This window comes from Liquorilactobacillus mali, assembly GCF_001437155.1.
GTDB classification, from domain to species: Bacteria; Bacillota; Bacilli; order Lactobacillales; family Lactobacillaceae; genus Liquorilactobacillus; species Liquorilactobacillus mali_A.
In genome coordinates, this window is the sequence record NZ_JQAR01000009.1 from 1 (window position 1) to 57,671 (window position 57,671).

At 36.3% G+C, this 57,671-nt stretch carries 55 protein-coding genes and 1 riboswitch (1 of these 56 running past the window's edge); of the genes, 52 read left to right on the forward strand and 3 right to left on the reverse strand.

What is annotated here, in order from left to right; genetic code table 11:
• Positions 1-65: 65 nt before the first annotated feature.
• Entirely contained in the window at positions 66-245 is a 180-nt protein-coding gene (locus tag IV36_RS05460; protein WP_003690238.1) for a YjzD family protein, read from the reverse strand.
• 130 nt (positions 246-375) lie between these two features.
• Between IV36_RS05460 and dnaE the strand changes: the two genes are divergently transcribed.
• The 32 genes from dnaE to IV36_RS05620 all read left to right on the forward strand — a co-directional run bounded on the left by dnaE (position 376) and on the right by IV36_RS05620 (position 32,843).
• The gene (gene dnaE / locus IV36_RS05465) at positions 376-3,723 is read left to right on the forward strand and encodes a DNA polymerase III subunit alpha (protein ID WP_056991176.1); all 3,348 of its coding nucleotides are present in this window, start codon (positions 376-378) and stop codon (positions 3,721-3,723) included.
• A 118-nt stretch (positions 3,724-3,841) separates the two neighbouring features.
• On the forward strand, positions 3,842-4,804 hold the full coding sequence (gene pfkA / locus IV36_RS05470; protein WP_010077819.1) for a 6-phosphofructokinase: 963 nt from the start codon (positions 3,842-3,844) through the stop codon (positions 4,802-4,804).
• Between the two features lie 72 nt (positions 4,805-4,876).
• The gene (gene pyk, locus IV36_RS05475; protein ID WP_056991177.1) at positions 4,877-6,637 is read left to right on the forward strand and encodes a pyruvate kinase; all 1,761 of its coding nucleotides are present in this window, start codon (positions 4,877-4,879) and stop codon (positions 6,635-6,637) included.
• Positions 6,638-6,931: 294 nt separating this feature from the next.
• Positions 6,932-7,390 (forward strand): DUF441 domain-containing protein, encoded by a 459-nt coding sequence (locus IV36_RS05480; protein WP_056991178.1) that lies wholly within the window; start codon positions 6,932-6,934, stop codon positions 7,388-7,390.
• A 12-nt stretch (positions 7,391-7,402) separates the two neighbouring features.
• Positions 7,403-8,269, forward strand: coding sequence for a CvfB family protein (locus IV36_RS05485; RefSeq protein ID WP_056991179.1), 867 nt, complete (start codon positions 7,403-7,405; stop codon positions 8,267-8,269).
• A gap of 32 nt (positions 8,270-8,301) precedes the next feature.
• Entirely contained in the window at positions 8,302-8,757 is a 456-nt protein-coding gene (gene fur / locus IV36_RS05490) for a ferric iron uptake transcriptional regulator (protein WP_056991180.1), read from the forward strand.
• 33 nt (positions 8,758-8,790) lie between these two features.
• A complete protein-coding gene (xerD, locus tag IV36_RS05495) occupies positions 8,791-9,678 on the forward strand; it encodes a site-specific tyrosine recombinase XerD (protein WP_056991181.1) in 888 nt (295 codons plus the stop codon).
• 84 nt (positions 9,679-9,762) lie between these two features.
• Positions 9,763-10,125, forward strand: coding sequence for an N-acetyltransferase (locus IV36_RS05500; protein WP_056991182.1), 363 nt, complete (start codon positions 9,763-9,765; stop codon positions 10,123-10,125).
• Positions 10,115-10,885 (forward strand): segregation and condensation protein A, encoded by a 771-nt coding sequence (locus IV36_RS05505; RefSeq protein ID WP_056991183.1) that lies wholly within the window; start codon positions 10,115-10,117, stop codon positions 10,883-10,885. The genes IV36_RS05500 and IV36_RS05505 overlap by 11 nt, the downstream gene beginning before the upstream one ends.
• On the forward strand, positions 10,857-11,450 hold the full coding sequence (scpB, locus tag IV36_RS05510; RefSeq protein WP_056991184.1) for an SMC-Scp complex subunit ScpB: 594 nt from the start codon (positions 10,857-10,859) through the stop codon (positions 11,448-11,450). The genes IV36_RS05505 and scpB overlap by 29 nt, the downstream gene beginning before the upstream one ends.
• 18 nt (positions 11,451-11,468) lie before the next feature.
• Positions 11,469-12,188: a pseudouridine synthase gene (locus IV36_RS05515; RefSeq protein WP_056991185.1), complete on the forward strand. Its 720-nt coding sequence runs from the start codon at positions 11,469-11,471 to the stop codon at positions 12,186-12,188.
• Positions 12,189-12,247: 59 nt separating this feature from the next.
• Positions 12,248-12,368, forward strand: a riboswitch (FMN riboswitch).
• Positions 12,369-12,475: 107 nt separating this feature from the next.
• Complete coding sequence (locus IV36_RS05520) at positions 12,476-13,054, forward strand: ECF transporter S component (RefSeq protein ID WP_056991186.1); 579 nt, start codon at positions 12,476-12,478, stop codon at positions 13,052-13,054.
• Positions 13,055-13,281: 227 nt separating this feature from the next.
• Complete coding sequence (locus tag IV36_RS05525) at positions 13,282-14,307, forward strand: helix-turn-helix domain-containing protein (protein WP_056991187.1); 1,026 nt, start codon at positions 13,282-13,284, stop codon at positions 14,305-14,307.
• Complete coding sequence (locus IV36_RS05530) at positions 14,300-15,733, forward strand: RecQ family ATP-dependent DNA helicase (protein WP_056991237.1); 1,434 nt, start codon at positions 14,300-14,302, stop codon at positions 15,731-15,733. Before IV36_RS05525 ends, IV36_RS05530 begins: the two co-directional genes overlap by 8 nt.
• Positions 15,734-15,823: 90 nt before the next feature.
• Positions 15,824-16,447, forward strand: coding sequence for a LysM peptidoglycan-binding domain-containing protein (locus IV36_RS05535; protein ID WP_056991188.1), 624 nt, complete (start codon positions 15,824-15,826; stop codon positions 16,445-16,447).
• A gap of 70 nt (positions 16,448-16,517) precedes the next feature.
• Positions 16,518-17,189, forward strand: coding sequence for a (d)CMP kinase (gene cmk, locus IV36_RS05540; RefSeq protein WP_056991189.1), 672 nt, complete (start codon positions 16,518-16,520; stop codon positions 17,187-17,189).
• Between the two features lie 91 nt (positions 17,190-17,280).
• The gene (gene rpsA, locus IV36_RS05545; RefSeq protein WP_056991190.1) at positions 17,281-18,489 is read left to right on the forward strand and encodes a 30S ribosomal protein S1; all 1,209 of its coding nucleotides are present in this window, start codon (positions 17,281-17,283) and stop codon (positions 18,487-18,489) included.
• Positions 18,490-18,630: 141 nt separating this feature from the next.
• The gene (gene der / locus IV36_RS05550; protein WP_056991191.1) at positions 18,631-19,941 is read left to right on the forward strand and encodes a ribosome biogenesis GTPase Der; all 1,311 of its coding nucleotides are present in this window, start codon (positions 18,631-18,633) and stop codon (positions 19,939-19,941) included.
• A gap of 238 nt (positions 19,942-20,179) precedes the next feature.
• Entirely contained in the window at positions 20,180-20,455 is a 276-nt protein-coding gene (locus tag IV36_RS05555; protein WP_004563421.1) for an HU family DNA-binding protein, read from the forward strand.
• 197 nt (positions 20,456-20,652) lie between these two features.
• Positions 20,653-21,918: a tetratricopeptide repeat protein gene (locus IV36_RS05560; protein ID WP_056991192.1), complete on the forward strand. Its 1,266-nt coding sequence runs from the start codon at positions 20,653-20,655 to the stop codon at positions 21,916-21,918.
• 323 nt (positions 21,919-22,241) lie between these two features.
• Positions 22,242-23,735, forward strand: coding sequence for a BglG family transcription antiterminator (locus IV36_RS05565; protein ID WP_056991193.1), 1,494 nt, complete (start codon positions 22,242-22,244; stop codon positions 23,733-23,735).
• The gene (locus IV36_RS05570) at positions 23,735-24,178 is read left to right on the forward strand and encodes a PTS sugar transporter subunit IIA (protein ID WP_056991194.1); all 444 of its coding nucleotides are present in this window, start codon (positions 23,735-23,737) and stop codon (positions 24,176-24,178) included. Before IV36_RS05565 ends, IV36_RS05570 begins: the two co-directional genes overlap by 1 nt.
• 2 nt (positions 24,179-24,180) lie before the next feature.
• Positions 24,181-24,642, forward strand: a complete 462-nt coding sequence (locus IV36_RS05575; RefSeq protein WP_056991195.1) for a PTS sugar transporter subunit IIA — start codon at positions 24,181-24,183, stop codon at positions 24,640-24,642.
• Between the two features lie 16 nt (positions 24,643-24,658).
• Positions 24,659-24,976, forward strand: a complete 318-nt coding sequence (locus tag IV36_RS05580) for a PTS fructose transporter subunit IIB (RefSeq protein WP_056991238.1) — start codon at positions 24,659-24,661, stop codon at positions 24,974-24,976.
• Between the two features lie 32 nt (positions 24,977-25,008).
• Positions 25,009-26,121 (forward strand): PTS fructose transporter subunit IIC, encoded by a 1,113-nt coding sequence (locus IV36_RS05585; RefSeq protein WP_056991196.1) that lies wholly within the window; start codon positions 25,009-25,011, stop codon positions 26,119-26,121.
• A 39-nt stretch (positions 26,122-26,160) separates the two neighbouring features.
• Complete coding sequence (gene alsE, locus IV36_RS05590) at positions 26,161-26,877, forward strand: D-allulose 6-phosphate 3-epimerase (protein WP_056991197.1); 717 nt, start codon at positions 26,161-26,163, stop codon at positions 26,875-26,877.
• A 130-nt stretch (positions 26,878-27,007) separates the two neighbouring features.
• Positions 27,008-29,011 (forward strand): transketolase, encoded by a 2,004-nt coding sequence (tkt, locus tag IV36_RS05595; protein WP_056991198.1) that lies wholly within the window; start codon positions 27,008-27,010, stop codon positions 29,009-29,011.
• Positions 29,012-29,026: 15 nt separating this feature from the next.
• Complete coding sequence (locus IV36_RS05600; protein ID WP_056991199.1) at positions 29,027-29,749, forward strand: transaldolase; 723 nt, start codon at positions 29,027-29,029, stop codon at positions 29,747-29,749.
• A 68-nt stretch (positions 29,750-29,817) separates the two neighbouring features.
• Positions 29,818-30,468: a ribulose-phosphate 3-epimerase gene (gene rpe, locus IV36_RS05605; RefSeq protein ID WP_056991200.1), complete on the forward strand. Its 651-nt coding sequence runs from the start codon at positions 29,818-29,820 to the stop codon at positions 30,466-30,468.
• A gap of 17 nt (positions 30,469-30,485) precedes the next feature.
• Positions 30,486-30,965, forward strand: coding sequence for a ribose 5-phosphate isomerase B (rpiB, locus tag IV36_RS05610; RefSeq protein WP_056991201.1), 480 nt, complete (start codon positions 30,486-30,488; stop codon positions 30,963-30,965).
• 612 nt (positions 30,966-31,577) lie between these two features.
• On the forward strand, positions 31,578-32,105 hold the full coding sequence (locus tag IV36_RS05615) for an MFS transporter (protein ID WP_056991202.1): 528 nt from the start codon (positions 31,578-31,580) through the stop codon (positions 32,103-32,105).
• A gap of 12 nt (positions 32,106-32,117) precedes the next feature.
• The gene (locus IV36_RS05620; RefSeq protein ID WP_235810248.1) at positions 32,118-32,843 is read left to right on the forward strand and encodes an MFS transporter; all 726 of its coding nucleotides are present in this window, start codon (positions 32,118-32,120) and stop codon (positions 32,841-32,843) included.
• A gap of 725 nt (positions 32,844-33,568) precedes the next feature.
• Here IV36_RS05620 and IV36_RS05625 read toward each other — a convergent pair.
• Positions 33,569-34,456, reverse strand: a complete 888-nt coding sequence (locus IV36_RS05625) for a YitT family protein (protein ID WP_056991203.1) — start codon at positions 34,454-34,456, stop codon at positions 33,569-33,571.
• Positions 34,457-34,626: 170 nt separating this feature from the next.
• Between IV36_RS05625 and dapB the strand changes: the two genes are divergently transcribed.
• The 18 genes from dapB to IV36_RS05715 all read left to right on the forward strand — a co-directional run bounded on the left by dapB (position 34,627) and on the right by IV36_RS05715 (position 53,177).
• The gene (gene dapB / locus IV36_RS05630) at positions 34,627-35,415 is read left to right on the forward strand and encodes a 4-hydroxy-tetrahydrodipicolinate reductase (RefSeq protein ID WP_056991204.1); all 789 of its coding nucleotides are present in this window, start codon (positions 34,627-34,629) and stop codon (positions 35,413-35,415) included.
• A complete protein-coding gene (locus IV36_RS05635; RefSeq protein WP_056991205.1) occupies positions 35,412-36,620 on the forward strand; it encodes a CCA tRNA nucleotidyltransferase in 1,209 nt (402 codons plus the stop codon). The genes dapB and IV36_RS05635 overlap by 4 nt, the downstream gene beginning before the upstream one ends.
• A gap of 18 nt (positions 36,621-36,638) precedes the next feature.
• Positions 36,639-38,537: an ABC-F family ATP-binding cassette domain-containing protein gene (locus IV36_RS05640; RefSeq protein WP_056991206.1), complete on the forward strand. Its 1,899-nt coding sequence runs from the start codon at positions 36,639-36,641 to the stop codon at positions 38,535-38,537.
• A 22-nt stretch (positions 38,538-38,559) separates the two neighbouring features.
• The gene (locus tag IV36_RS05645) at positions 38,560-39,516 is read left to right on the forward strand and encodes a thymidylate synthase (protein ID WP_056991207.1); all 957 of its coding nucleotides are present in this window, start codon (positions 38,560-38,562) and stop codon (positions 39,514-39,516) included.
• A 22-nt stretch (positions 39,517-39,538) separates the two neighbouring features.
• Entirely contained in the window at positions 39,539-40,042 is a 504-nt protein-coding gene (locus tag IV36_RS05650) for a dihydrofolate reductase (RefSeq protein ID WP_056991208.1), read from the forward strand.
• A gap of 328 nt (positions 40,043-40,370) precedes the next feature.
• Complete coding sequence (locus IV36_RS05655; protein ID WP_056991209.1) at positions 40,371-41,318, forward strand: SGNH/GDSL hydrolase family protein; 948 nt, start codon at positions 40,371-40,373, stop codon at positions 41,316-41,318.
• Positions 41,318-41,944, forward strand: coding sequence for a YpmS family protein (locus IV36_RS05660; protein WP_056991210.1), 627 nt, complete (start codon positions 41,318-41,320; stop codon positions 41,942-41,944). Before IV36_RS05655 ends, IV36_RS05660 begins: the two co-directional genes overlap by 1 nt.
• Positions 41,945-41,955: 11 nt before the next feature.
• Positions 41,956-42,180: a YozE family protein gene (locus IV36_RS05665; RefSeq protein WP_056991211.1), complete on the forward strand. Its 225-nt coding sequence runs from the start codon at positions 41,956-41,958 to the stop codon at positions 42,178-42,180.
• Positions 42,181-42,206: 26 nt separating this feature from the next.
• Entirely contained in the window at positions 42,207-43,661 is a 1,455-nt protein-coding gene (locus IV36_RS05670) for a S41 family peptidase (protein ID WP_056991212.1), read from the forward strand.
• Positions 43,662-43,996: 335 nt separating this feature from the next.
• Complete coding sequence (lepB, locus tag IV36_RS05675; RefSeq protein ID WP_056991213.1) at positions 43,997-44,542, forward strand: signal peptidase I; 546 nt, start codon at positions 43,997-43,999, stop codon at positions 44,540-44,542.
• 27 nt (positions 44,543-44,569) lie between these two features.
• The gene (gene ylqF, locus IV36_RS05680; RefSeq protein ID WP_056991240.1) at positions 44,570-45,430 is read left to right on the forward strand and encodes a ribosome biogenesis GTPase YlqF; all 861 of its coding nucleotides are present in this window, start codon (positions 44,570-44,572) and stop codon (positions 45,428-45,430) included.
• Positions 45,420-46,187, forward strand: a complete 768-nt coding sequence (locus IV36_RS05685; protein WP_082623721.1) for a ribonuclease HII — start codon at positions 45,420-45,422, stop codon at positions 46,185-46,187. Before ylqF ends, IV36_RS05685 begins: the two co-directional genes overlap by 11 nt.
• A gap of 43 nt (positions 46,188-46,230) precedes the next feature.
• The gene (dprA, locus tag IV36_RS05690; protein ID WP_056991214.1) at positions 46,231-47,100 is read left to right on the forward strand and encodes a DNA-processing protein DprA; all 870 of its coding nucleotides are present in this window, start codon (positions 46,231-46,233) and stop codon (positions 47,098-47,100) included.
• Between the two features lie 78 nt (positions 47,101-47,178).
• The gene (gene topA, locus IV36_RS05695; protein ID WP_056991215.1) at positions 47,179-49,281 is read left to right on the forward strand and encodes a type I DNA topoisomerase; all 2,103 of its coding nucleotides are present in this window, start codon (positions 47,179-47,181) and stop codon (positions 49,279-49,281) included.
• Between the two features lie 90 nt (positions 49,282-49,371).
• Positions 49,372-50,271 (forward strand): tyrosine recombinase XerC, encoded by a 900-nt coding sequence (gene xerC / locus IV36_RS05700; protein WP_056991216.1) that lies wholly within the window; start codon positions 49,372-49,374, stop codon positions 50,269-50,271.
• Between the two features lie 22 nt (positions 50,272-50,293).
• Positions 50,294-50,839, forward strand: a complete 546-nt coding sequence (hslV, locus tag IV36_RS05705) for an ATP-dependent protease subunit HslV (protein WP_056991217.1) — start codon at positions 50,294-50,296, stop codon at positions 50,837-50,839.
• A gap of 20 nt (positions 50,840-50,859) precedes the next feature.
• Positions 50,860-52,275, forward strand: coding sequence for an ATP-dependent protease ATPase subunit HslU (gene hslU, locus IV36_RS05710; RefSeq protein WP_056991218.1), 1,416 nt, complete (start codon positions 50,860-50,862; stop codon positions 52,273-52,275).
• 26 nt (positions 52,276-52,301) lie between these two features.
• Positions 52,302-53,177 carry an aldose 1-epimerase family protein gene (locus IV36_RS05715; RefSeq protein ID WP_056991219.1) on the forward strand — a complete coding sequence of 292 codons (876 nt, stop codon included), beginning with the start codon at positions 52,302-52,304 and terminating at the stop codon, positions 53,175-53,177.
• A gap of 131 nt (positions 53,178-53,308) precedes the next feature.
• Here the strand turns inward: IV36_RS05715 and plsY are convergent, their stop codons facing one another.
• Positions 53,309-53,923 carry a glycerol-3-phosphate 1-O-acyltransferase PlsY gene (gene plsY / locus IV36_RS05720; protein ID WP_056991220.1) on the reverse strand — a complete coding sequence of 205 codons (615 nt, stop codon included), beginning with the start codon at positions 53,921-53,923 and terminating at the stop codon, positions 53,309-53,311.
• A gap of 207 nt (positions 53,924-54,130) precedes the next feature.
• Between plsY and parE the strand changes: the two genes are divergently transcribed.
• Positions 54,131-56,116 carry a DNA topoisomerase IV subunit B gene (gene parE / locus IV36_RS05725; RefSeq protein ID WP_056991221.1) on the forward strand — a complete coding sequence of 662 codons (1,986 nt, stop codon included), beginning with the start codon at positions 54,131-54,133 and terminating at the stop codon, positions 56,114-56,116.
• Positions 56,116-57,671: the 5' portion of a DNA topoisomerase IV subunit A gene (parC, locus tag IV36_RS05730; protein ID WP_056991222.1), read on the forward strand. The gene runs 901 nt beyond the window's last position; only the first 1,556 of its 2,457 coding nucleotides appear in the window; it begins with the start codon at positions 56,116-56,118; its stop codon lies off the right edge, out of view. Before parE ends, parC begins: the two co-directional genes overlap by 1 nt.

Sequence of the window (57,671 nt, forward strand, 5' to 3'; positions counted from 1 at the left end):
AACCAAAGATTTTTCCAAACCGGCCTTTATTATGGAGACTTATGTCACAGCCTCTTTTATTTTTGCTACTTAGTTGGAGACTTTACAAAGTAGTTCAATCCATTTACGAGCAATAATCCGACTACCATTGCAAAGAGCCCGCTAAATAGTGGTGAAAATGTACCACCTGAAAGAGCGGCACTGATATAGCCAATGACTTCACCATAGATGAAGCCCCAAAATAAAATCGTTAACTGTTTAGCCATCTATGCAACACCTCACAATATAACTGTAGTTTAGCACATTTTTTGTAATTTGGCACTCCTTAAAAAGGTCCAAGATGTTTTTTTTAGAGAGTATTGCTATAATGTTAGATAAGAGTAAGGGGTGAATAATATGGGTGGTGCAGCACTTCAAGTGATTAGCAGTTATAGTTTGCTGCAAAGTTCAATTCGATTAAAAGATGTCATTAAAAGTGCTAAAGAAAAGGGATACACAGCACTAGCTTTAACAGACATAAACGTTATGTACGGAGCCCTTTCATTTTATGATGCATGTCGTGTTGAAGGAATTAAACCACTTATAGGGATGACATTAGAGACATCCACCGACAAAAAAGAAACACTGATTTTAATTGCTAAAAATGAGAATGGGTATCACAACTTGATTCAGATTTCGACTCAAAAACAATTGTTGCTTGCAAAGAATAATCCAGAGTTCATAATCAAGAAAAATGCTGCCCTTTTTGAAGATATAATTACGATAATTCCCCCTGAGGATAGTTTTTTTGTCAACAAGCTATTGGATGGAGAGAGCGAACTTGCAGGGAAATACCTGAAACAAGGTAGAAATTTGTTGAAAGAAAATTTGTATATTGGAATAAGTGCAGCGACATCAGATGCACTGTATGATAAAGTATTGCAATATGCAAATGAAATGGATATTAAAACTGTTGCTGTTGAATCTGTTAAGTATTTAGAAAAGAATGATTTATTTGTTTGTAAAGTCATGGATGCAATTAAGCAGAACAAACAGCTAGACAGCAAAGAATTGCAGTATGCAAATAATTTGAATGGTACTTCATGGCTAAAACCGTTAAATGACATAAAACAAGACTATTTAGAAAAAAATCGTTTTGAAGCATTTGAAAATATGATTTCTCTGACTAAACGAGTTGATTTCGCTTTTTCGCCAAAAAGAGTAATACTTCCAAAATTCCAAACACCACAAGGCATTAATGCCAATATTTACTTGAAACAGCTTTGCAGTAAAGGAATGCAGGGAAGAATGCGAGATCAATCGCGGAACATAATTGAAAAATATCTGGGAAGAATGAACAAGGAACTAAATATCATTAAGAAAATGGGATTTGCAGATTATTTCTTGATTGTTTGGGATGTCACAAATTATGCCCATGAACATGGGATTTTGGTTGGCCCCGGTCGTGGTTCTGCTGCTGGTTCGCTGGTTTCGTACCTCCTAGGAATTACAGATGTTGACCCAATTAAATACAATTTGCTTTTTGAACGTTTTTTAAACGAAGAACGTGCACAAATGCCCGATATTGACTTGGATATTCCAGATAATCGACGACAGGAAATAATTGAATATGTTAATAGAAAATATGGCGAAAACCATGTGGCACAGATAATCACTTTTGGGACATTTGGTGCAAAACAGGCTTTGCGCGATGTTGCAAGAGTAATGGATTTTTCGCAAGTAGAAAGTAATAGTTGGAGTCGTGTAATTCCCAGTCAATTGGGAATTACATTGGCAGATGCTGAGAAGAAATCTATTCAGTTGCGGAATTTAATCAACGAAAATGAGCGCAATCAGCTTTTATTTAAAACTGCACTGCTACTGGAAGGTCTACCTAGACATTATTCAGTTCATGCTGCCGGAGTGATTCTAAGTGATGCAGATCTGAGAAAAGTTGTGCCATTGCAAATGGGTAACGATGATGTTTTGCTGACACAATATACTAAAGATGATGTTGAACGTGTAGGATTGCTGAAAATTGATTTTTTAGGTTTGAGAAACCTAACGATTCTAAATAGCACATTGTCTGGAATAAAGAGAAATTTTGGTCAAACCGTTGATATAAATAAAATTTCATTGAATGATGAAGAGACACTTCGGCTTTTTCAAAGGGCCGATACTAGCGGTGTGTTTCAGTTTGAATCATCCGGTATTCGCAATGTTTTGCGTAATCTTTACCCAACTTCTTTTGAGGATATTGCTGCTGTCAATGCATTGTTTAGACCTGGTCCTATGGAGAATATTACGCACTTTATAGCTCGCAAACATGGTAAGGAGAAGATTGTTTATCCAGATAATTCGCTAATTCCAATCCTGAAGAATACGTATGGAATTTTAGTTTATCAGGAGCAAGTTATGCAAGTTGCTTCTATAATGGGTGGATTTACTTTAGGGCAAGCCGATATATTGCGAAGAGCAATGAGTAAAAAGAAGGCTAGTGTAATTGAGGAATTGAAGTCCAAGTTTGTCGATGGTGCCGTAAAGTTGGGATATTCTCAAAAAAACGCAGAACGAGTCTATGATTATATCGAACGTTTTGCTAATTATGGATTTAACCGTTCGCATGCCATTGCATATTCTAAAATAGCATTTCAGCTTGCTTATTTAAAAGTTCACTATGCTGCGCCATTTTTTGCAGCAATTTTGAATTCTGTTATCGGTGACAGGATAAAGACAAGGGATTTTATAGTTGAAGCAAAGCAGCATCAATTAAAGATTGAGACTCCCAATATAAACAGAAGCAATTATTATACTTTTTCTGGGAAAAAGAACTTGATTATTGGTTTGGGTAACATCAAGACCTTGCGCAGAGATTTTATCAAAGAAATCATCGAAGAACGTAAGAGCACCGGTCAGTATAGTTCATTTGATGACTTCATAAGAAGAATTAATCACAAATTTTTAAAAGAGGAACCACTTAAGGCTTTGATATATTCTGGCGCTTTTGACTCATTTTCTGAAAATCGTGCAACTTTACTGGGCAATCTTAGCAAAAAGATGAGCAATGTTGAGTTGAGTGGAGAGAGCAGTGAGTTGTTATCACTGCTAGCACCCAAGCAGGAAAAATATACAGAACTTCCCTTGGAAGAGATTTTAGCTGGAGAGCAGAAGTATCTTGGTATTTTCCTTTCGGCTCATCCAGTAGAGCAGTTTGCAGAGGTTGCACAGCTGCATAACGCAAAGATGATAGCAAATGTTCACGAAAATGAGAAGCAGCAAATTTTGTGTTTGGTTAAGAAGATAAAAGTAATTAGAACAAAAACTGGTCAACAGATGGCTTTTTTAACGGTAGAAGACCAGACAGGCGAAATCGAATTGACGCTTTTTCCAAGTATTTTTGAAAAGATTGATGATGACTTGCAAACAAATCAGGTTTATCTTGTTTCTGGAAAGAGTGAAAAACGCAATCAAAAGATACAAATTATCGTTTCAACGATGGTTTCAGCTGAAAGTTTGAAAACAGAAATGAAAGGGAGGCTATTTTTAAGACTAACCGAAAATGATTCAAGCAGTATAAACAAACAACTTTTGAAAATATTACAGTTACATGCTGGAAAAATTCCAGTTGTCCTATATGAGGAGAAAAAAGCTGTGAAATGGGTTTTAGACGAAAAGTACTGGGTAAACAGGTCGTCAGAATTAGAAGAACAGTTAATAAAGTTGATTGGAAAAAACAACGTTGTCTTTCAAAATGAAAACAAATGAAAATATCATGTGATAAATTGAATTTAATTTGTAATTTTACAAGACATTTACTCCTAAAAGTGATACTATAACCCTTGGAGAATGTGTTGTTCCATTATATTTACTTGAGGTGAAAAAAATGAAACGCATAGGTATTTTAACAAGTGGTGGAGATGCTTCTGGGATGAATGCTGCAGTCCGTTCGATTGCTCGTTCAGCTATTTCAGCGGGCCTAGAAGCTTATGGTATTAATTATGGTTTTGCGGGTTTGGTTGCTGGAAATATTCGTCGATTAGAGTCAAAGGATATGGATGGCATCATTGATCGTGGTGGTACAATTTTATATTCAGCTCGTTTCCCTGAATTTGCGGAAGAAAAAACGCAGCTTAAGGGAATTGAACAGCTTAAGAAGTTTGGAATTGATGCTTTAGTTGTGATTGGTGGAGATGGATCTTATCATGGCGCCGAGCGTCTTACACAGCATGGCTTTAATTCAATTGGTGTACCAGGGACTATTGATAATGATATTCCAGGTACTGATTTTACAGTTGGTTTCGATACAGCTGTTAATGTTGCGCTTGATGCGCTTGACAGAATTAATGATACGGCTACTTCTCATCAGAGAACTTTCGTTGTCGAAGTCATGGGCCGTGGTGCCGGTGATATTGCACTATGGGCAGGGATTGGTGCTGATGCTGATGCAATTGTCATTCCTGAGCGTGAGTACGATGTTAAGGAAATTGCGGAACATCTTAAACGCAACTATGAGAATGGCAAAGAGCATGGCCTGATTGTTTTGGCTGAGGGTGTCATGTCTGCAGCTGATTTTAAAGAGCAACTTGATCAATATGGTGATTTTGACAGCCGTGCGATCACATTGGGTCACGTACAGCGCGGTGGACGTCCAACTGCAAAAGATCGTGTTCTTGCAAGCATGTTTGGCGATTATGCTGTCCGTCTCCTGCTTGAAGGAAAGGGCGGTTTAGCGATTGGTATCAGAGATAACAAGCTAGTTGCAACTGATATCATCGATACCTTAGAGAACCATAAGCATATTACAGACGTATCATTGCTTGATTTAAATGATCGTCTTCGTTTCTAATGCACTAATAACTTTGTAAAGAATTGACATTAAAGTCGTCTTTAAAAATTATTCAAAGGGGAGATTTTACTCATGAAGAAAACCAAGATCGTAAGTACACTTGGTCCAGCTAGTAATAGTTTGGAAACAATCGTTAAGTTAATCGAAGCAGGTGCCAACGTATTCCGCTTTAACTTTTCTCACGGTGATCATGAAGAACATTTAGGACGTATTAAGCTCGTTCATGAAGCAGAGAAGATTACAGGAAAAATGGTTGGTATCATGCTTGATACCAAGGGTGCCGAGATTCGGACAACTGTTCAAAAAGAAGGCAAAATTCATTATGAAATCGGCGATGTAGTTCGTATTTCAATGGATAGCTCTATCGAAGGAACTCGTGAGAAGATCGCAGTTACTTATCCTGGATTGATTGATGATGTCCACGTAGGTGGTCACGTATTATTTGATGATGGTTTGATTGACATGCAGATCGAAGAAATCGATCAAGATAAAAAAGAATTAGTATGTAAAGTTTTGAATGCTGGTGTGTTAGGCTCACGTAAGGGTGTTAATGCTCCTGGTGTTTCTATCAACTTACCAGGTATTACTGAAAAAGATTCAGATGATATCCGTTTTGGTTTAGATAACGAAATTAACTTTATTGCAGCAAGTTTTGTTCGTAAACCAGCAGATGTTTTAGATATTCGTGAATTACTTGAAGAAAAACATATGGAACACGTACAAATCTTCCCTAAGATTGAATCACAAGAAGGTATCGATAATTTTGACGAAATCATTAAGGTTTCAGATGGTTTGATGGTTGCTCGTGGTGATATGGGTGTTGAGATTCCTGTAGAAAATGTTCCATTGGTTCAAAAGACATTGATTAAGAAATGTAATGCTCTTGGCAAACCAGTTATTACTGCAACTCAAATGCTTGATTCAATGCAAGAAAACCCACGTCCTACACGTGCTGAAGCTTCAGATGTTGCCAATGCTGTTTTTGATGGAACAGATGCAACAATGCTTTCTGGTGAAAGTGCTAATGGTGATTACCCAGTTGAAGCAGTTGCAACAATGGCACGTATTGATATTAAGGCTGAAAACACATTGCGCGAACATCATACATTTTCAATCAATGACTTTGATAAGACAGATGTAACGGAAGCTGTTGGCCGTGCCGTTGCTGAAGCAGCTAACAACCTCGGAATTAAAACAATTGTTGCTGCTACTAAGTCTGGTCATACAGCACGTATGATTTCAAAATACCGTCCAGATGCTGATATTTTAGCCGTAACATTCGACGATCGTACTCGTCGTGGTTTATCAATCAACTGGGGTGTTCATCCTGTTCTTGCAGAAACACCTGCTTCAACTGATGACATGTTTGCCTTGGCAACAGAAAAGGCTAAAGAAGCTGGATTTGCTAAGGAAGGCGACTTGATCTTGATTACTGCTGGTGTTCCAGTTGGTGAAAAAGGAACAACAAATGTTATGAAGATCCAATTGATCGGTTCAAAGCTTGTTTCAGGTCAAGGTGTTGGTGATGAAACAGTTATTGGAAAAGCTGTTGTAGCTAGTTCAGCTGCAGAAGCAAATAAAAATGCTGTTGAAGGCGGAATCTTAGTTACAAAAACAACTGACAAGGAATACTTGCCTGCTATTGAAAAATCAAGTGCTTTAATCGTTGAAAACGGTGGATTGACATCACATGCTGCTGTTGTAGGTATTTCTATGGGAATTCCTGTAATCGTCGGCGCAGAAGGTGCAACATCATTGATTTCAAATGATGAAGTTGTAACGGTTGATTCACGTCGTGGAATCGTTTATCGTGGTGCTTCAAGCGCACTTTAGGATTCTGAGATTAATTTTAAATAAAGAGAATAAGTGCTATAAAAGTTAGTTTTTCTAAATTTGTTGCACTTCTCAATAGGAAAGTTGTACCAGGAAAATTAATGGTACAACTTTTTTGTTTTGTCAGAATATTAAGAATGTATAGACATCAGATAGAATATTTTATAAATGATATTTTTTGTGAGAATAACTTGTCGCTTTCCCTGTTTTTACTGAGTAGGGCCAGATATTAATTAGCAATTTATAATGGTTTCGGGTAAAATAGGTAACGAATATATACATTGGGGTGGAAGAATGGAAAGTTGGATTTTTTTGGGAATTATTTTCTTGGTGGCTTTATTTGCAAAGAATAATTCACTTACAATTGCTGCGGTAGTTGTTTTAGCGTTGAAGGCAATCCCACTTACGAATAATTGGATGCCAGTAATACAAACAAAGGGTATCAATTGGGGTGTAACAGTTATTTCAGTTGCTATTCTCATTCCAATCGCTACTGGACAAATAACTTTTAATGACTTGATACAAATTTTCAAAACACCTGTAGGACTTATTTCAGTTGCATGCGGTATCTTGGTTGCAGTATTGTCCCGTCAAGGGATTTCTTTGCTGGCTGGTTCTCCTCAAGTGACAGTTGCCTTGGTGATTGGTACAATAATTGGTGTCGTCTTCTTGCGAGGAGTCGCTGCTGGACCTGTAATTGCTTCAGGAATTGCTTATTGTATAATGAGTTTGTTACATGTGAGTCTTAACTAATGGAGGAAAATAATGGAAAAAGATAAAATGATTGGCCACATTATAGAAGCCCGTGTAACTGATCAGAATGATGATTTTTATTTTTTGCAGTGTGAAGGAACAACTTTTAGATTGGCTAAAGAAGAATCTGAATCGGAACTAGTTAACGGAAGCTTGATTTCTGGATTTGCATATGAAAATGAGGATCATGAACTGCAGATAACAAAGAAAATTCCGACCAGTCAAATTGGGCGCTATGCATTTGGAGAAGTTGTTTCTAGTCGACGCGACTTAGGTGTATTTGTTGATATCGGATTACCAAATAAGGACGTTGCGGTTTCACTTGATGAACTTCCTGAATTGACAAACCTCTGGCCCAAAAAGGGCGATAGTTTAATGATTGCTCTTAGAGTCGACGCAAAAGGACGCCTTTGGGGAACAATTGCAAGCGAAGAAATTTTTAAGGGTATTTCTGGCAAAGCGGATGATAGTATGAAAAATAAGAATGTTGAAGCAATTGCCTACCGCTTGAAGTTGGCAGGTACTCATGTCATAACTTCAGATTTCGAATTAGGTTTTATTCATCCAAGCGAACGAGACCGCGAACCACGTTTAGGAGAACATCTCAATGCACGAGTGATTGGAATCAGGACGGATGGAACACTGAATCTTTCATTGCGCAGAAGGGCATATGAGGCTATCAGTGATGATGCACAGATGATTTTAGCAGCATTACAGCATTCTGAAGGTGTTCTAAGTTATACCGATAAATCTACACCAGCAGATATTAAGGATTATTTTGGAATCAGCAAGGGCCAATTCAAACGTGCTGTCGGACATCTTATGAAAGCTGGATTGGTAAAACAAACTGATGGGAAAATGTATCTTAACGAAAAATAACCATTTGGTGTGAGAAAGAAGGAGTTAATGTAATGGAATTTTTGGAGACACGAATAACTGACATTGAATCCCAACTTCATCAGGCTGGTTTGAAGTTAACACCACAAAGACGTGCTACTGTCAGCACCCTTTTACATAATTGTGAAAAGCACCTCTCCGCCGAAGAATTATTTACTCTTGTACGTAAAAAAGAGACTGATATCGGCTTAGCTACTGTTTATCGAACACTTGAAATTTTGTTTGAACTTGGGATAGTGAACAAGATTAATTTTGAAGATGGCATGTCGCGCTATGATTTAAGGTTATCTGATCAGGGACATTTTCACCACCATTTACTTTGTAAGGTATGCGGTAAGGTTCAAGAGGTTCATGAAGACTTACTTTTAGATGTTGAAGAGGAAGTTAAAAACAAATTTGGTTTTGAGGTAACAGATCATCGCTTGATTTTTCACGGTATCTGTGCGGACTGCTTGGCAAAGAAAAAATAGGGCCGGTAGAGCAGCAGTAATGAGGGTGAGTTTATCAAAAATACTATTTTAGATTATATACATTATTTAAAAGTAGAGCGTGGACTTTCTGAAAATACGGTTAGCAGCTATCAAAATGACTTGATGCAATTTATAGCCTTTCTTGAAACACGAAAAATTGATAATTTCACAGTTATTACGAGACAGATTATTGTTGATTTTCTAGAATTAGAATCCAATCAGCAAAAAGCTACAAGTTCGATAGTACGCTCTGTGACTAGTCTAAGAAAATTCTTTCAATATTTGGTTGAAGAGGGTATTATTCAAAATGATCCAATGGAATTAATTGACGCTCCCAAAAAGAGTGAACATCTTCCAGAGGTACTTTCAACATCTGAAGTTGAAAGACTCTTGAATTCACCCGATACTTCAAAGCCTCTTGGCATCAGAAATCGTGCCATCTTAGAATTGATGTATGCTACTGGATTGCGTGTCAGTGAAGTGATCAATATTCAGCTTGCGGATTTGCATCTGAGTTTGGGATTGATTCAAACAATTGGAAAGGGACAAAAAGAAAGAATAGTTCCAATTGGAGATAAGGCTATTTCGTGGGTTGAGAAATACTTGAATGACATTCGTCCTAGGTTATTGAAGAAACAGCAAAGTAATTTTTTGTTTCTAAATCATCATGGAAGAAAGTTGACAAGACAAGGTATATGGAAAAACTTGAAGGCAGATGTTTTAAGGGCAGGGATTGAAAAGAATGTTACGCCGCATACACTTAGACATTCATTTGCAACTCATATCTTAGAAAATGGGGCAGATTTGAGAATCGTTCAGGAACTTTTAGGACACTCAGATATCTCAACGACTCAGATCTATACACATTTGTCAAAGAGAAGATTAGCGGAAATTTACGGAAAATATCATCCACGTGCTTAGAATAAATTGTTTAAAGAATAGAATTATGATAAAGTTGATGCAACTTTACTTATTAATACCTTTTTGAGACCACAGGAGGTCATCATGCTTTATAAGTATAAAAACGATTATGAGAAAATTACGATGGGATTACTTTCATTTATCCCAGATTTGAAGGAGTACTCACATCTAAAAACTGAATTGAATTGGTACAGTGGTGCTGATGAACGTTGCCTTTATCTTTGGAAGAATGATAATGGCGACTTTATTGGGGTTATTGGTGTCGAGATTTCGGATGATATCTTGATGGTACGCCATATTGCAATAACACCTGCAGAGAGAAATGAGGGCGTCAGCTTTGATATGCTTAGTGGATTGTGCAAGCTATATCCAGGAAGAAAGATGATGGGGAGCCTTGAAACGGCTGGACTAATTACAAAGTGGGAGCACCGTAATAATGGTAACTAGTTTTGAAAACCAGAAGCTGACCTTCAAAATAAAAAGTTTTGAAGGTCCTTTGGACTTGTTATTGCACCTTATAAAACAGAATCAAATGGACATTTACGACATTCCAATGACAGAAATAACTTCGCAGTATATTGAAAAGCTGCATCAAATGCAGACGATGGAGCTCGATATAGCTGGGGAGTATTTGGTGATGGCCTCCACATTGTTAAACATAAAAAGCAAGATGCTCTTGCCTAATCATGATGAGTTGGAAGATGATGAGACGATCGATGATCCAAGACTTGAACTTGTTCAACAGCTTTTGGAACATCAATGCTATCAAATGGCAGCTGAGAACTTGGATGAGCTTTTTGAGTCAAGAGCACTACATTATACTAGAGAACAGGCTGAGAAACCAGATGACACGCGTAAAGTGCTACTGAGCGGCAGCCAGCCTGCAGTGCTCTTGAAACAGACCTTTGTACGACTACTGGCCAGCAAAAAAACGGTCATTGCAAAAAAGGGAAGCATTAGGAAAGAACACTTTACAATTGAGGGGGAAATGACAAATATTCTTTACCGTTTACTGAAGAATGATTCTATTTCTTTTGATTCTTTGATTATTGAAGAAGAAGTACAAGTTGAGAAAATTGTAACTTGTTTTCTAGCGATGCTGGAACTAGTAAAAAGAGGAACAATCGAGATAATTCAAAAACAGAGTTTAGATACCATTATTTTGAGGAGTGTAGTTAATGCAATCAACAATTCAAGCAGAGATTGAAGCTCTTCTTTTTGTTGCAGGAAATGAAGGAATATCCTTGGCCCAGCTCTCACAATTGACTGGACTGCTAAAGCCAGCTGTGATGGAGCAAATCGGTCTTTTAAATAAAAAATATGCGGAAGATCAAAGTTGTTGTCTTGAAATAATTACAACTAATGAGTTCTATCGCTTAGCCACTAAGAGCAAGTTTGCAGATCTTTTACGGGATTATTTTGAGGCCCCTAATATGTCAGCTCTTTCACGGGCAGCATTAGAAGCACTTGCAATCATTGCGTATCAACAGCCTGTTACACGTATACGTATTGACGAAATTCGTGGTGTTAAGTCAAATGGATCAATTCAAAAGTTGCTGGCATTTGAATTGATTGAAGAATCAGGAAGGCTTGATGCGCCAGGTCGCCCTATCTTGTATAAAACAACAGAGAACTTTTTGAATTATTTTGGTCTGCATTCGTTAGATGAATTACCACCTTTACCAGAGATATCTGAAGAAGAGGGTATGCCGAATAATGGAGAACAAAACTTATTAGACTTATTTAATGAGACCCTCGAAGATGATGAATGAAAAATAGGAGAAACAAATATGGAATCAAATGAACGTTTACAAAAGGTTATGGCAAATGCGGGTGTAGCTTCTAGGAGAGCATCTGAAAAGATGATTTTGGATGGCAAGGTATCTGTGAATGGCAAGATAGTTAAGGAACTTGGCACAAAGGTATCAAGCAGTGATATAGTTGTAGTTGCTGGAAAAACTCTGGATACAGAAAAAAAGGTATATTTTCTTTTCTACAAACCACGCGGAGTTATTACCGCAGTGAGTGATGATAAGGGACGGAAAGTCGTAACCGATTATTTTAAGAACATTGAGCAACGAATTTATCCGGTGGGCAGACTTGATTATGATACTTCTGGATTGCTTTTGATGACTAATGATGGTGATTTGGCCAACAAGTTAATGCATCCAAGAAATAAGGTTGATAAAACCTATGTTGCCAAAGTTTCGGGTATACCAGAGAATGATGATTTTAAAAAATTGCGTTTAGGTGTGACGATTGAGGGTAAAAAGACCGCACCTGCAAAGGCAAAACTACTATCAGCGGATCAGAAGAAGAACAAGGCTCTTGTTTCCTTAGTAATTCATGAAGGCCGTTATCATCAAGTAAAAAAAATGTTTGATGCAATCGGTCACCCAGTGGAGAAGTTAAAGCGTGAAACGTACGGTTTTTTAACATTGGATGGTTTAACCTCTGGGGATTATAGAGAATTAACGCACGATGAAGTTTTACGCCTTAAAAGTAAGTAAATAAATAGTTGCATTAATGTGTAGATAATGCTAAAATTCAAGAGTAACAAAATAATATGGTTTATCTTCAGGGGCAGGGTGAAACTCCCGACCGGCGGTGACAGTCCGCGACCTGCATTTGTGCAGTTGATTTGGTGTGATTCCAAAACCGACAGTAAAGTCTGGATAAAGAAGATAGGGCTTGTTTGATTATAAAAAGTCAATTGAACCCTGTTGGTCTCTGATCAGCAGGTTTTTTTGTATTCTCAAATAAGACCCGTGAAGATGAACATCAGGAGGTTTTTTTGATGGTCTATACAGCTACACGTCGTTATGTTATTTCTGCTAGTTTAGCGGGTATTTCATACTTATTGATGTTCTTGTCTTTTGTGGTAGTTCCGCTGGTTCCTTACATGAAAGTTGATTTTTCGGATTTACCAATTCTTTTTGGCATGTTTATCTTTGGACCGCTTGGAGGAATTGAGATTGCTTTGATTCGCTCAATTCTCTATTTTCTAATTTCTGGTCCATCAATTGATAGATTGATTGGGGTAGCAACGAATTTTATTGCTTCGATGACATTCGCATTGCCAATTTTTTACGCATTACGTAAACGCTATGATGCAAGTGTCTGGAACATCGTCCGTTCTATTTTCTTGGGGACATTAAGCTTAACTGTAATCTTATCGTTAGCCAATTATTTTGTAATTATGCCTTTGTATATGAGTGTTTTAGGGATGAAGTTATCCATGCCACTAGCAAAACTTGTTTTAATTGGCATTGTTCCTTTCAATTTAATTAAAGGGGTTTTGGTTGGAGCAGCATTTTGGATCTTGTTTGCTAAGATGAAAGAATGGCTTGTTAAGCAATCAATTGTTCTGAAATAATCTTAATAGATAATTTTTTACGCAGGGTTAGAAGTAAAAACTTCTAGTTCTGCTTTTTTGTTGTGAACCAAGATTAGATACAATATGCGAATGATAATCATTGGAAATAAATAATACAGTTGACTCCATTTACTTTTTTATTAATCTTGCAGATAATATTAATGATACTGACTAAACATATATTAATAATGTAGAATAATCGTAGGATGTATAGGGGAGGTTAATTCTTGAACAATAATAAGTGGCTGTTTTTCTTTTCGGATATTCAACCAAGAAGGCATGCAGTGATCAGGCAAGTGCTAAGTAATAAAAGAACTGTTTCAAGTCTATATTGGGGAATGCAGTATCACATTTTAGATTGGCTGAATGTTGAACCTGAATTAGATGAAAAGCAATTTGATTTGCAAATAGATAATCTGTGTGAAAAAGGGTGTCTTGCTACAACTTCGAAGGGTCTTATCTTATCGGCGTCTGGAATTATTCAGAAAAAGGATTATCAAAAAAAGAGTTATGTAATAACTGAACCATCGCTTTTTCAGCATATAAATGAGAAACAATGGCTTGAACTCTTGCCGTTATTGATTCAAGTAATATCTGAGCTATCGTATCATAATCATCGTTATTACGTGGTTGGTTCCTCAATTAGAGCTCAGTTTTTCTTTAAGAATTGGTATCAAAATATTGCGAATAAGAATGAGCTTGCTAATAGCTTAAAACAGTTACTTAAACTTTTTTTAGGGCGTTTTCCACAAGAGCAGTCCAATATTTTTATGGCACTTTTCAGTGGACATGAAACTATCGGAAAGACAGCTGAACAAGTTGCAACCATGCTTCCAAGGTTCTCTCATGAAGATGTTATTTCATTGTGGAGAGATTTAAGCATGCAATTTGCATTTTTTCTTCTAGAGAGCGACTCTATTTTTAGACAGTTAGTCGTCCCGCTAAGTACTATGGAAAAACTATCCAAAAGTGCATTAATCACTTACCAACTATTCAATGACGATCTGAGCATAGAACAAATCGCAGAAAAGCGTAGATTAAGGGTGAGTACAATTAAGGAGCATTTGTTGGAAAGTGCAATTCTACGTGAAGATTTTGTATACCATAGGATTATAACTGCTGATGATTACAGCATTATGACGAGTACTCTCACAGGCAAGGCAATTGACTGGGATTATAAGCAGTTGGACGATCACATTGAGTTTTTCAAATTTAGATTATTTCAGATTGAAAGGAGCAAAAAAATTGAATAATTTGCAATTAAATCAACTTTTAAAGCAATATTTTGGATATTCTGAGTTTAAAAAGGGGCAGATTGAGATTATCAAAAACCTGCTTGCAAATAATTCAACATTGGGTATTCTACCAACAGGAACAGGTAAATCCTTGTGTTATCAGTTAACTGGCAAGATTATTAAGAAAACAGTATTGATAATATCTCCCCTTTTGTCTTTGATGAATGATCAGGTAGAACAATTAAAATATAGCGGTGAGAAAAAGGTTGTAGCATTGACGTCCGAATTGTCGTACAACGAGAAAAACTTTATTTTGAACAACATAGCATCTTATTCATTTATTTATGTATCACCAGAAATGTTAAAAAATGATAAAGTTGCACTTCAATTATCAAAAATAGACATCGGGCTCCTAGTTGTTGATGAGGCTCATTGTATTTCACAGTGGGGGCCTGATTTTCGCCCAGATTATTTGCGTATTAAGAACTTCCGTAAATTGTTACATTGTCCGCTTACACTGGCTTTGACTGCGACAGCAACAAGTGAAGTTGCCCAGGATATAAAAGCAAATTTATTTGATAGTAGTGAGACTCCGCACGTAATCCGTTATTCTGTTGATCGTCCTAATATTTTTTTGGCTGTACACGAGTCACCGTCTTCAACAGAAAAGAATAGATACTTGATAGAATTGATTTCCCAGCTTAATGGGCCAGGTTTAATTTATTTCTCGAGTAAGAAACAGGCCGATAGAATTAGCGAGATGATCAGGATAAAAACTAATTTGCGTGCGGCGTCATATCACGCAGATTTAAGTGTAATGAATCGTTATACAATACAGCATCAGTTTATGGAAAATCAGTTAGACATTGTTTGTGCTACTAGTGCTTTTGGAATGGGAATAAACAAGCAGGACGTGCGCTACGTCATACACTATCATCTACCAAGTGACTTGAGTAGCTATGTGCAAGAGATTGGGAGAGCTGGCAGGGATGGAAAAAGAAGTATTGCAGTCTTACTGTATTCAAAAACAGATATTGGATTGCAGCAACAGCTTAGCATAGACAGTTTGCCCGATGATATTGATATTGATAATTTTAATACTGAGAGTGAGTTTGATGACCTGTCCAGTAAGGGTAGAGTATTGCAGTATTATTTTGACCAAAATATAAAAACTGACAAAATTAAAGCAATTTTTTCTAAGAGACGTAAGGAAAAATTAGAGAAATTAAATGTACTATTGCGATATATTACAGATGATGGATGTAGAAGAAAATATTTACTAAAGTCTTTTGGAGAAAATGTGATTCCCGAGCATAACGAAAGGTGCTGTCAGTTAAAGGGAGAACAATTGAATTTAAATGAGTTTAAGTTTGAAAAAAAGGAATATAAAAAGGATTCACTGGTGAACTATAGAGTAATTCTTGAATCTTTTTTTAAGACTTAGTGATTAAATGTAATTCTTAAGTAAAGAACTATGACTTGCTGTGGTAACGTATGGTAGAATAATAAATGATTATTTGAGGGGGAAATTTTCATGAGTCGTAAAACTCCGGACCAAAAACAGCAACCTTGGGATAAATCTTTTGACGATGCTCGTGACAATAGTGGAAACTATTCACGGACAGCTAGCCGAAAGAGTAACCGAGCAAATAGCGTGTTAACCACATCATTATTAGTTGTGTTCATTGCAATTATTTTAGGAACAGTTGCACTTTATTTTATTTCGCAGAAGACTTCACAGTCTTCTTCGGGAGGTAGTGACAATGTAGGTGTAGTTGAATCAAGTTCGAGCAAGAAGAGTAGTAGTAGTTCAAAAAAAGAATCATCGTCTAAAAAGAGCTCATCAAGTTCAGTCGCTGAGTCATCTTCTTCTGAGTCTACTAAAGAGTATACGGAAGCAGAAACTTCAAGCAGTTCAAGTGAAGTGGCGACAACAGCATCGAGTTCCAGTGAAACTGCAGATTCGTCCAGTGCATACAGTACAACATCGAGCTCTTCATCATCGGCCAGTGCTCAGTATGTCACAGTTGCTGCTGGTCAGGGAATCTATCGCGTGGCGGTCAATAATGGATTGACCGTTCAAGAGCTGCTTGAGCTGAATCCAACATTGAGCTCAAGTTCAACACTTACTCCAGGTGAGTCAGTTCGTGTCAAATAGTGTGGCCTTAATAAACACATAATCATAATAGAGATAGAAAATAATATTTTCATGGAGAGGTTTAGTCAAGATGGGGAAGTTATTACAAGTTGCAATTGATGGACCGGCTTCGGCTGGAAAAAGTACAGTTGCAAAACTTGTCGCGCATAAATTAAATTACATATACTGTGATACCGGTGCAATGTATCGTGCTGTCACTTGGGCGGCAATTCATGATGGAGTTCAACTTGATGATGAAGAATCATTAGGGGCAATTTTGGACAATATCAATATTAAGTTTGTGCCATCAGCTGATGGACAAAGAGTTTTTGTGAATGAAAAAGAAGTGACAGAAGAAATTAGAATGCCTGAGATCAGTAATAATGTGTCTACAGTTGCTGCTCAGGTTTCGGTCCGCAAGTATCTTACAGATTTACAGCAAAAGATTGCACGTGACGGTGGAATCGTAATGGATGGTAGAGATATCGGAACAACTGTCTTGCCCAATGCTGAAGTTAAAATCTTTATGGTAGCAAGTGTAAAAGAAAGAGCGCTGAGAAGATACAAGGAAAACATCGAGAAAGGCATCCAGACACCGCTTGAGATTCTTGAGCGAGAAATAGAAGAGCGCGATCGTAAAGATTCTACCAGAATAATTTCGCCGCTTGTAAAAGCTGATGATGCCGTTCAATTAGACACAACAAGCCTAACAATTGAGCAGGTTGTTGACAAAATAATGAAAATAATTGGAAAAAAAGCTTGAAATCTCACTAAAAGTGTATTTTAACTGGAATTTTTGATTGAATTCAGCTAGAATAGAGATTAGAGTTGAGTCGTTAAGGAGGACATGGTCCATGAGTGAATCAGATGCAAACAAGGATTTATTAGAAGCTTTAAATAGCGTAAATGAAGTAAAAATAGGTGATGTCGTTAAGGGCGAAGTTTTGGCCATTGATGATGCTAAACAAGTGATTGTTGGGATTGAAGGAGCAGGTGTTGAAGGTGTAGTTCCATTTAAGGAACTTAGCTTGAAACCTGATCAAGAGGTGTCAGATGACGTAACTATTGGTGATGTGATTGACTTGGTAGTTATTTCTCGTATTGGTTCCGACAAAGAAGGCGGTAGTTACTTATTATCACAACGTCGTCTTGAAGCACGTAAAATTTGGGATGATATTGAGAAGAAGTTTGAAGCTGGCGAGACGATTACTGCTCCTGTAACACAAGTAGTTAAGGGTGGTCTAGTAGTTGATGCCGGTGTTCGCGGATTTATTCCAGCATCAATGGTTGATGATCGTTTTGTTGAAGACTTGAATCAATACAAGAATCAAGAACTTGAACTCAAGATCATTGAAATTGAACCAAGTGAGAATCGTTTAATTCTTTCTCATAAGGAAATTGTTAAAGCAGCTCGTGAGGCTAAGAAAGCAGAGACATTAGCAAAATTAGTTGTGGGTGATGTTGTCGAAGGAAAAGTTGCACGTTTAACAAACTTCGGTGCATTTGTTGATTTAGGTGGCGTGGATGGATTAGTTCATGTTTCAGAAATCTCATACGAGCGTGTTAACAAGCCTTCCGATGTACTTAAGGTTGGTGAAACTGTTAAGGTTAAGGTGCTTTCAATTGATACAGAAAGAGATCGTATTTCACTTTCAATCAAGCAAACCTTGCCACAACCATGGGATAATATTACAGAAAAAGTTGCTGAAGGTGATGTACTTGAAGGAACAGTCAAGCGTCTTACAAGCTTTGGTGCATTTGTAGAAGTATTCCCTGGTGTTGAAGGCCTTGTGCATATTTCTCAAATTTCACACAAGCATATTGCTACGCCAAATGAAGTCTTGACTTCCAGCGAAAAAATTAAAGTGAAAGTCTTAAATGTTCATGCTGACGAGCATAGACTGGCACTTTCAATCAAAGCACTTGAGGAAAAACCAAGTGCTGCTGGTGAAGCTAAGAAAGAGGCATCTTCAGAAGAAAAAGTTGATCTTCCAGATGAAAGTACGGGCTTTACACTTGGTGACCTTGTTAGTGATTTGAAGGATGAGGATCATCAAGATTAGTCACTTGGTTGTATGTTTTTCTAGTATGATAAATCTAGTAGTTATTCTTTAGCACGGAAACGGTAGATTGTTGAACAAATCTATCGTTTTTTTGCTGATATAAGTATATTTTAATTTCAAATAGAAAAGAGGGATGCAAAAATGGCAAATCCAGTTGTAGCAATTGTTGGTCGACCTAATGTTGGTAAATCGACTGTTTTTAATAGAATCGCGGGAGAAAGAATTTCTATTGTTGAAGATGTTCCCGGAGTCACGAGAGATAGAATTTATGCACATAGTGAGTGGCTCGGGCAGAAGTTTAATTTAATTGATACTGGGGGAATTGATATTGGCGACGAACCATTCCTGACCCAGATTACAGAACAAGCTGAAATTGCAATTGATGAAGCTGATGTAATTGTTTTTGTTGTCAGTGTTCGAGAAGGAATAACTGATGCTGATGAAAAAGTCGCGCGAATTCTTTATAAATCTGATAAGCCAGTTATTTTGGCGGTTAATAAAGTTGATAATCTCGAATTACGGGGAGATATTTTTGATTTTTATTCACTTGGTTTTGGTGAACCACTAGCTGTTTCCAGTACACACGGGATAGGTGTGGGTGATTTGCTTGATAAAATCTGTCATTCTTTTCCAGAAAATCAAGCTGAAGAAGAAGATAAAACAATTAAATTTAGTTTGATTGGTCGTCCTAACGTTGGGAAATCATCACTTGTAAATGCTATTTTAGGTGAAAATCGTGTAATTGTTTCAAATATCGAAGGTACAACTAGAGATGCAATTGATACACCTTTTATTTCAAGTCAAGGTGATGAATTTACAGTTATCGATACTGCGGGGATCAGAAAACGTGGGAAGGTTTATGAAAATACTGAAAAGTATTCTGTTTTAAGAGCCATGAGGGCAATCGATCGTTCAGATGTCGTATTGGTAGTATTGAATGCTGAAGAAGGAATTCGAGAACAAGATAAAAAAGTTGCAGGTTATGCTCATGAAGCAGGACGTGGCATTATTATTCTTGTTAATAAATGGGATACACTAAAGAAGAATAATCGTACAATGACAGAGTTTGAGGAAAAAATTCGTCAAGAATTTCAGTATCTTAGCTACGCGCCGATAATTTTTGTTTCAGCCGTGACGAAACAAAGGCTAGATAAGCTACCTGCTTTGATTAAGCGGATCAATGAGAACCATCAACGAAGGATTCCTTCAGCTGTATTGAATGATGTGATCATGGATGCGATTGCTCGTAATCCTACGCCAACTGATCATGGCAAGCGTCTTAGAGTCTTTTACACGACACAAGTTGCGGTTAAACCACCTACATTTGTTGTCTTCGTTAACGACCCTGAGCTAATGCATTTTTCATATCAAAGATTCTTAGAGAATCAGATACGTGATTCGTTTGATTTTACTGGTACTCCTGTTCATTTAATTGAACGCAAGCGTAAATAGTTTTAATTAATTGGCCAATATGTTAGACTTAATATTCTATTGATATTTAGCACCTATCAGAAAGGTTAAATTTTTAAAAAAAAGGTGAAAAACCTTGTTATATTAGGCTTTATATGCTATCTTATTTAAAGAGATAATGATTTGTTAGTCATTGTTTCGTCATTACGACAAGGGCGAAATTACGCCAACGGATATTTAGTTATCTGTGCCTATTTCTTCGTATGAGGAGGTGAAACACATGGCAAACAAAGCACAATTAATCGAAACAGTTGCAACAAAGACAGGTTTGACAAAAAAAGATGCAACTACTGCTGTTGACGCAGTTTTTGAAACAATTCAAGCTACATTGGCAGAAGGCGAAAAGGTTCAATTGATCGGATTTGGTAACTTCGAAGTGCGTGAACGTGCAGCTCGTAAGGGTCGCAACCCACAAACTGGTAAGGAAATTCAAATTCCTGCAAGCAAAGTACCTGCATTTAAACCAGGTAAAGCTTTAAAGGATGCTGTTAAATAAGCATTAAGCATTAATACTTATTCGTCAGGAGCTGTATCAAAACTAAGGTTTTGTTACAGTTCTTTTTTTGTTAAAATATAGCAACCAACCTTGTGAATGTAGTATAAATTTTTGTTTAATTGCCATGTCTTCACAGTCTTATTTTATAGTTTTCTACACAGAATTTATTAAATAAACGGATGAAAAAAGGGGAATTTATGAATCATTATGAAGGTGTAATTAATTTAATCGAAGAGGGAAATATTGAAAAAGCGACTCAAGTTTTTGAACAGGTCCTCAAAGAAGCAGATCCAGATGACATTTATAGCCTAGCAGAGGAATTATATATGCTGGGATTTTCTGATTTTGCAAAAAAAGCCTATAAATCACTTCTGGTCAAGTTTCCAGATGAAGATATTTTGCGTGTACAATTGGCAGATCTTGCAGTCAGTGATGGGCATGATGATGAGGCACTTGAATATTTATCCGCAGTTAAGCCAGATTCTGATGCATATGTAAATTCACTTTTGGTTGCAGCAGATTTGTATCAGACGCAAGGATTACTGGAAGTCAGTGAAAATAAACTTCTTGAGGCATTAAAGATTGCTCCGAATGAAGAGGCAGTTATTTTTGGACTAGCTGAATTTTACTTTAATACTAAGAAATTTGGTAAAGCGATTGAATTGTATCTTACATTGGTCAAGTTGGGATTTACTCAGTTAGCAGGTGTTTCAATGGTCCAGCGCCTTGGGCAGGCATATGCAGAAGTTGGTAAATTTGAACAGGCACTAGGGTACTTCGAACAATTAGAGGACGAACAGATTAGTCCTGATACACGTTTTCAGATTGCGTTTACGCAGCTTCAAGTCAAGAATTACGAAGATGCCATTGAAAATTTCAAAAAACTAAAAAAGGATAATAAAGATTACACGACACTGTATCCATTTTTAGCGACTGCATATGAACAAATGGGATTTTTACAAGATGCACTTGAGACACTTCAAGAGGGACTGCGGGTAGATCAATACAATATTAAATTATATGAGAAAGCTAGCTCGATTTCTTTGAAGCTGCAGCAGCCTGAAGAAGCACAAGAATATCTGGAAAAAGCTCTTGAACTGGAACCAGACAGCCTAACATTAGTAATTGAACTCAGTAATTTACTAGTTAGCCGTCAAAAGTATCAAGAAACAATTGATTTTTTGAGTTCATTTGTTCAAAATGACGAGATAGATCCTCAAATTTATTGGAATCTAGGTAAGTCATACGGTGCATTAGATAATGATGAATTAGCACTCAAATACTATCAAGCTGCAAGTCGGGTATATGATGATAATCCAACATTTCTCAGAGAATTTGCTATTTTAAATCGACGTGTTGGAAATCTCGAAGAGGCTCGTCAAAATGTTGCTCTTTATCTTAAGCTTGTACCTGATGATTTAGAAATGCAGAACTTTGAAGATGAATTACTTGAGGATTTTTAGCAGAAACAATAATAGTGTGCCATGAGACGCGATTTTAGTGTTTTATGGCACACTATTTTTTTCATCTTTAGGTCTGAATGTGAAACAAGAATATGAAAGTTATTAAAATTTTAAACTAATAAGTACTATTTTCATTTTAAAAGCTGACTTCTGTATAATCGCATTAGATCATTAAGGAGAAAACGTTATTTTTGATTTTTTACTTATTTTCAAAAAAAATTATTAAGTATTTTATAATTTTTGTCCTTTAATAAGGAACATATTTATGTAAGCGCTATCCAAATGGTGGGGTTATCATAATAACTGTGGAGAGGAGCATGACAATGATAACTGAATATAACAAAAAAACATTAATTAAATATTTTTTGAATCATCGTGGATTTATTTCGGGATTTGAATTGTCGGCTTATTTAGGAGTCTCTACTAAGACTATTTCTCGTACTATAAAAAAGATTAATGAAAAAAGTATGGATAGTCCGATTATTGAATCAAAAAGGGGGAAAGGGTACCGATTAAATTATCAGAACTATATGAGTAAAGAAGGAATTATTGAAAATAATAATTCTAATGAACTAACATCTGTTGAGCGTCGAAATGAAATTGTTAAACAATTATTAATTTCGTCACCCCAAAAACAAAATATAAATAGTGTATTTGGAAGATTTTATATTAGTGAATCTTTAGTGTCAGTAGATTTAAGGATCTTAAGAAGAATGTTACTCAGATATCACTTAAAATTAAAAAGAAGTAATGGTTATATTTGGATTGAGGGTGAAGAGGTAAATATTCGCAAAACAATAACAGATTTATTAGTCACGGATGATGTTACAAGTGTTAATTACTTTCTTCAAACTAATCAGCAGATACAAAAACAAGATGCATCTTTTGTAACAAGACAAATAAATCTAATTGAAAACTCTATGAAGACTGAAATTCCATATCCTTATAATGTTAATTTATTTTCTCATATATATATACTAATCGAGAGATATCATAATGCTGGTTCATTAATAAGTGATGATTACAAGTTAAAACCTAGTGAGGGGAAAGGTGTAGAAAGGGATCCTCATTTTCTATCCATTTGTAAAAAGATAATTGACAATTTAAATATTTATTTAAATTTTAAGCTTCCTTGTGTAGAAACATATTATCTCTACCAATATTTAAGTTCATCAAGAGTACTTGATGAACAGGTAGATATTAAAGAAATATCAGATAAGTTGAAACATGTTACCTTATTTTTGATGAAGGAAGTCTCTAGGAACCCTAAATACCAGAATTTGAAAGGCAAAAGTTTATTTATTAACCTAGCAAATCATATAAAACCAATGTTAAAAAGATTGGAAAATAATATAAAAGTAAAAAATAGTTTATTAGAGCAAATAATTTTAGAGTATCCCGAATTGTTTAGAACTGTGAAAAGAGCAACGCTGAATGTGAGTAACGAATTCCATTTGAAAAAAATTAATGACGAGGAAGTTGGATTTTTAACAGTATATTTTGCACAATCTTTGGAAAACTTGCGACCACCAATTAATATTTTAATAGTTTGTACGACTGGTTTTGGAACTGCACAATTATTAAAAGCAAAAATAAAAAAAAGATTTTCTGAGCTAAATATTGTAAATCTGGTAGCAAGCCATGATTTAAATGATGTCCTAGATAGTAATCCTGAGGTTAATTTAGTTGTTTCAACCATCAATATAGAAAATGTTTCTCCAGTACCAATTTTGGTTGTAAGTGCCATGTTTACAATGGAAGATCAGAGACTTCTTGAAAAAAAAGTCGATAGCATTCGTAAGGAAATGATGATTTGATGAAAAAAATTATTTTATGGGAACCTACTTTTATAAATACAAAAAAAAAGGAACTGATTAATGATGTTGTCGATTATTTGTTAAAGAAGAATTTAATTTATAGTTGTGACGAGGTAGCAAAAGCAATAAATTATCGTGAAAGCCTAAATAGTACAATTATTGCGCACAATTTAGCTGCTCCACATGCGAAAAGCGGAGCGATAAGACAAACGATTTTATTATTTATCAAGTTAAAGGAGGGGGAATTTGTAACAGATTGGACAGAAAACGATAAAAGTATTGATAGATTTATATTTACATTAATTCCTGAAAAATGTAGCTTGAATGACTTGCAAGCTTTAAAGAATTTTTATATTCATTTATCAAAAAATAATGTAATGCAGTTATTTTGTCGTGGGAAAAAAGATGAAATAAGAAAGTTATTATGGGATGAAGGAGATTAGTTATGCAAGAAAAATCATTAGAGAATTTTTTAGATAAGAAGACAATTATCGTCGACTTGAAAGTAAATACCAAGGAAGAGGTAATTAAAGTAATTGCAGAAAGATTTTATGAAGAAGGATATATAGATTCAATCAAAGAATTTATAGGAGCAGTTTATGAAAGAGAAAAAGAAGGAGTCACTGGGATTGGCAATCATGTAGCTATTCCGCATGGTAAAAGTAACACAGTAAAAAGGAATGGGGTAGCAATTGCAATTCTTGATCACGAGATTGAATGGGACTCTTTAGATGATACGGGCGCAAAGGTAGTTGTTTTGTTTGATATTGGGGAAAACAGTGAAGGTGCAAAAGAGCATTTAAAAATGTTATCAGTTTTTGCTCGAAAATTAGGAAAAAAGGAGGTGATTGATTATTTATTGAAGGCAAAGTCAATCGATGATGTTATTAACGCGTTTAAAAAATAAAAAGGAGGGATTTAATATGAAAATTGTTGGGATTTCAGCGTGCACAGTTGGGATTGCGCATACTTATTTAGCACAGCAAAAAATTGAGGATGCTGCAAAAAAAGTTGGTGATGAGGTAAAAATTGAAACTCAAGGAACAATAGGGACAGAAAATAAATTAACAAAAGAAGAAATTCAAGAAGCAGATATTATCATTTTGGCCGTGGATGTCAAAATATCAGGAGAAGAACGTTTTAAAGGAAAAAAAGTAGTTAAGGTTTCAACCGAGACCGCAATTAAATCACCAAACAAATTAGTTGAAAAATTACACGAAATTGTTGAAAAGGAAAATTAATTGATTGCAAATTTAAGGAGGAATTATTAGTAATGAAAGAATTTTTAAAAAAAGCTAATTTTAAAGGCCATTTACTGACAGCTATTTCCTATTTAATTCCAATTGTTTGTGGAGCAGGGTTTGTTATTGCGATTGGTATGGCTTTTGGAGGAAAAAGTCAAACAACATTAATAATTGGAAAATTTGATTTTTTTCAAGCTCTAGCCACGATAGGTGGGCAAACATTAGGAATGTTACCGGTTATTATTGCTACAGGAATTGCTTTTTCGATTGCTGGTAAACCTGGTATTGCTCCTGGATTCGTTGTTGGACTAGCTGCTAATTCAATTAGTGCTGGGTTTATAGGTGGTATTATTGGTGGTTATATAGCTGGATGGATAGCTTTTGCTGTTCTAAAATATGTGAAGGTTCCTGATTGGGCTAAAGGATTAATGCCAACATTAATTGTTCCCTTCCTAGCTTGTATAGCCAGTGGATTGATTATGGTATATATCATTGGGACACCTGTTTCATGGTTCACGGCTTGGCTAACTGCATTATTAAAGGGGTTAAATGGAACATCTAATTTAATATTTGGAGCTGTCTTGGGTATTCTCAGCATTGTCGATTTTGGAGGACCAATTAATAAAACTGCTTTTGCCTTTGCGTTGACATTACAGGCACAAGGAATTAATGGTCCAGTTACAGCTTTACAGCTAACTAACACAGCTACTCCAATAGGTTTTGGTCTTGCTTTTTTAATTGCTAGAATGCTTCATAAAAATATTTATACGCATGAAGAAATTGAAACGTTAAAATCTACGGTTCCAATGGGGGTTGTTAACATCGTTGAGGGCTCAATTCCAATTGTTATGAATGATATTGTTCGAGGAGTTGTTGCTGCCGGACTTGGAGGAATGTGTGAAGGTGCAATTTTGATGTCACTTGCACATGGCGAAGGAGCAACAGTACCTTTCGGAGGATTTTTGATGTTGCCAACTATGGGAAAAAATTGGTGGGTTGGCCTACTGGCTATTTCAGCTAATGTGTTAGTGACAGGCGTTGTGTATGCTTTGATAAAGAAAAATATCTCAATTGATGACGAAAAAATTAATAGACAAAAAGAGGAAGAAGATATTAGTTTAGACGACATTCAGGTTATGTAAATAAACAATTTTAAAATATTGAGAAAGGAACTTACAAAAATGAAACATAAAATTGAATTATCACCGTCATTAATGACGATGAATTTAGATAAGTTTAAAGAGGAAATTGAATTTTTAAATGATAATGTTAACTCATACCATATAGACATAATGGATGGACATTTTGTTCCTAATATTACTTTATCACCTTGGTTTATTGAACAGGTTAGAAAAGTTTCAGATGTGCCTTTATCAGCGCATTTGATGGTAACAGATGCAAGTTTTTGGGTCGAAAAGTTGATAGACATAAAATGTGAATTTATATGTATGCCTGCAGAAGTTATTAATGGTGTTGCTTTTCGATTAATTGATGAAATACACGATGCAGGATTAAAAGCAGGTGTAGTTTTGAATCCAGAAACGCCAATAAGTGCTATTCAAAGCTATATTGATCTGATTGATAAGATAACAATTATGACAGTAGATCCAGGGTATGCAGGTCAACGATTCTTAAAAAACTGTTTGAATAAGGTTAGTAAACTTAGAAAATTACGTGAAGAAAATGGTTATACGTATGAACTTGAAATTGATGGCTCTACTAATATAAAACATTGGAAATTAATGTCTGATGTAAACCCAGATATTTATGTTATTGGACGCAGCGGTTTGTTTGGCTTGACTGAAAACATTGAGAGTTCTTGGGGTCAGATGGTTGAAGAATATGAAAAAAGTACTGGTTACAAATTTAATAATGGAATATACGTAAAAAATAATTAATGAAGATTTTAAAATCCTAAAATAATTGGTACGTCCCAAAAAAATAAAAGGTTGACTTTTTTGATGCGAGGTTTATTATAATTCATGAAAGCCCTTTTTTAGGGGAATTATAAGTTGAGGAGGTAACAAAATGTTTGATGAACAAGATAAATTGTGTGTAAATGCAATTCGTATGTTGAGCATTGATACAATTGAAAAAGCAAATTCTGGTCATCCGGGTTTGCCAATGGGTGCTGCACCAATGGCGTACGTTTTGTGGTCACGACATTTGAAGATTTATCCCAAGAAGTCTAAATGGTTTGATCGTGATCGTTTTGTTTTATCAGCAGGTCATGGATCTGCGATGTTGTACAGTTTGTTGCATTTGGCAGGGTACCAAGTTTCTTTAAATGATTTAAAACAATTTCGTCAAGAGGATAGTTTGACACCTGGTCATCCTGAATTTGGTAAAACTGATGGGGTTGAAGCGACGACTGGGCCACTTGGGCAAGGCCTAGGTATGGCAGTTGGTATGGCAATGGCTGAGAAACATCTTGCAGCTATTTACAATAAACCAGATAAAGAAATAGTTGACCATTATACTTACAGTTTAGTGGGAGATGGAGATTTAATGGAGGGAATTTCTCATGAAGCGGCTAGTTTAGCTGGTCATTTGAAACTTGGCAAATTAATTGTGCTTTATGACTCAAATGATATTTCATTAGATGGTCCCACCAAAATGTCTTTTGATGATAATGCGAAAAAAAGATTTGAAGGATATGGTTGGGAATATATTCGTGTAGAAGATGGAAATAATTTAAAAGAAATTGATAGCGCTTTAAAAATGGCTAAGAAAGATATTCAAAGGCCAACAATTATTGAAGTAAAAACAGTAATAGGATATGGTTCGCCTGATCAAGGAACAAACAAAGTACATGGAGCACCATTAGGAAAAGAAAATGTTGCAATTACGCGTAAGTCCTATGATTGGAATTATCAGCCTTTTGAAATCCCGGATGAAGTTTATGAGCGATTCCATAAATTAATAAATGAAACTGGGAAGAAATCTTATGAGAACTGGGAAGAAAGGCTCAAGGATTACGAGGATAAGTATCCTAGTCTGGCATATCAATTTAAAGATGGTCTAACAAATAAGGTCGACTTCAACTGGATAAAGGAAGTTGCGGATTATCATGAAGGAAGTTCTGCAGAAGCAAGTAGAATCACTGGTCATAAAGTAATCTCGGCGATTTCTAAGTTCAATCCTACTTTCTGGGGAGGATCTGCGGATCTCTTCTCATCAAACAAAACAAATGCTGCAGATACAAAAGCGTTTGAACCAAGTAATCCTAAGGAGCGAAATATTTGGTTTGGTGTGCGTGAATTTGGTCAGGCTGCTGCAATTAACGGAATCGCTTTGCATGGTGGTACGCGAACTTATGGCAGCACATTCTTTGTATTTTCTGATTATTTACGAGGCGCTTTGAGATTGTCTGCGTTACAGCATTTACCAGTAACTTATGTCTTCACTCATGACTCAATTGCTGTAGGTGAAGATGGACCAACTCATGAACCAATTGAGCAATTAATGAGTTTGAGAGCTATGCCAAATGTAAATGTTATCCGTCCTGCTGATGCTAATGAAGTAATTGCTGCGTGGAGAATTGCCTTAAATGCTGATAGAATACCTACAGTTTTGGTTTTGACTCGTCAAGGATTACCTGTACTTCCTAAGACAGACAAATTAGCCGATGAGGGTGTAAAGCATGGAGCATATGTTTTATTACCAGCACAAAAGGATGTACCTGATGGAATTTTAATTGCAACTGGATCCGAGGTGAGTCTTGCTCAAGAAGCTCAAAAGCAATTGTTGAGTGATGGAATTGATGTTTCTGTGGTTTCAATGCCTTCGTTTGAGTTATTTGAAGCACAGGGGAGTGAGTACAAAGAAAAAATTTTGCCAAATAGTGTTTCAAATAGAATGTCAATTGAAATGGGAGCCACATTAGGTTGGGAACGTTATGTTGGTAGAGATGGAGTAGCAATTGGAATTGATAAATTTGGAGCTAGTGGTAATGGCCCATTAATTACTAAACACTATGGTTTTAATGTTGAAAATATTGTTACACAGTATAAGAAAGCATTTATTAAATAAATGGAGGCTTTATAAATGGTAAATGATAAATTAAATTTTAAGATCGAAGTTTATTCTGATGGAGCAGATATTAAAGATATGCGTGATGTTGCTGAGAATGATTTTATTACTGGTTTCACAACGAACCCTTCTTTGATGAAACAAGCTGGTGTCAAGAACTATCTAACTTTTGCAAAAGAAGTTGTCAAGGAATTTCCTGATTATTCGATCTCTTTTGAAGTATTTAGCAATGATCACGATACAATGTTGAAAGAAGCTGAATTATTGCATGCTTTAGGAGAAAATGTTTATGTAAAGATTCCTAGTATTACAACTGAAGGAAAAAGTACAGCACCAATTATTAAATATTTGTCTGAAAAAGGAGTTTCTATTAATGTAACTGCAATTGCAACAATCGATCAAGTTAAGACTGCAGTAGCATCATTTTCAGCAGGAACGGAGAACATTGTTTCAATTTTTGTTGGTCGTTTGGCTGATACCGGAGCAGATCCTACAGAATTTGTTAAAGAGAGTGTAGCTATAACAAAAGATCATCCAGAAGCACAACTATTATGGGCAAGTACACGTGAGGTATTAAATATCTTCCAAGCACAAGAACTGGGTGTTGATATCATTACTGTACCACCAACAATAATTAAGAAGTTAAGTAGTGTTGGCAAGTCAGCAGAAAAAGTATCACTTGATACAGTTTTGGGATTTGAAAAAGATATTAAGGCTTCAGGTTTAAAGATTCTTTAATAAATTTGAATTAGTCTAAATAGTTAAATTTTACTATTTAGGCTTTTTTGGTCAGGAAGGGATGAAAAATTTTGATTATCGAACCATCGCTATTAAGTGCTAATTTAATGAATGTAAAACATGATTTAAATAAGTTATCGCAAGATCGAATTGAACGGGTCCATATTGATATTATGGATGGTAACTTTGTACCAAATTTAGCTTTTACACCAGAATTTGTTAAACGGTTAAATGAGACAACAAGTTTTTTCTTGGATTGTCATCTAATGGTCGAAAATCCTGAAAAGTGGGTAGATCATTTTGAAAAAAGCGGTGCGGATTTAATAACAATTCATGTAGAGAGTACACCTCATATTCATCGGGTATTGCAACAAATTAAAGAGACAGGGAAAAAAGTTGGTATTGCAGTTAATCCAGGAACAACTCTTCAATCTATAGCATGGCTATTTCCACTAGTTGATCAAGTCTTAATAATGACGGTTAATCCAGGCTTTGGAGGCCAAAAATTTATTTTTGAAATGGTTGGCAAAATTAAAGAACTCAACAAATTGAAGAAACACTTCAATTATAAGTTTGATATTGAGGTGGATGGGGGAATTAATGTTAAAACCGGCAGGTTATGTTTAGACGCGGGAGCAAATATATTAGTTGCGGGTTCATACGTATTTTCTGGAGAAAGTATTTCAGAACAAATTAATAATTTAAGACAACTAGTCTAACAAAGGGGGGTTGTATTTTGAAAAAAATTGTTTTTGGTTCGGATCATGCAGGCTTTTCATTAAAGGAAGAATTAATTCCCTACGTCAAAAGTCTTGAATATCAAGTGATAGATTTAGGAACTTTTTCAAAAGAAAGTACTGATTATCCAATTTATGGCAAGAAGGTTGGTGAAATTGTGGCCAATGCCGAGGCCGATCTGGGTATTGTAATTTGTGGGACTGGTATTGGAATATCAATTGCTGCTAATAAAATACCAGGAGTTCGAGCAGCCTGCGTAACTAACTTATATGGAGCGGAATATTCAAAAAAGCACAATAATGCGAATGTTTTAGCACTAGGTGCCAGAATGCTAAATATAACACAGGCAAAAGAAATTGTTAATAAATGGTTACAAACTGACTTTGAAAGCGGAAGACATCAAAGAAGGATTGATGAGATTTCTGCTCTTGATGAGAGAGATGTAGAAAAGTTTGAAAGAATTTCAGGAAACAGATAAATATATGATTTATATTTCTTAGATTATCTAATTCTGAAGTTACAGTGAATAAATTCTTTTACTACGGGTTAAATAGAGGCTAAATTAATAGTTTGTGTGTAGATAAAAATTATTAGAAAAACAGATCTCTTAAATAAAAAATGAGATGAATTTGGATATTCATCTCATTTTTTATTTTGATTTGTAGTTTCTGCAAATTAAGTGCTTTTGCTCTCAAAGTGAGTTAATAAATTTTGAATTGATATTTAAATATATACTTAATCATAATAATTATCTTAATTAATGAAATTCAGCTTTAGTAAGTTTGCTATAAGCTCCTCCGAATGATTGTAAGACATACTAAAAAATGTTGTAGATACAAGTATATATATAAAGGAACATATATATCTAGTTTAGTTTTGTTTAGTAAATAAATGCTTGACATAAAACAAAATTAGTATTAAATTAAAAACGTTTAAAGAAGCGCTTTCAGAACGTGCATTCAGAAACCATTATTTAGCCAAATAAAAGATTAGTGTCAAAATATAAACTACTTTTAGTGTATGATTTTTTATCTTCTTATATATACTGTACGAATATTAAATTATTTTTTTTAAGAAAGGGTGGTAAAAAATGCAAAATGGAAATAAGACTTTAGAGAAAAATGATAAGGTAGTAATACCTTTGATACGCTTATTGCCTGCTCTTGCTATAGGGCCTGCAACATGGCTTGGTGCCTATATTGTAGCTAATTCAATTTTTATTCCTGCAATGTTACAAAAATTAGACGGTACAAATAAAGTGAATTTAGTAGCTCTTTTTTCCACATGTGCGATGATTTTATGTGCAATATCTAATATGGTTGCTGGATATTTATCTGATCGTACTAGGAGTCACTTTGGTGCAAGGACGCCATGGATTCTTGGAGGTTCTACGGTATTTGCAATTGGGATGTTTTTAGCTTCAGCATCTACTAGCGTCTTATGGCTGTTTGTGATGTGGATGGTAACAGCAGTTGCGTTACAATTTATTGTGGCACCAATGGTTGCATGGATAGATTTCGCTGAAAAAAAATATCAAAGTACTGCTTCTAGTGCATATGGTGGTGTCGGAATGGCCTTTGGTAATAATGGCTTTTCAGTTATTGGGGCACTTTTTTAAGCACATCTTAAATTGGGATTTATAGTATTCGGACTAATTTGTTTTATAGGTTCTTTGATTGCATGCTTATTAGTCAGAGAACCTTCTAATGTTAATCAAAGAAGCATAAATACAAGTAAAAATAAAGTAGGCTTTAAAGAATTTATTATGAATATTTTTCCTAGTTGGGAAAAGGGAAGAAATTATTATTTAACACTCATAGGTAAAATGTTCTTGGGTATTGGTAACTTTTTAATTGGTTCATATCTTTTATATATTTTAGAAGACTTTTTCCATCAAGGAACTAGAGACGCGTCGTCGTCAATTCAACTTATTAATATGATAATGTTTATTTTTGCCTTAGTTCTAGGACTTTTTGCAGGTCCTATTTCTGATAAATTTAGATTAGTAAAGTTACCAGTGGCATTTTCTGCTGTTTTTGTTGGCCTTGGAGCTTTGAGTATTATCATACTTCAAAATGAAATTGGTCTAATACTTTATGCCGTATTTGCAGGTTTTGGAATGGGATTATGGAACTCGTTAGATAATAGTTTAAATTTAATAGTATTACCAGACAAACAGCGTGTGGCTTTTTTCTTGGGAGTTTATAATCTTGCAAATTCATTACCCCAAGCGATTGCCCCAATTCTTGCAGCAATTCTTATTCCGATAAGTGGATATCCAGCGGTATTTATTGGTGCTTTTGTATTTGCAGCTCTAGGAGGCATAACTATTTTGTTCGTTAAAAGTGTAAGATAAAGTTTTTTCTAAACATGTTAAGAAACATGACTTCAAATAATCCCTCAATTTTCAGTAAATAAGTGTTTGAAATATTTAGTTATAAAAAATTAATTATACAATATAGAGAAAACCTTATTCACGAAAGAATGAGAAATCTGGAGTAGGTACGAAAGTAACTTAATTGGGTCTATGGTCGGAAACTGATTTTAGATATAAAATCATACTGCACTTTTATTTTAAATAAGTAAAAATTAAAGTGCGGATTTTCTGAGCCGGTGATGGAGTTTATAAGATATATACTCCAAGAAATTGGTACTTGGTCTATTATTACACAATCTAAAAATTTATACTTTTTCATTGAATATGTTAGCTTAATGAAACAAGGTATTTTTTACTGTAACTAAATTATTAGAGACATTCTTATAAAAAATTGTATTTTAAAGAGTGGAAAAAATGGGCAAAGACTTTAAAATGATTATACTTATGCAATCTTTTTCTGGGGATACTACCTATTTTCACTTTTTATATTTTCAACTAAGATGGCAGATTTTTCGTTGTAAATAATGAATATGAATAATTTGTAATTAAGAAAAAAATACTTTACAAGTCAGAAAAAGAATTTGATTCGTGAATCATGTTTATGTAGATAAATAAAAGACCAAATCAAAGTTTTACCTTTGATCCAGTCTTAAAATATTTCTTATATTATTAATCCTAAGAGCTAATTGATAATGATCAGGCTCTTATTTTTTTAATTTAAAAATTCTTTTTTTCGGCACAGAGTAGCTGAAACCTTCGCCGAAAACTTCGCTTACTGTTAGAACAGAAACAAATGCTTTTTCATCATATTTAGCGACGATATGTTTTAAGGTCATCAATTCACTTGGACTGACAACACAATATATTGCCTGTCTTGTTTCATTTGAATATGCACCTGTTGCTTGTAAATGGCTCACACCACGTTCCAAAACATCCATAATATCCTTCGTAATCTTTTCATATTGATTGCTCATTATGATGACACCGCGTGCTGTATATGCACCTTCAAGGGTAAAGTTGACAATTTTTGAGAAGACGTAAGATGCTAGCAGGGTGTACATCATTCTCCTGATATCAACGTAACTCAACGAAGCGGTTAGAACAATACAGTCAAGTATTAACAAGGTTCGTCCCATTGCAACACCTTGTTTTTTCTCCAAAATCCGTGCAACAATATCTGCACCGCCCGTTGTGCCGCCAAACCGATAGACAATTCCTGAGCCAATCCCGCCAAGCACACCAGCCAATATTCCGGCAATAAACAAATCATGGTGAATGTTAATTGAAAATGGCAGTCTTTGCCATAGCCAGATAAAGACTGAAAGTGAAAGAGTGCCATAAACCGTATAAATAAGTGCTTTTTTTCCTAGGTATTTGTAGCCGATGACTACTAAAGGTATATTAATTGCAAGTGTTGAAAAAGCGGGATCAATATGCAGCCAGTAGCGGGTAATGAGTGAAATACCTGTCACACCGCCTTCGGCCAAGTTGTTACTGATGTTGATCATCACAAAACCAAAAGCATACATTCCACAGCCAAAAGCAATCATAATAAAGTCAACCAAGCGAACTTTTGAATCAGTTGAATACATCTTTTTCCCTCCAAGAACTTAGTATCTTTTAAGAGCATAACATAATTTTTGTCAAAATAGCTCTTCACTGAGCACTTGTTAAGCAGAATTTCATTATTCTTGCAGATGCAGGCAAAGCAACAATCTGTTAGAATAAATAGGAATAAACAAAATTGAAGAGGATGATAAATATGGTTAAGATTTTAGTAGCTGGATTTAAAGGACGTATGGGCAACACAACTACAAAAATGGTTTTAGAGAATGCGGATTTTGAATTGACTGGTGTATATGATCCAAATGCATCTGAAAATAATCTCAATGAATTATCCGATTTTAAAGATGAGGATGTACCAGCTTATACTAAATTAGCAGACATTGATGTGAATTCAATTGATGTTTGGATAGATTTCACATCGCCTGCCTCAGTGTTTGAAAATGCTAAATTTGCTTTCTTACACAATATCTCACCGGTTATCGGTACAACTGGTCTGACTAATGATCAAGTCGCTGAACTAAAAGAAATCGCAAAGAAAAATAAGGTTGGTGGATTAATTGCACCAAATTTTGGAATTTCTGCCGTTCTCTTGATGCAATTTGCACAACAAGCTGCTAAGTACTTTCCAGATGTAGAAATAATCGAGATGCATCACGATAAGAAGCTGGATGCACCTAGTGGTACAGCATTAAATACTGCGAAATTAATTTCTGAAGTTCGTAAGCAAAAAATTCAAGGTAATCCTGAAGAAAAAGAGAGCCTAATTGGGGCACGTGGAGCTGATTATGAAGGAATGCGTATTCATAGTGTCCGTTTGCCAGGTTATGTTGCACATGAACAGGTATTATTTGGCGGAAAAGGTGAAGCTTTAACAATAAGACAAGATTCATTTGATCGTATCTCATTCATGTCAGGTGTTGCAGTAGCCGCGAAGAAGATAGGAGACTATGATGAATTGCTTGTAGGACTTGAGAATCTCCTATGAAATTAATTAAGTTACCCCTTGAATTTCAAAAGGCTCGAATTATTCTTGAAAAAATTCGCAATGCTGGATTTGAAGCTTATTTTGTGGGGGGCAGTGTTCGTGATACTTTATTAGGTTTGCCATTGCATGATGTTGACATTGCTACAAGTGCCTATCCAGCTGAGATTAAGCAAATATTTAGAAAAACGGTGGATACTGGTATTGAACACGGAACTGTGACAGTCCTTGACCACGGCGATGGTTATGAAGTGACTACTTTCAGAACTGAGTCGACCTATCAAGATTACAGAAGACCTGATAGTGTTCAATTTGTTCGTTCACTTAAGGATGATCTTAAGCGCAGGGATTTAACTATCAATGCTTTGGCGCTCAGCCTTAATGGCGAGATTATTGACTTATTTGGTGGGCTTGAGGACTTGAAGAAAGGCCTAATAAAGGCTGTTGGAAATCCTAATGAAAGGTATCATGAAGATGCTTTGCGAATGATGCGAACCGTTCGCTTTGCGAGTCAGCTTGATTTTGAAATTGAAACAACTACATTGGAAGCAGTTACCAATAATGCACACTTACTTGAGAAAATTGCAGTTGAGAGAATTAACGTTGAATGGACAAAGCTACTTTTGGGTAAGAATCCTAAAAAGGGTATAGTTGGATTCCTTGATACGAGACTTTTTGTTTATTGTCCACTATTTAATACAATGGAACAAGTACTCAAGACTATGCTTTCACTTGAGCAATTACATTTTAGTGATGATGTTGCGGCCTGGACGCTTTTCTGTTATCTGGCACTGAATGACCATAAGCAGATAAGAAAGCTATTAAAAGCATGGAAATGTTCTAATGAGTTGATAGCAAATGTTCAAAGCTGTTTTTCAGCGCTTGAACTGCTCAAAACTAACCAATTTAATGCATGGAATTTGTATACACTTGGATTGCCAGCATTTGAGACGGCTAATTTGGTTGCAAATATGCTAGGATTTGCAAGAGATATTGCAGCTATTCAGAGTAATTATGAATCTTTGCCAATTAAAAATAAAAAAGAATTAGCTGTTAACGGTGGAAATTTGATCAAGGATCTGCAGTTTACTCCTGGACCATTGCTAGGCAAGGTTTTAACAGAGATTGAAAAACAAGTAGTGTGCGGTGAACTAAAAAATGAATTGCCTTCATTAGAAGAAGCAGCACTAAAAATCAAGAATAATTGATAGCGAAAGAGTGGGAAAATGCAGACATTACGTGTTGAAAATTTGAGTAAGACTTACGGAGAAAAAACACTTTTTGAAAACCTAAATTTCCTAATCAACGAACATGACAGAATAGGTCTGATTGGGACTAATGGTTCTGGGAAAACATCGCTTCTAAATGTTTTAACAGGAGAAGACAGTGCAGACAGCGGAGAATTGATTGCACCGAATAATTATCGAATTAGTTATTTGAAACAAGTTCCCGAATTGGATGAAAATGCAACGGTGATGGATGCAATCTTTGAAGGAGCTGCTCCGATTTTTAAAACTATTCGTGACTACGAAGATGCGTTGACTGTTTATGGTCAAAATCCGGATGATCCTAAGGCCCAGCGGCGATATGATAATGCCGAAGCGGCTATGAATCGCGAAGACGCATGGAGTGCTGAGAGTGATGTGAAAACAATTCTTAGTCAGCTTCATTTGAATCAACTTGATGTCGCAATTAAGACTCTTTCAGGTGGGCAGAAAAAACGTGTCGGGTTAGCACAGGTTTTGATTCAAGCACCTGATTTGCTTGTGCTGGATGAACCAACCAACCACCTTGATTTTGATTCGATTAACTGGCTGCAAGATTACCTAGTGAGCTACAAAGGAGCACTACTTGTAGTTACGCATGATCGGTATTTTTTGGATCAGATTGCTACACAAATTTTGGAATTATCCTTTGGAAGTCTTTATCCATATCAAGGCAATTACCAGGATTATGTTGAACAAAAGGCACAACGAGTTCAAAGAGAAGCCGACTTTGAACATAAGCAGCAGCAATTATATAAAAAAGAACTAGCTTGGATGAGAACTGGTGCAAAAGCGCGTACAACTAAGCAACAGGCCCGCATCAATAGTTTTAATGAACTTGAGGAAAATCTGAAAGTAACTAAAGACGATGGCGCTGTCAATATTTCCTTAGGACAGCAGCGGCTTGGCAAGAAGGTCATTGAATTGAAAAATGCATCATTGTCGATTGCCAATCATGTAATTATGCGAGACTTTAGTTTGTTGGTCCAAGCTGGAGATCGAATTGGAATTACAGGGGCTAATGGTGCAGGAAAATCAAGCCTTCTAAATGCATTAGCAGGAGATCTACCACTTGATGCAGGTCTCCTAGAAATTGGGGAAACAGTTAGAATTGCTTATTATCGGCAGCAGACTGAGCCGATTCCTGAGGATAAGCGGTTGATTAGTTATCTCAACGAAGTTGCCCAGAGTGTAACTGATAAGCATGGTGTACAATTAAGCACAACGCAGCTTCTAGAACAGTTTTTATTTCCAAGATTTATGCACGGAACACTGATTCGAAAGCTTTCAGGCGGTGAAAAACGCAGACTGTATTTGCTGAAACTATTGATGAGCGAACCAAATGTCTTGATATTAGATGAACCAACAAATGATTTGGATATCGCTACATTGACGGTTTTGGAAGACTATGTAAGCAATTTTAATGGGACTGTGATTACTGTTTCTCATGACCGGTATTTTCTTGATAAAGTTGCTACAAACCTATTAATTTTTAAAGGCAGCGGAGTGATTGAGCGTTTTACGGGTGAGTTTACAGACTATCTAAGTCAGCATAGTGACTTTGAGAAGCAGCAGAACACGAATCGCAAAGAACAAGTTCAACTTGATGAAAAGAATGCTGTCCCTGCTAAAAAAGAAAAGAAAAAATTAACATACGCTGAAAAAATTGAATTTGAAAAAATTGAAGATTTGATTGATAATTTAGAAAGTGAAAAAGAACAATTGACTGAAACAATGAACAATACGGATGGAACCAACTATGGTGAATTAGCTGATTTACAGCGGCAAATAGATGAACATGATCAGTTGATTGATGAAAAAATGGCACGTTGGGAATACCTAAGTCAATTTGAGCAATAATTTGAATAACGGAGGAATATTTATGGCAATCTTGGAAACTCCATACTTACAACTTATAAATGATATTCTAGAAAAGGGACATCAAAAAGATGATCGGACTGGTACAGGTACCAAGAGTCTTTTCGGATATCAGATGCGCTTCGATCTAAGCCAGGGCTTTCCTCTTTTAACAACTAAGAAAGTAGCATTTGGCCTTGTAAAAAGTGAATTATTATGGTTTTTACGTGGTGATACCAACATTCGTTTTTTATTGCAGCATAAGAATCATATCTGGGATGAATGGGCATTCAAGAAATGGATTGAAAGTGATGAATATACAGGACCAGACATGACAGATTTTGGTAGAAGAGCACTTATTGATGCTGATTTTGCAGCAGCTTACAAGAAACAGAAAAAGATTTTCTGTGATCGTATTCTAGCCGATGACGAATTTTCTGCAAAATACGGTAATTTAGGCGATGTTTATGGAGCTCAGTGGCGTCACTGGAAGACAAGAGATGGTCAAGTTATTGATCAGATTCAGAACGTAATTGATGGCATTAGAAACACGCCAGATTCACGAAGATTAATTGTATCTGCTTGGAATCCAGAAGATGTACCGAATAGCGCACTCCCACCGTGTCATACCCTGTTCCAATTCTACGTTGTTGATGGAAAATTGAGTTGTCAGCTTTATCAACGTAGTGCGGATGTCTTTTTAGGAGTTCCATTCAACATTGCAAGTTATGCATTATTAACGTATTTGATTGCCCATGAGACTGGGCTTGAGGTTGGTGAATTTGTGCATACTTTAGGAGATGCACATATTTACAATAATCATGTTGGACAGATTAAAGAGCAATTAGCACGTACACCCAAAGATTCACCAACTCTCTGGCTGAATCCTGATAAGAATAGCATCTTTGATTTTGAGATGTCTGATATCAAGGTGGAAGGTTACGATCCTGCACCAGCAATCAAAGCACCAGTTGCAGTGTAATTAATTATCTGAGGTGGATAAAATGTTAGCATATATTTGGGCAGAAGATGAGCAGCACCATATCGGGATAGATGGCCATTTACCATGGTCATTGCCTGCTGATTTAGCATATTTTAAGGTTGTGACAAAGAATCATCCAATTGTTATGGGACGCAGAACCTTTGATAGTTTTCCTGGATTTTTGCCAAAAAGACATCATTATGTTCTAACCAGATCGATTGCTTTTGGTGATAAATACAAAGATGATAGTCGAATAACCGTTGTAAATAATATCGAAGATTTAAAAAAAATGCTCAAGAAAGAAGATAGTGATGTTTTCATCATTGGGGGTGCATCCCTTTTTGCTGAATTTGCAGATACAGTTGATCTCCTGTATGTGACACGCATTAAAGGGAAGTTTTCAGGAGATACAACTATGCCTGAACTTCAAATGGATGCTTTTAAATTAATCAAAAAAGTACCTGGAACTGTTGATGAACGGAATAAGTTTCCTCATGTTTTTGAAGTTTACCAAAGAAAAGCATAGAAAACAGATCGAAAATGGGGCATGAGAGGTACGGTGTCATGCTCTATAGATAGCTCAAATTTAGACGGAATTTTTGACTTATGACAAGCATTTAAAACATGTACAATAAAGGGATTAGGCCAGAAATTAATTCTCGACTGATTCCTTTATTTTTTTATCAAATATTAGAAAAATAACGTGTTTCTTTTATTAAACAGGAATAACCATAATGAGTTTAGGAAAAAATAGTAAAAATATATTAAACAAAAAATGATTTTATGAAATATTGAAAGAACTTTGTTATAATTGTCTCATTTAAATTTCTTTAATTATTAGAGAGGATGCTTTTTTGAATAAAATTATAAAAAATCTTGTTCCAGTCATTGTTTGCTGTATCTTAGGACTTATTTTTTATTTAGTACTCTCCTTTGCTTTTGGTTCAAATAATATTAAAGTTAACAAAGCTGCTGATTCAAGCTCGAAACAAGTAGCAAGAAAGCAAACTAAACAAAAGAAGAATATCAAGTTAGTTGCGTTGGGGGATTCATTAACACAGGGAGTAGGAGATTCTACTAATAAGGGCGGCTATGTCCACCTGATCCAAGAAAAATTAAAGAAAAACAACAAGTTAAATGTTTCGACTGAAAATTTTGGTAAGGCTGGGGATCGTAGCGACCAGATATTAGCGCGGCTCAAAAAGAGCGAGAACATGCAAAAACAGCTAGGGAGTGCTGATGTAATTGTATTAACAGTCGGCGGAAATGATTTGATGCAGACATTGCAGAAAAACTTTACATCACTGTCTTCTGATGATTTTGCTAATGTTATGGCAAGTGCAGAAAAGGTTTATACTAATAAGTTGAATAAACTGTTAAAATCGGTAAGAGCATACAATTCAGAAGCACCGGTATTTATTTATGGTGTTTATAATCCCTTCTATGTTTATTTTCCAAGATTGTCACAATTACAAAAGTATACTAATGAGTGGAATACAGAGACTCTCAGTGTTGTTGCTAAGAAACATGATATGTATATGGTGCAAATTAATAAACAACTATCTGAGGGACAATATCTAGGTAAAACGGCACAACTCAAGACCACTACTGTAACTGATTTAGATAAACTCAGCGAAAATGAACTTACACAAGTTGCATCTAATAAAAAGGAGAAAAATAATTATTTATCGTCTGATGACCATTTTCATCCGAATTTAAAGGGGTATAATTATATGACAGGGCGGTTGTATGCTGTAATGATGAGACATAAGAAAACTTGGCTGAATGAGGTGAATAAGTAGTGAGTGAGTTAAAGAGGCCAAAGAAAATAAAAAAGAAGGCCAAGATAAATTATTGGAAGTGGGCTTTTGTTGTGTTAGCTGCACTTGTTTTGGGAACTACATTATTTGTCTATAAACAAGTAACTACACAATCTGTAGAGCAAAAGGAAGTTACTGCAAAAACTGCCAAGACCGGTAAATACACCACGATTAATGTGGAAATGAATAGAAAGCAACTGAATGGAACAATTAACTATTATTTGAAGAAACAGCAACAGAAAAATAATATTAAGTATCGTTTTTATGTCAGTGACTCAGCCGCTATCATGGTAGGAACAACGCAAATATTAGGGCAAAATGTTTCATTTTCACTTTATACGACTCCAAAAGTCACAAAAGATGGTAATATTGTGTTGCTTGCAAAGGGCGTAGGAATCGGTTCTTTAAGTGCCCCTCCTTCATTTATACTTAATTATGTGAAAAAGCATTATAAGCTTAATAAGGGAATTACGATTGATGCTAAACATGATAAGATTGGCCTCAATCTTAATAAGTTTGCAACAGCAAGGGGAATTAGTATCAAGGCTAAAACAATTGATCTGAAGAACAACGATTTTCATTTTACTCTCTCAATACCTTTAAAATAAGGAGGTCTTTTATGCATCGTTTAAGTTTCTACCAATATTTGATGACTGAAAGAGATCCAAATAGTCATAAGGAAGTTGCGCAATTCGCAAATAACGCTTTTTACGATCAATCTTTTCCGAAACAGTCGCAGATTTATGATGAGTTATCACAGTATCTTGAATTAAATGGCAGCTACCTGCCTTCAATGACTGTTTTTGACGAAGCGTGGGAATTATATCTTGAAAAGATGAATTAAATAAATGTAAAGCTGAGGTAATAGAAGTGAAAAAGGAAGAGAATTCAAAAAAACAGCAAAAACAAAAGAATAGGCGCAAATATAGTCTATTAACTTTGATTCTAACTAGTTTAGTAACACTGTTAATTGGTGGCGGAGCTGTTTTTTATTATATGAATCAAAAATTAGTAGCAGCAACTGAAACCAGTCAAGCAATGAGTAAGATTGAAACAGTTTTTTCATCGCTCTACAGTGGTTACTACAAGTCTGTCAGCAAGAAAAAGCTTGAAAATGGTGCACTAACGGGGATGGTAAATGCACTGGGTGACCCATTTACAGACTATATGTCTAAAGATGAAACTGAGTCATTGAACAATACCATTTCAAGTAGTTTTACAGGAATTGGTGCTGAGGTCCAAAAGAAGGGGGATTACGTTCAGATAATTGCCCCAATTAAGGGCACTCCTGCTAAAAAGGCTGGGTTGCAAGCCGATGATATTATTTTGAAGATCGATGGCAAGTCAATTAAGGGTTATTCATTGAGTAAAGCAATCTCGTTAATTAGAGGTAAAAAAGGGACAAGTGTCACGTTGACTATCAAGCGTGGTGATTCAACCTTTACCAAAACATTAACTAGAGCAACAATTCCGGTTGAAACGGTAACGGGTCACCTTCTTAAGAATAACAAGACAATTGGATATATTCAGGTCTCGACTTTCTCCGAAAAGACAGCTGCTGAATTCAAAGCTGAGATCAAGAGTTTGCGCAAGCAAGGTGCAAAATCCTTTGTGATCGATATGCGTGATAATCCTGGTGGCTTGATGGACCAAGCACTTAAGATGTCTTCCATGTTTGTGAAAAATGGGAAGACAATCCTGCAAGTTCAACAACGTGGTCAGGCGGCACAAGTGTACAAGGCTGGCAAGAAGTATGATAAAGGGTTCAAAGTTAATGAGAAAACAGTTGTCTTAATAAACAGCGGTAGTGCTAGTGCTGCTGAGATTTTCTCTGCAGCCTTGAATCAATCGGCCAATATTAAATTGATTGGTACTAAGTCATACGGTAAAGGTACTGTTCAAACAACTCTGCCTTTCACTGATAAAACAGAGCTCAAGATGACAATTGCAAAATGGTTGACACCAAATGGCTCTTGGATTAATCACAAGGGATTGAAACCTACGATTAAGGCTGATTACCCAAGTTATGCTTATCAAACAGCTATTAGTACGAAGAAGACATATACGCAGGGTGAGGTCTCTGGTCAGATTAAGAAAGCCCAAGTCCTTTTAAATGCTTTGAATTATAGTGTAGGCTCAGCAAATGGTTATTATGGTGATTCAACAGTTGCAGCTGTAAAGAAATTCCAGACAGACAATAAGCTGACTGTTAATGGTAATATGGATAAAGAAACTATCAACAAGCTTGAGGAATTAGCGGCTGAAAAAGTTTCTGATAGTGATAATGCGCTTAAAGCAGCCATTTCTCAACTTAGTGGTAATTAGTTTTAAGATTAATAATTATTAAGAATTGGTTTTTTGATGTCCTATTAATATTTTAAACAACAGCGACTTATCTCATTGGGATCGGTCGTTGTTTTTGGTTTATAAAATGGTACTGAAGTTGAGTAACAGTTCCTGATAGACAGGCAGCAACGACCTCATTATTTATTACTAAGGAACTTTTAATTTTAACCACATTTTTCAGGCAGTTTTCTAAACAATACTCGCACAATCTCATTTTTTTTGTTAAAGTTAAGAAAGATAAGGTCCCAATAGAAATGGAAATGTAGTTAATTAAATGAAAGTAGAAGAACAGCTGAATTGTTGGAGGGGAAGTTTTGAGACGCTTTATAAAAAGATTTCACTGGAGCTATTGGATTTTACTTACATCAATTGCTGTTCTTATTGCGCTTTTTATCAGATCATTTCTAATCACGCCACTTCAAATTGATGGTAATTCGATGGAACCAACACTTCAATCAAAAGAAGAAGCTCTTGTGATGAATCTCGGAAAGATACATCGTTTTGATGTAGTTATTATCAGAATGCCTAATAATGAGACATATATTAAAAGGGTTATCGGAATGCCTGGGGATCGTTTATCATATAAAAATGATGTACTGCGTATAAACGGAAGACCAGTCAAAGAAAATTTCTTAAAGAAGATACTTGCGACCAAACATCAGCCGTATACATCTGATTTCACCTTGAAGGAACTAACTGGGAAATCGAAAATACCTAAGAATGAATATTTTGTACTCGGTGATAATCGGCGAATAAGCAAAGATTCACGTACCTTTGGTCCAGTCAAAGATAGTTGGATTAAGGGGCGAGCAATCATCGTTTATTGGCCGCTGAATAGGATTCAGTGGATCGGACATTAGTTGTATATTGAAAGGACTAAATTAACTATGGCAACAATTCAATGGTTTCCAGGACACATGGCTAAGGCCTTGCGTCAAGTAAAAGAAAATATAAAACAAGTTGATATTGTACTTGAACTTGTTGACGCACGATTACCAGAGTCGTCGCGTAATCCACAATTAGCCCAAATTCTTCAAAATAAACCAAGTATTTTGGTGCTAACGAAAAAAGATTTAGCAGATTCACAGACCACTGCTCGCTGGGTTAGATATTACGAGTCACAAAAGCAGCCTGCAATTGCTGTTAATAGCACAACAGGCAGTTTAAAAATCATTGAAGAAAAAATAAAGCAAGTTCTTGCTGATAAAATAGCTTTGCAGGCAGAGAAGGGGATATTGCATAAGCGTATTAAGGTAATGTGTATTGGTATTCCAAATGTTGGTAAATCAACGCTACTTAATCATTTGGTTAAGAAGAATGTAGCTCAGGTTGGTAACCGCCCTGGCGTCACAAAGTCGCAGCAATGGCTCAAAGCTGGGAAAGATATGCTATTGTTGGATACTCCAGGAATTTTATGGCCCAAATTCGAGGATCCAATGATTGGGAAAAAATTGGCATTGACTGGCGCAATTAAAGAAACTTTGTATGCTAAAGATGATATCGCACTGTATCTGCTCGAACATTTCTGTCAATTTGCCCCTGCAAAGCTTAAAGAACACTACAAATTGTCAGAAAGCGATCTATCCTTGTCAACGGTAGATTTGTTACTACTAATAACTAAAAAGATTGGGTTCAAAGATGACTATGATAAAGCAAGTGAAAGAATGATACTGGAGTGCCGTAAAGGCAAGCTGGGTAGATATACACTTGATGCAGTACCAGAAAGCACTCAAAGATATGATGGATAAGAGAAGATCAATCAATGAGATAAAGGCGTTAATTAATGTCGATCCCAATCAGGAATTATTGCAAGAATTAGCCGGTGATGAACGCAAAGGTGTGCAAAATTTGTTAGCACAATATAGAAAGCGTGAACTCAAGAAGCAAGCAGCGATGGAAGCATTCAAGAAACGCTTTAGCTACGAACGGGCTTTTTGGCAAGAGGGGAAACAGTTAGTTTGCGGAATTGATGAAGTTGGCCGTGGACCACTGGCTGGACCTGTTGTAGCAGCGGCAGTTATTTTGCCACATGATTTTGGACTCGTTGAGGTCAATGATTCAAAGCAATTAACGAAAAAAACAAGAGAAAGACTGTATAGTCAGATCATTGAACAGGCACTTGGTGTTTCTGTTGGGCTTTGTGATAATTATGAGATAGATACTGTCAATATTTATCAGGCTGCACGGATTGCAATGTTAAAGGCAGTTAATGGGCTATCGCGTAAACCACAACAACTAATTATTGATGCAATGGATATTGACTCTTCAATTGAACAATTAAAGCTGATTAAGGCAGATTCCAAAAGTGTTAGTGTCGCTGCCGCGAGTATTGTTGCAAAAGTCTGGCGTGACCACTTAATGAGTTTTTATGATAGTTTGTACCCAGAATATGATTTCAAGTCAAATGACGGTTATGGGACAAAAAAGCACCTTGATGCTCTGAATGCATATGGTATAACACCGCTTCATCGTAGAAGCTTTGAACCAATCAAGTCTAATTTTTAATTAATTGCGTATTTTTATAGAAAACACTTTAGAGGGTGATTCTATGAAGATAAAAGAATTTATAATAAAACTGCACTTGAGTAATCTCATTAGTGCAGCCAAGTTAAGAAAAATTTGTACTTGGATGAAAGAAAATCAGGCTATTCCCGATATTAAAAAATTGGAAGAATTAGCTGAAATTAAAGAATCTGAGCGTAGTTTCTTTTGGAAGAAATTCAATTCGATTGAATTAGAACTTGCAGTTGATCGCAATTTATATCATAGTAAAGCTATTACGATAATTGATTCTGCATATCCGCAATGCTTACTGGAAAGCTATAATCCACCAAATGTACTGTTCTATCGCGGAGATTTATCTTTGATTACAAACGATCGAAAATTGTTGGGAATTGTGGGTGCCCGTCGGAATAGTACATACTCATCAGTTGTTCTTGCAAAACTGTTGCCTGCCGTTGTTGCGGCTAAAATCATAACTGTGAGTGGCTTAGCCCAAGGAGTTGACAGCCTTGTACATCTGCAGACATTTGCAGATTGCGGCAAGACAATTGCTGTTATCGGCACTGGGCTGGACATTTTTTATCCTAGCCAAAATCGTGTGCTTCAGCAAAAAATTGCACGCGAAGGGTTGTTACTTAGTGAATATGGACTTGGTACCGGACCAAGAAGATTTCATTTTCCTGCAAGAAATCGAATTATTGCTGGACTAGTTGAAACCTTACTAGTTGTCGAGGCAAGACACCATAGTGGCAGTCTGATTTCTGCAAATCTTGCCTTGCAAGAAAATCGTAATGTACTTGCGGTTCCTGGGCCAATTAACTCGCTATTATCCGTTGGCACAAATGAGCTGATTAAAGCTGGAGCTAAACCTGTGTTAGATGCTCAAGATATTATTGAAGAATTTCGAAATACTTGACAAAGCCTGCGGTTATGGCCTAAGATTATTAGCGATTTTTATACATTAAAAAAAGATATTAAAAAAGGAGTCTGGTAGATGCCTAAGACCCAGAAGAAAACAACAACAAAAAGAAAAGTAAAGAAAAACCTTGTGATTGTTGAGTCTCCATCAAAGGCTAAAACAATTGAAAAGTATTTAGGATCTCGATACAAGGTTATGGCCAGTTTAGGCCATATCAGAGACTTACCGAGAAGTACGATGGGTGTCGATGTTGAACACGATTATGAACCCCATTATATTTCGATACGCGGCAAAGGCGACGTTATCAAAGAATTGCGCAAAGAGGCTAAGAAAGCAGCACATGTTTATCTTGCAGCCGATCCTGATAGAGAGGGAGAAGCGATTGCATGGCATCTTTCTTATTTATTAGGATTAAATCCTGAAGATAAGAATCGAGTTGTTTTTAATGAAATCACTAAAGACGCAGTAAAGAATTCATTTAAAAATCCACGTGCAATTGACATGAACCTTGTAGATGCACAGCAAGCAAGGCGTGTTCTTGATCGCCTAGTAGGTTACTCTATCAGCCCAATACTTTGGGCAAAAATAAAAAAAGGATTGAGTGCAGGTCGTGTGCAGTCAATTGCTTTGAACCTGATTATTAAAAGAGAACAAGAGATTCGTGAGTTTGTACCTGAAGAGTACTGGTCGATTGATGCTCAATTTCAAGCCAGCAGGACTAAGTTCAATGCCGATTATTATGGAATAAATGGTAAGAAAAAGGAATTGCATAATAACGATGAAGTTCAAGAAATCATGCAAAAGATTGATAAGAACAAGCCGTTTAATGTGACACGGGTTGTCCCTAAGGAACGCAAGCGATTCCCAGCACTTCCTTTTACAACAAGTACAATGCAGCAGACAGCTAATAATACGCTTAACTTTAGAACTCAAAAAACGATGATGGTTGCGCAGCAGCTTTACGAAGGAATTAATATTGGAAAAGGCGGCGCGGTGGGACTAATCACTTATATGCGTACGGATTCAACCAGAATTTCTGATATCGCCAAGCACGAAGCTTCTGCTTTTATTCACGAAACTTATGGTGCGGAGTATGCTGCAGTCAAACCACGCAAAGGCAAACTTGCTGAAGGTGCCCAAGACGCTCATGAGGCTATTCGTCCTTCGTCAGTTTTACGAACTCCGGAGTCACTTTCAGCATATTTGAACAAAGACCAAATGAAGCTGTATTCATTAGTTTGGTCGCGCTTTGTAGCAAGCCAGATGACACCGGCAATCGTCGATACAATGAGTGTTGATATTGAGCAGAATTCTGTGATGTATCGGGCAAAAGGCTCAAAGATGAAGTTTCCTGGTTTTACGAAGGTTTACAGTGAAAGCAAGCGCAAAGACAATATTTTGCCAGATCTAGAAGTTGGTCAAGAAGTCAAGCTAGTAGCCAATCAACCTAATCAGCATTTTACTTTACCGCCCGCAAGATATACTGAAGCTACATTGATCAAGACACTTGAAGAAAATGGTGTTGGACGTCCTTCAACCTATGCGCCTACGCTGAATACTATTCAAAAACGTTATTATGTAAAACTCGTTGCACGTAAGTTTGAGTCTACTGAGTTGGGTGAAATAGTAAACAAGATGATTGTTAAATGTTTCCCAGATATCTTAAATGTTGATTTTACTGCTCAATTAGAAGATCAACTGGATGAGATTGAAGAAGGAAAGCAGGAATGGGTTAAAGTCATTGATAGTTTCTATCAGCCTTTTGCAAAAGAGGTAGATGCTGCTGAAGAGAAGATGGCTAAAGTCAAAATTAAAGATGAACCTGCAGGTATTAACTGTGATGTCTGTGGTGCTCCTTTAGTAATTAAACTTGGCCGCTATGGTAAATTTTATGCATGCAGCCGTTTCCCTGATTGTCACAACACAAAACCTATTACAAAGGAAATCGGAGTAGTTTGTCCAGAATGTCACAAAGGGCAGATTATTGAACGCAAATCAAAAAAGAATCGCATTTTTTATGGATGTGACCGTTATCCCGAATGTGAGTTTGTTTCATGGGATAAGCCAGTTGGTCGTGATTGCCCTAAATGTCAGCATTACTTGATTGAGAAAAAGACTAAAAAGGGAATGCAGGTTAAATGTAGCAATTGCGATTATCAAGAGGAAATTCAAAAATAATAATATTAGTAATTCATAATTTTTGAATGGCTCATAGGGCACACCTCCATTTTTTATGCTAAAGTTATAGCATAAGGTGGAGGTTTTTTTATGGAACAGGAATGGGTAAAAGAATTTAAACAATATTTGGCAGTAGAAAGAAGATATTCTGATGATACAGTCAAAGCATATACTGATGATTTAAGACTCTTCAATGATTTTCTCCTTGAGAATGGTGGTTCCTCATCTTTTTCACAAGTAAATCGATTTGATGTACATGTTTTTATGAGTTTTTTGTATGATAAACATTATCAACCATCATCAATTGCTAGAATTATTTCAAGTTTGCGTTCTTTTTACAGATTTGCGGAAAAAAACAGCTATGTTAAGAACAATCCTTTTGCCTATGTTCAATTAAAGAGACATCCGCGTGCCTTGCCACGCTTTTTCTATGAAAAAGAAATGACGGCTCTTTTTGAGGCAACTGATGGAGATGAGCCAATCTTAATCAGGGATAAGGCGTTACTAGAAGCTCTTTATGCGACTGGAATGCGTGTTAGCGAGTGTACTGGACTAACTTTGCAAGCGGTTGATATGGAGATGCGAGCAATGTTATTGCATGGTAAAGGTAATAAGGATCGCTATGTTCCCTTTGGCACATATTGTCAAAAAGCACTAGAAAATTACTATGTTAAGGTTCGAACACCATTAATGGCGAAGTATAAGAAAGAGCATAATTTTGTATTTGTAAATCATTATGGTGATCCGTTGACTGCCGCTGGGATTACGTATATTCTAAAGAAAATCGTCAGCCGCAGCATCTTGACCACACAGATACATCCCCATGAACTACGTCATACTTTTGCAACACATATGATGAACAACGGTGCTGACTTGCGAGCAGTCCAAGAACTGTTGGGACATAGCAGCTTATCTACTACGCAAATTTATACACATGTTACAAAGGAACACTTACAACGAGATTATCGTAAGTTCTTTCCACGGGCATGATAAAATTTAGGAGGAATATAAAATGACTGGTGTATCATTTCACGCAACAACAATTTGTGCAGTTCGCCATAATGGACATACTGCAATGGCCGGTGACGGACAGGTCACAATGGGTGAAAAAGTTATAATGAAGGGTACTGCACGCAAGGTCAGAAGAATCTATAACAATCAAGTCGTTGTTGGTTTTGCTGGAAGTGTTGCGGATGCTTTTAATTTAGAAGAACGTTTTGAAAGAAAATTAGATGAATATAGCGGTAATCTGCAGCGAGCAGCTGTTGAGTTAGCCCAAGAATGGCGGAGTGACCAAGCTTTGCAAAAATTAGAAGCACTCTTAATTGTTATGAATAAAGACGAATTATTAATGGTGTCTGGGAGCGGTGAAGTAATTGCACCCGATGATGATATCTTAGCAATCGGTTCTGGTGGTAACTTTGCCTTAGCGGCTGCAAAGGCTATGAAGGAATATGCTTCAACGATGTCTGCAGGCGAAATTGCTAAGGCTGCTATTAATATCGCAGGTGATATTGATATCTTTACCAACCATAATGTAATTGCAGAAGAACTTTAAGAAGAGAAAGGATCTTTTAAATGAACCCTATTGAAAAAACCCCAAAACAAATTGTTAAGGAACTCAATGCTTATGTAATTGGCCAAGATAAAGCCAAAAGGGCAATTGCAGTTGCATTACGTAACCGCTACCGCAGGATGCAGCTTTCAGGAGAAATGCAAGAGGAGATCACACCAAAGAATGTTTTGATGATTGGTCCGACGGGTGTTGGTAAAACCGAAATTGCAAGAAGGCTGGCTAAAATTGTTCAAGCTCCCTTTATAAAGGTTGAGGCCACTAAGTTTACTGAAGTCGGATATGTCGGTCGAGACGTTGAGTCAATGGTTCGTGACTTGGTAGAAGTTTCATACAAAATGGAAGCGGAGCTCCAGTTTGACAAGGTACGTTCAGAAGCTCGAGCAAATGCCAATAAACGTTTGGTAAAAATACTTGTACCAGCTATTAAAAAAAATAAGAAAGAAGGGGTAGAGGAAATAAATATCACACAAATGTTTCAAGAAATCCAAAGAGGCCAAGCCCCTAGCCTTGAACCTGTTCAAAAAGAAGTAGTCACAGAGAAGATTAAGAATGAACGTTTATCTGTAAAGGAAAAGCTGAATAAGGGTTTGCTTGAGAAACGAGAGATTACTATAGAAGTTGATGATACTTCGCAAAAAACGAAGGGATCATCAGGGCTGTTAAGCCAGGTAGGAATTGACTTGGGAGATGCTTTAAGTTCTTTGGCTCCAACAAAAAGGGTTAAACGAACCATGACTGTGGCAGAAGCACGTGAATATTTTACTCATGAGGAAGCTAAAAAACTCATTAATACTGCGGATGTTGCTGATCTAGCGATTAAACGTGCAGAAAATACAGGAATTATTTTTATCGATGAAATTGATAAGATCACATCTAAATCACAAAGAAATAGCGGTGAGGTTTCACGTGAAGGTGTTCAAAGAGATATCTTGCCTATTGTCGAAGGTTCGCAAATTCAAACAAAGTACGGTCTAATTAATACAGATCACATTTTATTTATTGCTTCAGGAGCTTTCCACGAAAGCAAACCCAGCGATTTAATTGCCGAATTGCAGGGTCGCTTCCCTATCAGGGTTGAACTTGATGAATTGAAGGCAGAAGACTTCGTTAAAATATTGACGGAGCCAAACAACGCATTAGTAAAACAATATATTGCACTGATTGGTACAGATAATGTTAAAGTTACATTTACAATTGAAGCAATCCAAAAGATTTCCGAGATAGCATATCGTGTCAATCATGAGAATGAAAATATTGGGGCACGTAGATTGCATACGATTCTTGAAAAATTATTGGAGGACTTGTTGTTTGAGGGACCAGATATGCAGATGGGTGACATTACAATTACCGAAGCATACGTACAGAATAAGATTGGCAATATTGCGGCAGACAAGGATCTAAGCCAGTATATTCTATAATAATCGTTGAATGAAGGGAAAATAAGATGACAATTAGCTTAGAAAATACATTCTTGAAGGTTTCTTTTGATGAACATGGTGGTGAACTGACGAGCTTATTCAACAAGAAAAATAAACTTGAATATCTTTGGCAGGCTGACCCTAAGTATTGGGGCCGTCATGCACCAGTCCTGTTTCCAATCGTTGGTAGACTAAAAAACGATGAATATAGCTATGAACAGCATAAGTATCGAATGACACAACATGGATTTGCCCGTGATACGGATTTTGAAATTGAAACAAAAACTGATAAATTTGTAATTTTCCGTTTGGAATCGAACGAAGAAACTATGCAAAATTATCCATTTGAATTTGTATTGCGTATCAAGTACGAACTTATGAGCGATACATTAAAGGTTAGCTACTTAGTTGACAATCCAAGTAAAAATCAGTTGCTGTTTTCTGTTGGTGGTCATCCGGCTTTTAATGTTCCCCTATCATCCACAGAAACATTTTCTGATTATCATGTAGCAGTTACTCCCAATAAAATTTATCAGCAGATTCAACTTCAGGGAAATTACAGTGATTCTAGCCACCCGCTTGATTTTACAGCTGGAGCTATTGATGTTACGAGAGAAACATTTAAAAATGATGCAGTTATTTTGAGGTTGGAGGAGAAAAGTACAGAGCTAACACTAACAACGGCCCAGGGGAAAAATGGTATTCGTTTCAATACGGGTAATGCTCAGTATGTTGGAGTCTGGTCGAAATATCCGGAAGAAGCCCCATTTGTATGTATTGAACCATGGTGGGGTTTGGCTGACGATGTAAGTGCCAGTGGCGAGCTAACTGAAAAGGTTAGCGTACATGTACTAAAAACCAATGAAAGTTTTAACGGCTTTTATAAGATTCAGGTTTTTTAAAAAGAATATAAAGTAGGAAAATCGTTATTTATGCAGAATAAATAAGGGAGCCAGGTCAAAATTTAACTTTTGGACCCAGCTCCTTTATTTAACTGAATATAAATTGTTGTAGTATGCTTAGACTATGCAATTTACCGTTTATTTTTCTTCCTGTAAACCAAACCAAAAGGGACTAAGTTCTCATTACCATTTTTGATTCGCGATAAATTTCCCTTGTGGCGATAGAAAACGAAAACTGTTAGAATGAGTGCAATAACTGTCAAAATCGGGTCATGGAAGAATAACGATAAGATTGTAATCAATGTCATTCCCACCATACTTGCAATACTGACCATGCTTGAAAGATACAGGGTGGTCAGGAATATAAGCCATGCAACAACAAAGAATAACGGACTATACGCGAGTAGAATACCGGCACTGGTTGCAACCGCTTTACCGCCCTTAAATTTCGCAAAAATTGGAAAAACATGACCAATAACGGCGGCACATCCTATTATCAAAACATTGATATGAACATCGAAAAAATAGGGTTGACATGCAGCAAGTGTCCCTTTTAGCATATCAATTAATAAAACGATTACTCCTGCTTTTTTCCCAAGTACTCTGAAAGTATTCGTTGTTCCCATGTTGCCACTTCCGAATTGGCGAATATCCTTATTATAGAATATTTTACCAATCCAAATACCTGATGGAATTGATCCAAGAAGGTATCCTATTATTAACATTAATACAATAGTCGAATCCATTACAGATTGACCTCCTTTAGCTTAATACGACCTATTCTATCATTTTTTTGGCATTATCTACAAATCTAATTTTATTACTGCGAATTTACTAACCACTAAAACAAGTGATTACTTTACAATTTGCAATTTCATAAGGTATGATATTCAAGTTGGAACGTAAGAACGAGCATTAATTCAATACTCCATGAAGTAGAAGGGGTTTAATATATGGAAAAAACAAATTACAATGATGATTCAATTCAAGTGTTAAAGGGATTAGAGGCTGTCAGAAAAAGGCCAGGGATGTACATTGGGTCAACTGATAGTCGTGGATTGCATCATTTGGTATATGAAATAGTTGATAACGCCGTTGATGAAGCACTATCCGGATACGGTAAGGAAATAAATGTGATTTTGCATAAAGATAATAGTATTTCAGTTGTAGATCATGGACGTGGTTTGCCTGTTGGAATGCATTCTTTAGGAATTCCGACTGTTGAGGTCATATTTACAGTTCTTCATGCCGGTGGAAAGTTCGGTCAAGGTGGCTACAAGACATCTGGTGGTTTACACGGAGTTGGTGCCAGTGTTGTCAATGCTCTTTCTTCAAAATTGACTGTTAATACCATTAGAGATGGTATTGAGTATGAAGAAGACTTTAAAGATGGCGGGAAACCTATTGGCACACTGCGTAAGATTGGAAAAACTAAAAAAACAAATGGTACTACAGTAACCTTTAAACCTGATGAAACCATCTTTACGACCACTAAGTATAACTATGACACATTGGCTGAGCGACTACGTGAATCGGCCTTTTTATTAAAAGGTGTCAAGATTACAATCACTGATGAACGAACCGAACAAGAAGATATTTTTTATTTTGAAGATGGAATTAAGGAATTTGTTGCTTATCTCAATGAGGATAAGGATACATTGGGCAACGTAATGTATTTTGACGGTATTAAAGGCGGCATTGAAGTTGAGGTCGCTGCTCAATACAATGATGGTTATTCCGAGAGTATCTTGTCATTCGTAAATAATGTTAGGACTAAGGATGGCGGCACACACGAAGCTGGCATGAAATCGGCTTGGACAAAAGCATTCAATGACTATGCTCGTCAGGTTTCTTTGCTGAAAGAAAAAGATAAAAACTTGGAAGGCAGTGATGTTCGTGAGGGACTTACTGCTGTTATTTCGATTCGTGTTCCAGAAGAACTATTGCAATTCGAAGGACAGACAAAAGGAAAGCTTGGAACACCAGAGGCACGTTCAATAGTTGAGAGCGTTATCTCTGAACAACTGGGCTTTTACTTAATGGAAAATGGTGAATTTGCGCAAGACCTTGTTAGAAAATCGTTGAAAGCTAGAGAGGCTAGGGAAGCTGCACGGAAAGCAAGAGATGAGAGCAGAACTGGCAAGAAAAAGAAAAAAGAACGATTGTTATCCGGTAAACTGACACCTGCCCAATCTAAAAATGCTAAAAGAAATGAATTATTCTTGGTCGAAGGTGACTCTGCTGGCGGTTCGGCTAAGCAAGGACGAGATCGGAAATTTCAAGCAATCTTGCCATTACGCGGTAAAGTGTTGAACACCGAGAAGGCTAAGCTGTCTGAAATTCTCAAAAATGAAGAAATTAATACGATGATTTATACAATTGGTGCTGGTGTTGGTACGGAATTTACAATAGATGATGCCAACTATGACAAAATCATCATCATGACTGATGCCGATACAGATGGTGCGCATATTCAAACATTGCTATTAACATTCTTTTATAAGTACATGAGGCCAATGATAGATGCTGGGAGAATATATATAGCACTACCGCCCTTATACAAGATCCAAAAGAAGATTAAAAATAAGAATGTAATTAAGTATGCTTGGACCGATGATGAATTGCATTATGCAACTAAAGAAATGAAGAAGGGTTACACACTGCAAAGGTTCAAAGGTCTGGGAGAAATGAATGCTGATCAACTCTGGGAAACAACAATGAATCCAGAAACAAGGACGCTGGTTCGGGTCAAGATTGAAGATGACACTCTGGCAGAGAAGCGTGTTACGACTCTGATGGGTGATAAGGTAGAACCACGACGCAAATGGATTGAGAAAAATGTTCAGTTTACACTAGAAGAAGACGGCAGTTTATTGGACAACACAGTTGCTGCAGGGGCACACCATATTGAAGAAAAGCAAGAAGGGAGTGTTGAATAATGGTTGAAAACCAAGTCAGTAAAATTCAAGAACTCTCACTTGAGGCTGTTATGGGTGAACGCTTTGGACGTTACTCCAAGTATATCATTCAAGAACGTGCTCTACCTGATATTAGAGACGGTTTAAAACCCGTTCAGCGTCGCATCTTATACGCGATGAATCAGGATGGTAATACTTACGAGAAAGCATTTAGAAAATCTGCAAAATCTGTAGGTAATGTGATGGGGAATTTTCATCCCCACGGTGATAGTTCGATCTATGAAGCAATGGTTCGCTTGAGCCAATCATGGAAACTCCGCGAGCCGCTTATTGAGATGCATGGAAATAATGGATCGATGGATGGTGATCCACCTGCAGCCATGCGTTATACGGAAGCGCGTTTAAGCCAAATATCAGGTGAGCTGCTTCGCGATATTGATAAAAACACAGTTGACTTTGTTCCCAATTTTGATGATACAGATATGGAACCAACCGTTTTACCAGCACGCTTCCCCAATCTGCTTGTAAATGGTGCAACTGGGATATCTGCAGGATATGCTACTGAAATTCCGCCTCATAACCTCCATGAAACGATTCAGGCACTACTTTATTTGATGAGTCATCCTAAAGCTACACTTGATGATCTTATGGAATTTGTGAAGGGTCCGGATTTCCCAACGGGAGGAATTCTGCAGGGAATAGATGGGATTATTAAGGCTTATACTACTGGGCGCGGACGCGTTATGCTACGGGCGAAAACAGAAGTCGAATCCTTAAAGGGTAACAAAGAGCAAATTGTCATAACTGAGATACCTTATGAAGTTAACAAAGCGATTCTTGTGAAGAAAATAGATGAAATCCGCTTGTTAAAGAAAGTTGAAGGTATTGCTGAAGTTCGTGATGAAAGTGACCGTGAGGGGTTACGTGTCGTAATCGAATTAAAACGAAATGCCAATCAAGAAGGTATCTTAAATTATTTGTTCAAGAATACTGATTTGCAGATATCATACAATTTCAACATGGTTGCAATTAATAATATGCGGCCTGAAAATGTAGGGCTGAAACAAATATTGACTGCCTATCTTGAACATCAAAGAGTTGTAACAACAAGAAGGACTCAATTTGAACTTGAAAAGGCTCGTGAACGCGAACATATTGTTGCTGGGTTAATCAAGGCATTGTCAATTTTAGATGATGTAATTAAAACGATTCGTGCAAGCAATAATAAAAAGGATGCAAAAGACAATTTGGTTGTCGAGTACAGTTTCACTGAAGCACAAGCTGAGGCTATTGTGTCATTACAACTCTATCGTTTAACAAATACTGATGTAACTGCTCTTCAGGCGGAAGCAAAGGAATTGACTGATAAGATCAGAAAATTTGAACTTATTCTGGCAAATCCAAAAGAATTGGATAAAGTTATCAAGAAGGAAATCTTGGCAATTGACAAGAAATATACATCTGAGCGAAAAACGGTTATTCAAGACAAAGTTGAACAGCTGAAGATCGAAACAGAAGTTCTTGTTGCTCCCGAGGATGTTGTTGTTATGGTAAGTAGAGATGGTTACCTTAAGAG

Bases quoted from the DNA above. Each gene is read 5' to 3' on its own strand.
- IV36_RS05460 (WP_003690238.1), bottom strand. From the start codon at position 245: ATGGCTAAACAGTTAACGATTTTATTTTGGGGCTTCATCTATGGTGAA.
- dnaE (WP_056991176.1), top strand. From the start codon at position 376: ATGGGTGGTGCAGCACTTCAAGTGATTAGCAGTTATAGTTTGCTGCAA.
- pfkA (WP_010077819.1), top strand. From the start codon at position 3,842: ATGAAACGCATAGGTATTTTAACAAGTGGTGGAGATGCTTCTGGGATG.
- pyk (WP_056991177.1), top strand. From the start codon at position 4,877: ATGAAGAAAACCAAGATCGTAAGTACACTTGGTCCAGCTAGTAATAGT.
- IV36_RS05480 (WP_056991178.1), top strand. From the start codon at position 6,932: ATGGAAAGTTGGATTTTTTTGGGAATTATTTTCTTGGTGGCTTTATTT.
- IV36_RS05485 (WP_056991179.1), top strand. From the start codon at position 7,403: ATGGAAAAAGATAAAATGATTGGCCACATTATAGAAGCCCGTGTAACT.
- fur (WP_056991180.1), top strand. From the start codon at position 8,302: ATGGAATTTTTGGAGACACGAATAACTGACATTGAATCCCAACTTCAT.
- IV36_RS05500 (WP_056991182.1), top strand. From the start codon at position 9,763: ATGCTTTATAAGTATAAAAACGATTATGAGAAAATTACGATGGGATTA.
- IV36_RS05505 (WP_056991183.1), top strand. From the start codon at position 10,115: ATGGTAACTAGTTTTGAAAACCAGAAGCTGACCTTCAAAATAAAAAGT.
- scpB (WP_056991184.1), top strand. From the start codon at position 10,857: ATGCAATCAACAATTCAAGCAGAGATTGAAGCTCTTCTTTTTGTTGCA.
- IV36_RS05515 (WP_056991185.1), top strand. From the start codon at position 11,469: ATGGAATCAAATGAACGTTTACAAAAGGTTATGGCAAATGCGGGTGTA.
- IV36_RS05520 (WP_056991186.1), top strand. From the start codon at position 12,476: ATGGTCTATACAGCTACACGTCGTTATGTTATTTCTGCTAGTTTAGCG.
- IV36_RS05535 (WP_056991188.1), top strand. From the start codon at position 15,824: ATGAGTCGTAAAACTCCGGACCAAAAACAGCAACCTTGGGATAAATCT.
- cmk (WP_056991189.1), top strand. From the start codon at position 16,518: ATGGGGAAGTTATTACAAGTTGCAATTGATGGACCGGCTTCGGCTGGA.
- rpsA (WP_056991190.1), top strand. From the start codon at position 17,281: ATGAGTGAATCAGATGCAAACAAGGATTTATTAGAAGCTTTAAATAGC.
- der (WP_056991191.1), top strand. From the start codon at position 18,631: ATGGCAAATCCAGTTGTAGCAATTGTTGGTCGACCTAATGTTGGTAAA.
- IV36_RS05555 (WP_004563421.1), top strand. From the start codon at position 20,180: ATGGCAAACAAAGCACAATTAATCGAAACAGTTGCAACAAAGACAGGT.
- IV36_RS05560 (WP_056991192.1), top strand. From the start codon at position 20,653: ATGAATCATTATGAAGGTGTAATTAATTTAATCGAAGAGGGAAATATT.
- IV36_RS05565 (WP_056991193.1), top strand. From the start codon at position 22,242: ATGATAACTGAATATAACAAAAAAACATTAATTAAATATTTTTTGAAT.
- IV36_RS05570 (WP_056991194.1), top strand. From the start codon at position 23,735: ATGAAAAAAATTATTTTATGGGAACCTACTTTTATAAATACAAAAAAA.
- IV36_RS05575 (WP_056991195.1), top strand. From the start codon at position 24,181: ATGCAAGAAAAATCATTAGAGAATTTTTTAGATAAGAAGACAATTATC.
- IV36_RS05580 (WP_056991238.1), top strand. From the start codon at position 24,659: ATGAAAATTGTTGGGATTTCAGCGTGCACAGTTGGGATTGCGCATACT.
- IV36_RS05585 (WP_056991196.1), top strand. From the start codon at position 25,009: ATGAAAGAATTTTTAAAAAAAGCTAATTTTAAAGGCCATTTACTGACA.
- alsE (WP_056991197.1), top strand. From the start codon at position 26,161: ATGAAACATAAAATTGAATTATCACCGTCATTAATGACGATGAATTTA.
- tkt (WP_056991198.1), top strand. From the start codon at position 27,008: ATGTTTGATGAACAAGATAAATTGTGTGTAAATGCAATTCGTATGTTG.
- IV36_RS05600 (WP_056991199.1), top strand. From the start codon at position 29,027: ATGGTAAATGATAAATTAAATTTTAAGATCGAAGTTTATTCTGATGGA.
- IV36_RS05615 (WP_056991202.1), top strand. From the start codon at position 31,578: ATGCAAAATGGAAATAAGACTTTAGAGAAAAATGATAAGGTAGTAATA.
- IV36_RS05625 (WP_056991203.1), bottom strand. From the start codon at position 34,456: ATGTATTCAACTGATTCAAAAGTTCGCTTGGTTGACTTTATTATGATT.
- dapB (WP_056991204.1), top strand. From the start codon at position 34,627: ATGGTTAAGATTTTAGTAGCTGGATTTAAAGGACGTATGGGCAACACA.
- IV36_RS05635 (WP_056991205.1), top strand. From the start codon at position 35,412: ATGAAATTAATTAAGTTACCCCTTGAATTTCAAAAGGCTCGAATTATT.
- IV36_RS05640 (WP_056991206.1), top strand. From the start codon at position 36,639: ATGCAGACATTACGTGTTGAAAATTTGAGTAAGACTTACGGAGAAAAA.
- IV36_RS05645 (WP_056991207.1), top strand. From the start codon at position 38,560: ATGGCAATCTTGGAAACTCCATACTTACAACTTATAAATGATATTCTA.
- IV36_RS05650 (WP_056991208.1), top strand. From the start codon at position 39,539: ATGTTAGCATATATTTGGGCAGAAGATGAGCAGCACCATATCGGGATA.
- IV36_RS05665 (WP_056991211.1), top strand. From the start codon at position 41,956: ATGCATCGTTTAAGTTTCTACCAATATTTGATGACTGAAAGAGATCCA.
- ylqF (WP_056991240.1), top strand. From the start codon at position 44,570: ATGGCAACAATTCAATGGTTTCCAGGACACATGGCTAAGGCCTTGCGT.
- IV36_RS05685 (WP_082623721.1), top strand. From the start codon at position 45,420: ATGATGGATAAGAGAAGATCAATCAATGAGATAAAGGCGTTAATTAAT.
- dprA (WP_056991214.1), top strand. From the start codon at position 46,231: ATGAAGATAAAAGAATTTATAATAAAACTGCACTTGAGTAATCTCATT.
- topA (WP_056991215.1), top strand. From the start codon at position 47,179: ATGCCTAAGACCCAGAAGAAAACAACAACAAAAAGAAAAGTAAAGAAA.
- xerC (WP_056991216.1), top strand. From the start codon at position 49,372: ATGGAACAGGAATGGGTAAAAGAATTTAAACAATATTTGGCAGTAGAA.
- hslV (WP_056991217.1), top strand. From the start codon at position 50,294: ATGACTGGTGTATCATTTCACGCAACAACAATTTGTGCAGTTCGCCAT.
- hslU (WP_056991218.1), top strand. From the start codon at position 50,860: ATGAACCCTATTGAAAAAACCCCAAAACAAATTGTTAAGGAACTCAAT.
- IV36_RS05715 (WP_056991219.1), top strand. From the start codon at position 52,302: ATGACAATTAGCTTAGAAAATACATTCTTGAAGGTTTCTTTTGATGAA.
- plsY (WP_056991220.1), bottom strand. From the start codon at position 53,923: ATGGATTCGACTATTGTATTAATGTTAATAATAGGATACCTTCTTGGA.
- parE (WP_056991221.1), top strand. From the start codon at position 54,131: ATGGAAAAAACAAATTACAATGATGATTCAATTCAAGTGTTAAAGGGA.